We start from the raw sequence: 57,516 nt of genomic DNA, 5'->3' as shown, positions 1-57,516 counted from the left end.
GTATGCGATGCGTTTATCGCGTGTGCTGTCCGCCTTCAAAGTCATCGTGAACGGTCATACAATTGTCGAACGAGGACATCCTGCCGAGTCCGTCGAACGATTCCAAGCGTATAATCCGCCGGCAACCGTATCCTTCATCGCCGAGAACGCAGTGCTGGACATTCTCGTACAAGTGGCGCATTATGATTACGGAAGCGGGGGCGGAATTAACAATTCGATTAAATTTGGCACCGATGCCGCTATGGACAAACAGAGCTCGCTCTCAGTCAGCATGCAGATTGTCGTATGCGTCATGCTGCTGGTGCATGCGTTGTACGCTGCCATTTTGTACCTGTTCAAGACAAGACATAAAGGCATTCTTTATTTCGTATTCTTTCTGCTCAGTACGATCTTGTCCATACTGGTCGATGACGATAAGCTGCTGGTCTCCTGGACTTCGATAAGCTATATATGGAATGCCAAGCTCATACTCATGGCCTATACAGGGATTAGCGCCTTCATGATGTTATTCGCAATGAACCTGTTTCCGAACTATAACCTATCGCGAGCTTTACGGATTATCGCCGCATTGTGCGGCATTTATGTTCTATTCGTACTCACCATGCCTGTGCAATATGTAATGTATACGGCTTACTGGATTTTGCTGCTTCTGTTCATTCCCGCATGTATCGTCACAATCATCATTATGCGGAATATTATTCTAGGTGAAAGCGATGCCGTGTTCTTCCTGTTATCGGCTGCTGCCATCGTTTCCAATATGTTCTGGAGCGCCTTTAAGTCATGGGGACTGTTGCCCAATACGTATTATCCGATCGACATCCTTTTGGCTGTCATTTTATTCGCTGCATTCTGGCTGAAGCGGTTTCTCCGAACGAACGAACAGAATGCGAAGCTGGCTAACAGCTTGCTAATGGCCGACAAGATGAAGGACGACTTTCTTGCGAACACCTCTCATGAGCTTCGCAATCCGCTCCATGCCATGATAAATATTGCCAGGTCTGTTCAGGAAAGCCACAGTGCTGCCTCTAACGCGAACCACCCTCGCGATCTGGAGCTGCTCATAACGATCGGCCGCCGCATGTCGCATCTGTTAACCGATTTGCTTGACCTAACACGTCTGAAAGAGCATCGGATACGGCTCCAACCGGACAATATTCAGCTTCAACCGATTGCAACAAGCGTATTCGATATGCTTCGGTTCATGACAGAAGGCAAGCCGATTGATTTCAAGCTGGACATACCAAAGTCCTTGCCGGCTGTATATGCGGACGAGAATAGGCTCGTACAGATCTTAAGCAATCTGGTCCATAATGCAGTTAAATATACGAACGAAGGAAGCATTACGATCCGTGCCTCCGTTGAAGGCGGAGATGCCCGTATCGTTGTCTCGGATACTGGCATCGGTATCGGCAGCGAAACGATTGATAAAATATTTCTTCCCTACGAGCAAGGCGATTCGAGCATCACGTCAAGGGGCGGAGGCATCGGTCTAGGGCTTAATATTTGCAAGCAGCTCGTTGAGCTTCAAGGAAGCAAACTAAGCGTCGCCTCGGTTCCCGGACAAGGCTCTGCTTTCAGCTTTACAATGCCGCTGGCACGTAAGTCGGAGGAGCCGGCCGAACCTTCTGCGCCGTTGACGGGCGAGAATTCAGGGACTTACGCCGCTGCGAAGGAAACGGCGGCAGGAGCCGAGACAATGGCCTCAGAGGTTGCCGATCCTGCTGCGGAAACACTGCCGCGCATCCTTGCAGTCGATGACGATCCCGTTAACTTAAAAGTGCTCCAGATCCTGCTGCCTAGCGACCGCTTCCATCTCGTTACGGCAACTAGCGGCAAGGAAGCGCTCGAATTGCTGGACCGCGGCTTCTATCAGCTCGTCATAACGGATGTCATGATGCCGGAGATGTCCGGCTATGAGCTTACTGCCATTATCCGAGAGCGCTTCTCGCTCTCGGAGCTGCCGATTCTGCTGCTCACCGCCCGTACGCAGCCAGATGACATAGCCGCAGGCTTCAAGGCCGGCGCAAGCGACTACGTGATCAAACCCGTAGACGCGCTCGAATTGCGTTCTCGCGTCAGCGCGCTAACCGATCTGCAGCAATCGATTGCCGACCGGCTCCGCCTTGAGGCAGCTTGGCTGCAAGCGCAGATTCAGCCGCATTTTCTATTCAATACGCTGAACTCGATCTCCGCGCTTATCGATATCGATGTCGATCGCATGCGTAATTTGCTCCATATGTTCGGCGAATATTTGAATAAGAGCTTCAACTTCAACAATGCCGATCATGTTGTCCCGCTTGCGCATGAGCTTGAGCTTGTAAGATCCTACTTATACATCGAGAAAGAAAGGTTCGACGAGAGGCTGAATGTCATCTGGGAAGCGGATGAGCAGCAAACGTTAGATCTGCCGCCGCTCTCTATCCAGCCGCTAGTGGAAAATGCGCTCATTCATGGCATTCTTAAACGTTCGCGCGGAGGTACGGTTTGCATTCGCATCGTTTACAACGATGACTTCACCGAGGTGTCGATCATCGACGATGGCGTCGGTATGGAGAAAGAGAAGCTTCAGTCGTTATTGACGAAGCGGACGAGCAAGAGCGGGGGCATCGGTTTGCTCAATATCGACCGCCGGTTGAAGCAGCTGTACGGCGAAGGCCTTGTTGTAGTAAGCGAACAGCATGAAGGGACGTCAGTCACCTTCCGTATTCCGAAGAGATGCGATCGCGTTTTTAAAAAAAACGGACGCCAGCAATAAGAAAAGGTTGAGCCTCTACATAGAGAGCTCAACCTTTTCTTATTGCGATTGTATTCACGATACTGCTTACGATACGGCTTTGCCCGTTTTCTTGCAGGTTCCGCTGCCGTTTTTGCACTTTTTGTACGTGCCGGTAAAGTCCAAACGATGATCGGATACTTTGAAGCCGAATTCGCGTTCGATCCGCTCTTCGATTTCCGTCAACCAGTCTTCTTTGATTTCCTGAAGCGAGCCGCATACCTCGCAGATCAAATGGTGGTGCATATGTTCGTGATCCGCATCGCGCAAGTCGTAGCGGGCTACGCCGTCGCCGAAATTCATTTTCTCAACGACATGAAGCTCCGCGAGCAGCTCTAGCGTACGGTAGACGGTAGCAAGGCCAATCTCGGGATACGTAGCCTTAACGAGCATGAATACGCCCTCTGCGCTCAGATGATCTTCTTCATTCTCAAGCAGTACCCGCAAAATAATCTCGCGTTGTGTCGTCAATTTGTATCCGTTCGCCATCAGATGACGATTGATTTTATCGATTTCCGCATTGATGTTCAACATTATCAGGTACCTCCTCTAATCACTTATAGCAAAGCCGATACAGAAAGCGCCTATCCCGTGACAAAGCTAGTTTTTTAGAATAATTATAATTTAATCGTAATACAATTTGCCGAAATACGCAAACGAATTACGGTTATCTCCTTAAGGAAATGGTTTGCGTCCCATGAAACCTTCATTCCAACCGTGATAATGGGAAACTTGGTCCTCACCCTGCTTCCAGCAGAGAAGCACTTCCTCCCCTTCCAGTATTGCCGGAAAATCCAATAGGCCCGGAGATATCGATTTTATCAAAACGCCTTTGCGCGTAAAGTTGCTAATCTGGAGCTCTGCTTCCATTCTCATGAAATCAAGCTGGCTTTCCTGTTCAAAATAAGGGTCGGGCGCCGTTTCTCGCGTTTCCGCAGACAACTTATGCTTCGCCTTAATCGTCTGCAGTTCCAAATATCGATCGTCAATCTCGTCGATGAGTGCCTGCAGCTTATACAGCTCCTGCTTAAGCACGGGCAACAGTACATTCGCTTCATCGAGCGTAAAAAGTTTCATATCCACTTGCCGACTCTCCTTCTTAAATAAGCTTAACGATTGTGATAATCAAATAAGCGGCCGGTACTATAAGCAGTTGGGCGAGCAGCGTACCGAAGAAGCGGGATACCATGAGCAGCGTATATATTTTGCCGAGCTGGCTCTTCGCCGTTTCGTCCTTCGTCGCCTTATCCATGATCAGCCCAAGCTGCGGATCGATAAATATCGTAAGCAGCACCGTCGCAATACCATTTATAATGCCCGATGTCTGCGATGCGGTCGTGCTTAATGCCGGCACAAGATGGGCCGCGTATAAGGCGGAAATGACACCTACCGTATAGAATGCCGTAACCGCAACGTTGAGGAAAATAAACCGCTTCGGAATGCCCAAGTAGCGAAAGGAGCTTAGCCGAATGCGCGGCCTCTTGATGTAACGCTTCGCATTTTTTAATTGCCCTAGCGTGACGCTGGAAAGCAACTTCGGTATCGACCCGGTTACTTCCAGGCGGGCAATAATTCTTCCGCATAGAGGAACGAACGTCGGAAACAGCGCGATTGCGATTAACGTTCCAATGGAGGCTGCGAACAATACGATCCGGAAGTAGCCGAGTATGTCGAAGGTTGCATCCGTCCTTGCATGATCGACGAAATGTCCGGTTGTAAGAGCTTGCAGCATGTTGGCGGTTCTCGATATGAGTACGATAATGCCTGTCAAGGAGAGGGCTACCGCGATCTTGTTCATTTTGACGCCAGCATACCGAACCGCATAAGACAACGTTTCGGCGGCGTGTATAATGACGGTTAATAACACGACAAATAGGAGACTGTTAACCATCGATTCAACTCCGTAATCGCGCATTGCCGAACAATGCGGCGAATGGTAAAAAATCAGCAATATATTACTATTCGCCTTATTGGTTTAAATCCCCTTCGCGGTCAACGCAAAAAAAAGGAGAATGCCCTGAAGCCGTTCGGCTCCCGAAACTCTCCTCATTTGATTTCGATCGCAAACGCAGCCGAAGTGCTCCCCTTCGACAATTTGCCTTTTCTCCACCAAGCGGACACTCCGAAATAATAAACGCCCTTCTCCGTCGGCGCCGTTATCTTGCCTTTAGCAAAAGGAACATCGGTCGGTTGCCCGTCTTTGAATTGCTTAACGGTCATCGTAGAAGGCTTCGATCTGTTCTTGAACGCAATAGAGATGTCCGCTCCGCTGGATACTTCTATCGCTGGTTCATCCTTTAGCATTGATTCCGGATCAGCATAATCGGCGCAAGTATTGCCCCAGCAATAGCTGCTCTGATAAGCCTTGATTTGCGTTTTCCCTGCTTTAACGACTGGCAAAGGCGGCTTGCCTACCGAACAGCCGGCAAGCACGGACAAGACCACTGCCATTGCGATCAATGTTAGCGCCGCTCGTAAGGATCTTTTGTGCATGCGATTCACCTCTTTGCTTGTAAGACGGTACTATGCATTCAAAAGTTGCAACGGTACGAAAGGAAAAAACCTCCGTTCGCAGCGCTGTATCCTTAAGACGAGGCGCTCCGAGCCGAGGTTTCTTGTTCATGCGGATTAAATTATAAGTCTGCCAGCACCTGGTACCAGACGCCTTTCTTCGAATATAGCGTCTTTCTTACTTCTGCCCAGCCGCCGAGATATGAAATGTCGAACAGTCCTTCCGGAACGGTAAACCGATCTGCCGTCTCTGCGGCCACCTCCTCGTTCACGGGACGGAAGCCGTAATCGGCGAAGATGCGCTGTGCATCGTCGCTGTGCAAGTAGGCAATGAACGCTTCGGCTAGCTCGCGCGTACCGTGCTTGTCGGCGTTCTTATCGACGACGGCAGCCGGATTCTCGATCAGAATCGTGCTGGATGGAATAACGATATCGTAGTCGACGCCTTGCTTAATCCGCGATAACAGCTCGTTCTCGTAAGTAACGATTACATCGCCGACGCCGTATTCGAAGGCAGCCATCGAAGCGCGCCCGCTCTTATCCAGCGACTCTACATTCTCATGTACCGACTTCAGGAAGCTCTTGGCATATGCCGGATCCTTAGTACCCGTTTCCCGCTCCGACTTCTTCAGACCGGCGCCGTAGATGGCGTTAATGTCCCATTGCGCGCCGCCCGACGTCTTCGGATTCGGATACAGCACCTTCACGCCGCGCTTGGTGATGTCATCCCAATCTTGAATGCCTAGCGGATTTCCTTCGCGCGTACCCATAACGACGATCGAATTCGTAATCATGCCGCCGCTGCTCTGCGTCTTCCAATCTTCCGTAATGAAACCGGCTTCCGCGATTTTGTCGAGGTCACCCTCCATCGCCATAATCGCCACATCCGCCTCAAAGCCGCCTGCAATCGCGCGCGCCTGAGTCCCCGATGCTTCGTACGATTCCTGGAACGACACCTTCTGGCCGGTCTTCTCCAGCCAGTACGCTTGGAACTTCGGAAGAATATCTCCGAATGCGTCCTTAACAACCGAATATGCACCGATTACAAGCGTTACATCGCCGTCTGGTACGGAAGATTCAGCGCCGGGATCGTTATGCCCATTGCCGCTGCAGCCCGCTATCGTTAGCAGCGCCGCAGCCAGCAGCAATGCGATCAGACGCTGGCTTGTTGCTCGATATAATTTCATGTTCGCATACAACTCTTTCTGCTAAGATGGATGGCTAATCATTCGACTCGAAATCAGATATGAATGGGCATTGGATCGACCTTCAGCTTGTTTTCCTCGATCCAGCTCTCGTTGTCGTTGAACAAGTAGGCGCGGTGCACGAGCACGCTGACCTGATCGCCGGGATGCAGGACTTCCTTCTCCAGCGAGCGGTACGTAATAAGCTTCGTATCCCCTACCTCAAGCTCTACCATCCATTCGCTGCCGCGGAAGTGCAAATGCTTTACCTTGCCATCCATCGTAGCGGAAGCGAGTCTGATCTCTCCTGGCTTGCCGATCTCGATATATTCAGGACGGATAAGCGCCTTCGTGCCGGCAACCTTGCTTGCGTCCTCGAAGCCCTTGAGCTTCTCTACATTTTCAACAATGGTGGACTCGCCGATGAAGCTTGCTACGAAAGGCGTTTGCGGATTTTTATAAATTTCCCACGGCGTACCCTTCTGCTCGAGCTTGCCTTTGCTGATTATCATGATTTCGTCGGCGACTTCAATCGCTTCTTCTTGGTCATGCGTAACGAAAATCGATGTAATGCCGACACGCTCGATCATTTCCTTGAGCCATGTACGGAGCTCCGTGCGGATCTTCGCATCGATAGCGGCGAACGGCTCGTCGAGCAGCAGCAATTGCGGCTCCGGCGCAAGCGCTCTGGCGAACGCGACACGCTGGCGTTGGCCGCCGGACAGCTGATGCGCGTAACGATGCTCGAACCCTTTGAGTCCGGTCAGCTCTACCAGCGTCATAACACGCTCGCGAATTTGTTCCTTCGACTGCTTCTTTACTTTTAAGCCGAACGCGATATTATCATAGACCGTCATATGCTTGAACAGCGCATAGTTCTGGAACACAAAGCCGATGCCGCGCTCTTGCGGAGGCAAGTCGTTTACACGCTTGCCGTGAAACAAGATATCGCCCGAGGAAGGCGTCTCCAGCCCTGCCAGCATACGCAGGATCGACGTCTTGCCGCCGCCGCTTGGTCCAAGCAGGCCGATCAGGTGGCCTTTTTCGATCTCGAAGCTTACATTTTGCACGGCATGAAAGTCGCCAAAGCTTTTATCAAGATTCCGCACTTCAATATGCATGGGTCAGTGCACTTCCTTTCGTTTTTTTGCCCACTCCATTAAGAGCAGCAGCCCCACGGAGAAAGCCGCAAGCACAAGCGCGATGCCATTGGCGGCAACGACGTTGAAATTTTCGACATCCTGATAAACTAGCGTAGTCGCGGTTTGCGTTTTGTTCATTATATTGCCTGAGACGACCAGCACAGCACCGAATTCGCCAAGCGACCGCGCCACGGTAAGTACGACCCCATAAATAACGCCCCATCGAATCGCGGGCCAAGTCACTTTCCAGAACGTATACCAAGAGTATGCCCCCAGCGTCGAGGCCGCTTCTTCCTGCTGCGAACCGATTTCCTGCAGCACCGGCATCACCTCGCGCACCATAAGCGGGAAAGTTACGAATAGCGTAGCGAGCACCATGCCCGGCAGCGCATATACGATCTTGATTCCCGCATCCTCGAACAATGCGCCAAGGACGGTGTTAGGCCCAAGAATAAGTACGATCATCAAGCCGCCGATAACCGGCGATACCGCGAACGGCAAGTCAACAATGCTGTTAAGCAGCCGCTTCATCCGTTTGCCGATCCATTCGGCCCGGACGAGGTACAGCGCCAGCATGATGCCGAATACGGTATTAAGCGCCGTAACGATAACGACGATAATCCCTGTCATCATCAAGGCATGCAGCGATTGCTTCCGGGTGATGCCTTCTATGAAGCCGCTCCACCCTTCCGCCCACGAACCGGTAAAGATCTTCACCAGCGGTGCGATAAGCAGCAGAGCAAATACAATATAAGTGAGCGTAATCCAAAGCCTTCTAATCGTCATTGTCCCGACCTCCTTGCTTGAATGAGGTTAACGGTCCAAAGGATGATGAAGGACAGCGTCAGCAGCATGACGGATATAGCGGCTGCGCCTTGCGGATTGTCGCTTTCGATTTCGCCAAAAATATATACCGACGCGATAAGCGTCTTCCCTGGAATATTGCCTGCAACGAGTACGACCGCGCCGAATTCCGCCAGCGCACGGGAGAAGGCAAGCATCGCGCCGCTCAAAATACCCGGCAGCATCGAAGGGAAGATGACGCTGAAGAACGTCTTGGCACGGGATGCGCCCAGCATATATGCCGCTTCTTCTTCCGACTTGTCAAGCTCCTCCAGCAATGGCTGGATCGCCCGAATAACGAACGGGAACGTAACGAACAACATCGCGACAACGATCGCCGGTTCATGAAATACGATCTCGATGCCCATCTTGCCCGCCAAGCCTCCAACGAGGCTCCCCGGCCCAAGCAGCAGCAGGATCATCAGTCCGCCTACCGCGGTAGGCAACGCGAACGGCAAATCGACCAAGCTATTGAGCAGTCTGCGCCCCGGGAACCGGTAGCGGATCAGCACCCAGCCAATCATTGTTCCAAGAAACACGTTAATAACTGTAGCAATAACCGAAAGCTTGACGGTTAGCAGCACGGCCTTCCACGCTAACGGGTCCGAGACGCTTTCCCAGAAAGGAAGCCAGCCCAGCGAGAAGGACTGCGTATAAATTCCGACAATAGGCAATACGATAAGAATGACAAAATAGAGCATAATGGCGCTCCGGAAACCAAAGCTCCATCCTCTTCCGCGAAACATGGCATTCACTGTGACTTAACCTCCAGACCATCGGTTCGTACCGTAGGTGTAGCAAAGAAAAAAACATAATTCCTATTAAGTTACTAGGTATTAATAATGTAGCATCCCGGCAAGGTTGCAGTCAATGGTTAATTAACAGTTTCTGATGAAAATCATTGCGAAAATTTATAGATAACAAAGGAACAAAAGGAGCACGGGCGACCAGCTGTCGCCAATGCTCCTCCTTATGTTATTCGCCTTCAATGCAGTATAGACTCTCGCCTTCGCCGATAACGGCCTGACCTTGCGTCAGATCGGTCATCCAGGCGATGAAGGCTTCCGCCTCCTGCTCCTCCGGCAGGCAGCGGACGATTACGCGATCGGTGAACTCCGTACCGCCGACACGCGTTCCTCTGCCGTGCAGCTCGTTCTCCAGCTTGCCGTACCAGGTGTAGTCGACATCAACGAACACTTCCCGGTGCAGCACATTTACGATCTCCTCGGCAGCCTCGATACCCGCCACCGCGCCGTCCGTATAAGCGCGGACAAGTCCGCCCGCACCGAGCATGATGCCGCCGAAGTAGCGCGTCACGACAACGGCTACATTTTTAAGACCTTTGTTCTTAATCACTTCGAGGATCGGCTTGCCTGCCGTTCCGCTCGGCTCGCCATCGTCGGAAGCCTTCTGATGCTGATCGCGCTCCCCAATCATATAAGCCGAGCAGTTATGCGTTGCTTGGCGGTGCAGCCGCTTGATCTCATCAATGAAGGCTACCGCTTCTTCTTCCGTCTCTACCGGCTTCGCATAGCCGATGAACCGGGACTTCTTGATCACGATCTCTGCGCTTGCTTCCTGTCGGACCGTCCGATAGTTGTTCAGCATAGGTTAGACTTCTCGCGGCAGCCGATTACAGGCGCGCTTCAAGCTCCGCTTTTTCCTTCTCGAAGCCTGGTTTGCCAAGCAGCGCGAACATGTTTTTCTTGTACGCTTCGACGCCCGGCTGGTCGAACGGGTTAACGCCGAGCAGGTAACCGCTGATGCCGCAAGCTTTCTCGAAGAAGTAGACCAGATAACCGAATGAATACGGCGTCATGTCGGCGATGTTCACGATCAGGTTCGGCACTTGGCCGTCCGTGTGCGCAAGCAACGTGCCTTCGAACGCTTTCTTGTTCACGAAGTCCATCGTCTTGCCCGTCAAGAAGTTGAGTCCGTCCAAATCCTCGGAATCATGCTCGATCGTAATTTGCTCCGCGACTTCATTCACTTGGATAACCGTTTCGAAAATGTTGCGGTTGCCCTCTTGGATGAATTGGCCCATCGAGTGCAGATCGGTCGAGAAGTCAACCGCTGCCGGGAAGATGCCTTTATAATCTTTGCCTTCGCTCTCGCCGTACAGCTGCTTCCACCACTCCGACACGAAGTGAAGCGCGGGCTCGTAATTGACGAGAATTTCCGTTGCTTTCCCTTTGCGGTAGAGCGCGTTGCGGGCTGCCGCATATTGGTATGCCTCGTTCTCCGCGAGATTCGGGTTCGCATATTCTTTGGACGCGTCGGCAGCGCCTTGCATCATCGCATCGATATCGATGCCGGCAGCGGCGATCGGCAGCAAGCCAACGGCAGTCAGCACGGAATAACGTCCGCCCACGTCGTCAGGAATGATGAACGATTCGTAGCCCTCTTCGCTCGACAGCTTCTTCAGTGCGCCCTTGGAAGCATCGGTCGTAGCGTAGATGCGCTTGCGCGCTTCCTCCTTGCCGTATTTCTTCTCCAGCGCAGCGCGGAATACGCGGAATGCGATTGCCGGCTCCGTCGTCGTGCCGGATTTCGAAATGACGTTGATCGACCAGTCGCGGCCTTCTACCAGCTGCAGCAGGTGGGTCACGTAGTTTGAGCTGATGTTGTTGCCTGCAAACAGGATCTGAGGCGTCTTGCGCTGTTCCTTCGGCAAAATATTATAGAACGAATGCGACAGCATCTCGATCGCCGCGCGCGCGCCAAGGTACGAGCCGCCGATGCCGATGACGATCAGCACCTCGGAATCGGATTTGATTTTGTCTGCCGCTTGTTTGATGCGAGCGAACTCTTCTTTATCGTAATTGGTCGGAAGATCGATCCAGCCCAAGTAATCCGAGCCTGCTCCCGTGCCATTATGTAATTGTTCGTGTGCGAGGCGTACCGCGCCTGCAAGGTTATCAAGCTCGTTCTGACCGACGAAAGTCAGCGCTTTGCTGTAGTCGAACTTTACTGTTTTGCTCATGGAAATTAAGACCTCCTAGGTTTTGGTCAAGCATGCGGATAACCAGTGTTATGATAACGATTTGCAACTCAGCATTTAGAATATCGGATTTACCATATAAAAACAAGCTCGCAAACCATGAAAACTTTTTAAAGTGGATGTATAATTGATGCAAAAGCCATTTGGAAATCGGAGGAAATCATTATGAAAAAAATTGGATTTATCGGGTTAGGCGTAATGGGTATCGGCATGGCGGCTAATTTGCTGCGCAAAGGCCATCAGGTAAGCGTATATAACCGTACACCGGGCAGAGCAAGCGAGCTAATCGGACTTGGCGCCACTGAGCTGGGCTCTCCCTTCGAAGTAACGGCTGCGTCGGATATCGTCATTACGATGATTAGCAACGATGATGCGATTAGACAAGTCTACTGGGGCGAGAGCGGCGTGTTCGCAGCCGTACGCAGCGGCATGACGTTGATTGACAGCAGCACTATATCGCCAACGCTCGCCTTGGAGCTTGCGAAAGCGGCCGAGGGACTCGGAGCGAGCTTCCTCGATGCTCCTGTTACGGGAAGTAAGCCGGCAGCCGAGGGCGGCACGCTCGTATTCATGGTCGGCGGATCGGAAGCGACGCTTGCCGGCGTGCAGGACATCCTATTTGCGATGGGTCGCAAAGTCATTCCAATGGGCGCAAGCGGCAGCGGGGCAACCGCTAAGCTGGCGCATAATACAATCGTCGGCATCAATGCGGTCGCCCTTGTCGAAGGCATGGCGATCGCTGCCAAAGGCGGCATTGACGGAGCAGCGTTCATCGAGCTTGTCCAGTCGGGCGGAGCGGCGAGCCGTACGGCGGAACTCAAAGGTCCGAAAATTTTGGAGGACAATTACGACGTTCAATTCTCTCTAGAGCTTATGCTCAAGGATCTGCGCTTGTCGTCGGTGTTGTCCGACAGCCTGAAAGTACCTACGCCGATGCTGGAAGCGGCGAAGAGCTTGTTCCAAGTCGGCGACGCCATGGGACTCGGCGCGCTTGATATGGCCAGCGTTGGCAAAGCTTACGAGCAATGGATCGGTCGCAAGCTGAGCGGACGCGACTAACCTCTAGAGAAGGGGCTGCCTTCGGTCGTTAATCGACCAAGGCAGCCCCTTTTTTGATATAGCGTATCAGGAGTAGTAAGGCGAAATCATCAGGTATACGACAACGCCAGTGAAACTAACGTACAGCCAGATCGGCATTGTCCATCTTGCGATTTTGCGGTGCTTCTCTACCTGCATCGACAACCCTCTTACGACCGACATTAAGGCAAGCGGCACAACTACGATCGCAAGAACGATATGGGTCAGCAGAACGAAGAAGTAAATCGAGCGAAGAATGCCTTCGCCGCCGTATTTCGTTGATTCCGTCAAGTAGTGGTACGTCACATACGAGATTAGAAACAGAGTCGTCGAGCCGAAGGCGGCGAAGATAAACGCTTTGTGCATGCGAATGTTTTTCTTTAGAATAGCGGTCAAGGCAACGACAAGCGCGATGAATGTGAAGCAGTTGAAGATCGCATTCAGCAGCGGCAATATCGTCACGTCAAAATGCACCTCGCCGTCGTAAGCCGGCAAGAAGAACAATACGGCGATAATGGCGACCAGCACAACCGATAAGATCGCGATAAGCGGTGTATAGTTTTTTTGTTCCATGGCATGTAATCCTCCCAGCCTGTATCCTGTTTCCATTAACTTTATCCGATTCCACAGGCCAAAACAATTCAATTCCGGCGATCTTTGTCACGGAAAATCGAATTTTGCGCTTTCGCATTCTTTAAGACGAAGAAGAGGGCCGCACGCCTAAGCGTACAGCCCTCATTCTTGTATGACTTAACTTACTCGTAAATATACGAGCAGCAGTAGTCGGATACCGCAGCGACTTGAAGCTTGAACTTCGTGTTCGCAGGTACGGTGAATTCGCCTTCGCCTTGAATGTGCAGCCATTCGCTTTCGCCAGGAAGCAGCACTTTCAGGTCGCCGGCAAGGATTTCCATGATTTCGACGCAATCCGTACCGAACTCATACTCGCCTGGCAGCATAATGCCGAGCGTTTTTTTCGTTCCGTCCGGGAACACGACTACGCGGCTTGTTACTTTGCCGTCAAAGTAGACGTTCGCTTTTTTGACTACTGTTACGTTTTCGAATTGGGACATAAGTACTTGTAAGCTCCTTTATCTATCGAATGCTAAAGCGGAGAAGCCGTTCTTACAGCAATGCTTTCACTTTGCTAACAACGTTCTCAACTGTGAAGCCGTACTCTTTGATTACGCGGTCGCCAGGAGCCGATGCGCCGAAACGATCGATCGCAAGGATGTCGCCTTGGTCGCCCGTGTAACGCTCCCAACCGAAAGGATGAGCCATTTCGATTGCAAGACGAGCTTTAACTTCAGGAAGCAATACGGAGTTTTTGTACTCCTTCGATTGCTTCTCGAACAGATTCCAGCTCGGCATGCTGATGACGCGTACTTGAATGCCTTCTTCGGCAAGCGCCTTCTGAGCGGCTACCGCCAATTGAACCTCGGAGCCCGTCGCAAGAATTTGCGCTTGCGGCTTGCCGTTTGCAGCGTCGGACACTACATAAGCACCACGGCTTACGTTCTCGCGAACGTTGTTAACCGTACCTTCAAGGATCGGCAAGTTTTGGCGAGTTAGAACGAGCGCTACCGGACCATCCGTGTTCTCCGTTGCATAAGCCCATGCCGCGGAAGTTTCGTTCGCGTCGGCAGGACGGATAACCGTAAGGTCGGGGATGATACGGATCGAAGCGAGCTGCTCGATCGGCTCATGCGTTGGACCGTCTTCGCCGACGGCGATGCTGTCATGCGTAAGCACGTATACGACAGGAAGCTTCATCAGAGCGGCAAGTCGGATCGCCGGACGCAGGTAGTCGGTGAATACGAAGAACGTACCGCCGAATACTTTCAGACCGCTGTGAAGCGCAATACCGTTCATTGCTGCAGCCATACCGAACTCGCGAACGCCGAAGTAGATGTTGCGGCCGTCGTAGCTGCCTGGTTTGAATTGCGTCAAACCTTTCAAGTGCGTCATTGTCGAGCTCTCAAGGTCGGCGGAGCCGCCAACAAGGTTAGGCACGTTAGCTGCAAGACCGTTCAGCGCGTTACCGGAAGCGACGCGTGTGGAAACCGGCTTGTCTTCCGTCGTATAGACAGGAAGCGCAGCATCCCAGCCCTTAGGCAATTCGCCAGCGATTGCTGTCTCGAATTGAGCGGCAAGCTCTGGGTATGCTTGTTTGTAAGCAGCGAAAGCGGCTTCCCAAGCAGCGTTAGCTTTCTCGCCGTTTGCTTTCACTTCCGCGAAGTTTGCGCGAACCTCGTCAGGCACGTGGAATTGATGCTCCTCGTTCCAGCCGTAAGCTTGCTTCGTCAGCTTCGTTTCGTCAACGCCAAGCGGGGAACCGTGAGGACCTGCATGACCGCCTTTGCCGCCTTTGTTCGGGCTGCCGTAGCCGATTACCGTTTTAACTTCGATCAAAGTCGGTTTGGACAGATCGGCTTGAGCCTCTGCAACCGCTTTGGACAGCGCGTCAAGATCGTTGCCGTCCTCAACGCGAAGCACTTGCCAGCCGTAACCTTCGAAACGCTTCTGAACGCTCTCCGAGTAGGAAAGGCTCAATTCGCCGTCAAGTGAGATGTCGTTGGAATCATAGAGAACAACCAATTTGCCAAGACCAAGGTGGCCTGCGAACGATGCAGCTTCATGGGAGATGCCTTCCATCAAGTCGCCGTCGCCGCAAATCGAGTATGTGAAGTGGTTAATAACGTTATGGCCTTCTTTGTTATAAGTAGCGGCAAGCTGGGCCTCAGCCATTGCCATGCCGACAGCCATTGCAATACCTTGTCCAAGCGGACCCGTAGTTGCGTCAACGCCGGCGGTGTGGCCGTACTCCGGGTGACCTGGAGTCAGCGAGCCCCATTGACGGAAGTTTTGCAGTTCCTCAATCGGAAGATCGTAGCCTGAGAGGTGCAGAAGGCTGTATAGCAGCATCGAGCCGTGTCCCGCGGATAATACGAAACGGTCGCGGTTAACCCAAGTCGGGTTGGACGGGTTATGGTTCATATTTTTGGCGAACAATTGATACCCCATTGGAGCAGCGCCCATCGGCATGCCCGGGTGACCGGATTTGGCTTTCTCGATCGAGTCGATCGCAAGCGTACGGATCGTATCAATCGACAGTTGGTCAATCGATTTTTGTGTAACAGTCATTCCTATTTCCTCCTAATAGTTGAATCTAATTTGTTATCGTTTCACAATTGCACATGAACGATACGGTCTTATTAAAAGTATAAGAAAGTATAAGTTTCACCCTATACTATGCTTATGCTTCTTCGGAAGAAACGCGCCGTGCCGCCTAGGGACGGCATCAGCCGTTTCACCTTGAACATAGGAATGTATAAGTTTTCCCCATATACTTGCGCCTATATTTTTCACGAAACACTTTGTCCTAAAAAAGGACATCGTAGTCGTTTCTTCTCAGCCTAATAACAACTTTGAACATTGTATCACTCCGGTGGGCTGTTTTCCATCCTAAAATGATCGGACTAGTTGAATACAACCGTTTTGTTCTGGTGTACAATGACCCGGTCTTCGATATGCCACTTCACGGCGCGGGCAAGGACGACGCGCTCGATCGTGCGCCCGATTCGCTTAAGCTCGTTCACGTTATCGCGATGGCTGACCCGCTCGACGTCCTGCTCGATAATCGGCCCGCCGTCCAGCTCTTCCGTTACATAGTGAGCCGTTGCTCCGATCAGCTTAACTCCGCGCGTATAAGCCTGCGCGTACGGCTTGCCGCCGACGAACGCAGGCAGGAACGAGTGATGGATGTTGATAATGCGATTCGGGAATTGCTCGATGAACTTCGGCGAGATGATTTGCATATAACGGGCAAGCACGATAATGTCGGCCTTATCGGCGACGACTTCCATCTGCTTCTTCTCCGCTTCCGCCTTTGTGTCGGCCGTTACCGGAATGTGATGGTACGGAATACCGAACGATTGAACCATCTCCTGCATGTCCAGATGATTGCTGATGACCATCGATATGTCGGCGTCCAGATCTCCTGCCTTCCATTGCCACAACAGCTCAAGCAGACAATGATCCTCCTTCGATACGAAGATAGCGAGGCGTTTCTTGCGGCTGGCGCGGAACGTATGCCATTTCATGTCGAAGCGGTCGGCCACTCTTGCGAAATCCTCGACCAATACCGGCAATTCGCGATCCAGATCATTCAGATCGAACTCGAAACGAATAAAGAACATGCCGCCCTCCGGATCCATCGAATATTGATCGGACTGGACAATGTTAGCCCCATGCTCGTATAGGAAATGCGACACCGCAGCGACAATGCCCGGACGGTCCGGACAAGAGATCAGCATCCGGGCGCGTCCGCTCTTATCGGCTGCCGATGCAGCGTTTTGAGATTGATTGAATTGTGATGACATCTACGTTTACTTCCTTTGCTCTATTAGATTTGGACTCGCTTATACCGTAGCAAGCAGATGCTTGCCGCCGAACCAAGCTGTAATCCGCTGGTTGACTTGCTCCTCCGACAATGAAGAAGCAAGCGGGTTATCCGCCATCACAAGATCGTACAAACGTTCCATCGGTTCGCGCGGATCGGCTTTCTTCGCCTTTGCGTCGTTCTTGAGCAGCTCCCACACCGACAGCACATAAAGTCTGGAATCGATGTCCTGCTTGCCGAAGAAATGATGCAGACGCTCCACGTCCTCGAAGAACGACTCGCCTAGTCGTGCGCGGGCGTCGCCGCGAAGCAGCGCGATCTCCGCCTCGTACATCGGACGCTCCGTTTTGTCCTGCTTGCCGATCCAAGGCGTCTCGAGAATGAACGGACGGCCTTGGAGCGCCTCGTGATGCACGATATTTTTGATCGCGTCGTGACCTAACCAGCCTGCGCCGACCGGTGCGTGACGGTCTTTGCCTGCGCCAACCGGGTTTTTGCTATCATTAATATGGACGACTGCCACGCGGTTCAGACCTACCGTACGATCGAACTTCTCCATTACGCCGTCCAGATCGCCAATGAGGTCGTAGCCTGCGTCGTGCATATGGCATGTATCCATGCATACCGTTAGACGCTCGTTGTATTGAACCTTATCGATAATTGCCGCTATTTCCTCGAAGCTCCGGCCGATTTCGGTGCCTTTGCCGGCCATCGTCTCCAGCGCGATATTAACGTTCGTTTCCTTCGTGCCTTCTAGTACTTGATTGAGGCCATCTGCAATACGGGCAATGCCGAACTCAGCGTCCTTATCGGTATAAGCTCCCGGGTGAAGCACGATATTGCGTACGCCGATCTTATCGGTACGGCGTATTTCCTCCTGAAGGAAGTTGACAGCGAGCTCGAACGTATCTTCCTTGTAAGAGCCCAAATTAATGATATACGGCGCATGTACGACGATTTCATTAATGCCCGCCGCTTCCATTTCCGCTTTGCCTTCTTCAATATATAACGCATCAATCGGCTTGCGCCTCGTATTCTGCGGCGCTCCGGTGTAGATCATGAATGTGCTTGAGCCATATGACACTGCTTCTTGAGCCGCGTTAAGCAGCCCCTTGTCCGAAAACGATACATGGGAACCTATTTTTAGCATCCTTTAACCGCCCCTTTTTCGTTGATTCTCCCTATTTTACAAGGAATGTCGAAATAAATCTAGGAATACGGTATAATTCGTTTGTGAGGTGAATGTTAACGATGAAGGGTACTCCCGATTGGTTTATGTATTTTATTGTCTTTTGGGCAATTGTCATGGTCGGAGCTATGTCGGTTGGCGGATTTTTCATGTTTCGAAAATTTCTGAAGGTGCTTCCGATGCGGGACGGCAAGTCCAAGCTCGACTGGCAAAACTATTGGGTCGAACGCAGCCGCAGCATGTGGAACGACGACTCCAAGTCGCTGCTTGACGAACTCGTCTCCCCTGTCCCCAGCGCCTTTCGCGATATAGCTAAACATTCCATTGCAGCCAAGATCGGCCAAGTGGCCATCGAGCACGGTGCAAAATCCGTGACGCGCGAGCACTGCATCGAAGGATACATACGCGCAACGCCGAAGCGCGATTACCGCAGCCTAGTAACCTTTCTTGACCGCAAGGGCATCGACTATGCCCCATATAAACATTTGCTCAATAAATAATGAGGAGAAGCCGCTAATCCGCGGCTTTCTTCATTTGTTCCATAGTCTTGCGCTCACAAAATAAATGTAACCATTGCTATTCAACATTCGTTTATATGGGTACAAACACTTAACAGTGATTGCAAACTTTTTAGCGTATGCTAGTTAGAAACATTCCGCTACGCTACATTTACTTCAGGAGGTGGTTCACATGATGAACTCATCAAAACGCAAAAAACGTACGAAAGCAGCAGCGGCGGGCGCCGTATTGCTGGCCGTCATGCTCGCCGCAACAGCGTGCGGAGGAGACAATTCAAACAAGACGGGAAGCCAGAGTCCCGACGCTACGAATAATCCGCCGCAGCAGGTTGAAGATTTGCCGGATGGAAGCGGCATGGTCGACCCCGATGTAGAAGGCTCGGATAATACCGATACCGATAACAATGCCACGAACGACGGTGGCGGAAACGCTTCGGAAGGCGATACGAATGCGCCTGAGACGAAGTCGGATAAAGGCACGTTCACAGGTATCGTAGATACCCATTCCATAGAAATCGTAACGGCGTCGGGAGCTGCTGTATTCCAAATAACGGAAGATCAAAAAGCTGCGATTGATGCTCTGCCTGAAGAAGCCAAGGTGAAATTCGAGTATACGGAGAAGGATATCGATGGCGGCTTGAAACAACTATGGTTGTCCAGCATTGCACTAGATAACTAAAAAGGAGCGGGAACGATGCGGGTTGCGATCGCCGGGGGAACAGGATTTATCGGCAAGGCGCTGACGAAGGCGCTGCTGGCTCGATCTGATGAGGTTATTATCATTTCACGTGCCGGCAACAGGAACGAGAGTCCGATTGGATCTCCCAAAACGCTTCGTTATACGTCTTGGGACGATGTGGCGCGGACACCTTCCTTATTGGAAGGTATTGATGCGATCATTAACCTGTCCGGCGAATCGATCAACCAGCGCTGGACGGCCGATGCCAAGCATCGCGTCCTGCAATCTCGGCTTACTGCCGCGGCCCGCATCGCCGCTCTTCACGATGCGCTTGTACATAAACCGAAGGTCGTCATTAACGCGTCCGGCATCAGTGCCTACGGCATGTCGCTTGACGGCGAATTCGACGAAAGCAGTCCTATTTCTGTTACCGACTTCTTGTCGGGGGTAGTGAAGGAGTGGGAACGCGCTGCGGATTCCATACCTGCTGAGCGGCTGGTAAAGCTGCGCGTCGGACTTGTCATGGATCGTGCGGAAGGAGCCTTCCCGCTTATGGCACTTCCGTACAAGCTGTTCGGCGGAGGCCGGATCGGCAGCGGAAAGCAATGGCTCTCCTGGATTCATATCGACGACATCGTCCGTCTTATGCTGTTCTGCTTAGACAATGACAGTATCAGCGGCGCTGTTAATGCATCCGCGCCAAATCCGCTCCGCAACGATGCGTTCGGCCGCGCAATCGGCAATGCCATGGGGCGGCCGCATTGGTTTCCCGTGCCTGCCTTTGTATTGAAAGCAGCGCTTGGCGAAATGTCTGTGCTTATTCTCGAAGGCCAGCGGGCTCTCCCTCGCAAATCGATGAAGCTTGGATTTACATTTCTGTATCCGACCGCGGAAAGCTGCTTAAATGCGATTTTCGCTCGCAAATAAATTTCCGGAATGAATCATATCTATTCCAGACGCAACTCATAAATAGGCCCTTTAGCACCCGCCAGCTGTATGACATCGCCGGCGGTTATTTTGTATGCTTTATAAGGAATCATAGGCTCTCCGTTCAATGTGCTTCCGTTGCTCGAGCCAAGATCCTTAACCACCCTCTCGCCTTGCGAAGATTCGAATTCCAAGTGCATGCGAGAGACGCCGCTTGCCAGCTCCTCATATCCTATTTGTTCGCCAGCCCTCCCAATCCTCAGATTGGGTTCCAGCCATTCAATCACCGTTGTCTCCCCTTGCCATCGGCGATACAGCTTTGCTGTCAATTCAACTTTCTTCTCCTTCATGGGCTTGGCCAGGAGCACCGTCGGCTCGATGCCCGGCGTCGCGCGATTTTCTATAAGGGAAGTCTCGTTATCTACTGACTTCATTACTTGTTGAAAGTCAACACCACCGGATGCTTCATTATGATAGGTCTGCCTATCGTCCTCGTTTGCAGAAAATTTAAGGCTATAACGGTTTTGTTGTATCTGTTGATCCGGATTTATAGACTCTATTATATCTTCTGATGCGGCACTTAACCGGCTATATGCAAGCTCATGATCCTGATTCAAGATCGTACTCTGAATCGGCTTAGATATTTGGCTATTCCTTCTCCAGACGAATATAAAACCAACAACCAGCATAAGTGTCATCGCAGCGCTTATAAGCATCGTTTGCTTTGAAGGTGAAACGAGATACACAAACCGCCATATACAAGCTGTCGCGAGCAGCAGAACTGCTGCGCCGATCCATTTGGATCTGCCCGCATTCGCAGACTGTTGCTGAGCGGTTAGCTCTTCCTCTTCATCATTCAATTTCGAAATGGCTCGTTCCGACGCTAACGCCGGTATTGGCAGCACGGATTCAAGGGGCCCATCTTGCAACGAACGGATCGCCACTGGCATAGATTTAGGTGCGGCAGACATACTGGCCGACCATGCAGACGCATGATTAGACTCGACCGTCTCCACCATTACCGGCGTCATGCCTCCAATTAGCTCAAGCAGCGTAGACCGAAGCTCAACAAGCGGCCATTTGTTGCTGCTCAATTGGCGCAGCAATCGCTTCAAGCCTTCGCCGTCCAGCATATCCACGTTGGAAGTCCAACGAACGATAAGCGACATAAGCTCATTGGAGCTAGTTCCAGCTTCAGTCTCGGACGCCTTAATCGGAACGTAAGCAAGACGCACATCGTGCAGCTGTTCGCCAATGAAAATAAATGATTCGTTTAATAGGCAGCCTTCCGGCCTTAACATGTAATGGCGGCATTCGCTCAGCGCGTCGGTCAATCCGAGCACTAGCGTATAATACTGATGCATCGTTAAAGGCTCTAATTGAAGCCGATGCAGAAGCATTTTGTGCCCATCCAACGCGTAACGGAAAGTAACCTTCCCGTCCAGCTCGAACCAATCGACAGGCAATAGATACGGAATTTTTTCCCCGCGCAACATATGAAGTTCAATATCATCGAGGCTGCTCCGATTGATCCCTTCTTCCGTGTCAATCAACATTTCATGGCCGCGATTCATAGAGAAATCAATTCTAAAATTATGCAATCCGCTCTCTCCTTCCTCTTACCTATCTCTTTTCAACCCAGCATTATCCGCACGGTAACCGCCGCAGGCAAGACTGCGAGCATGAACGGAAACTTTTTGCCCGAATCTGCGAACCTCAGCCATTGCCTTTTCTTTGGCTCATCCCCCGGCAATAGCAACGCCGTCATTTCAACCGTCATTTTGCCGCTGAAAGAACGATAGATGACGGCGATGACAACGCCGATTAATCCTGCATACAGAATCGAGTACAACAGCAATTGCAGCACTGCGCCAACGCCAATCCATGCGCCTAGCGCCCCGAACAGCTTAACATCGCCAGCGCCGATGCCCTTGGCGAGGTGCAGAAGGAGCAGCGGAACGAAGCCTGCTGCAGCTCCGGCAACTGCCGCCGCGCCGTCATGGATGCCGCCTGCGATCAAATGGAACAGAACGCCGGCGCCAAAGAAAAAAATCGTTAACCTATTCGGTATGATCTGCTTGCTAACATCGGTAATGAATGCCACGATCAGAAGAACTGCCGCTGCTGTCAGAATCACTATGTTCACATCCCTCACCTCTCCTTCTTACTCCCCGTCTACCTTCTCCACTACAAAATAACGCGATACGGCATGCTCCTGCTGAGAAGCAGCCTCTGCCGTCAACATCCAGCTCCCTGGCGTCGTGTTGCCCGATACATGCCAAGTCCATGTCGCATAACCGTTGGCATCGGCTGTCGTAGCTCCCAAGTGCTTCGCTTTGCTATGTCCGCTTTTGTAAATGACGTCCAGTGAAACGGAAGTTCCTGGCGTTGTCTTGACGATAACCGTTGCTTTCCTGCCAGGCCGTACCGGAGTTGGCTCAATCGAGACGATTTGCAGCGGAACAATGTTCTCGCCCTCCGCTTCATGACCATAAGCGGCTGCGGCGGCATCGCTTACCCATACCCGTTCGGATGCTTGATCCCGCAAAATAATCGGCTTTCCGATGAATGGGAGCTTTAAAGGAAATTCATATTCGACCGACATCGTTAAGAGAGGTTCGGTCTCCTTCTTTAAATCAGGCAAAGCAAGATGGCTCAAACGTATTCGCTCCGGTTCAAGTATCGCCTGATCGGCAGCTTCTTGGAGCACCGGCTCAACGACCGAGCGTCCCAGCTCGGTGCCCGCCATATCCTGCAGCGGCTTCCAATTTCCTTGAAGCGCGGATGAGATCAGTTGTCCAGCCGGATCGGGGAGCCACTGGGCAGCTTCTCCGGCAATATCGCCCCAACTGCTCTTCGGCACCGGGGATGCTGCTTCGAGCGGATTAACTGCGGCAGCCTGCTGAAGTACCAGATCAATCGGATGGATATGTGCTGCAATCTGACGTACAGCTTGCGATGCTGCCGAGTGAAGAGCCATCTGAACTGCACATAGCCGAATGAGAACAATGAATACAAGGAGCAATATGAGAATAAGCGGCATAACTAACGAGGCCTCTACTACAATCGAGCCCTGCTCGCTATTAAGTCTCGTATTTGCCTTATCAATACGACGAGCCGATTGTTTGTATAGTCTCATAACGGTTGCCGACAACCCTTCCTCGCAGTAATCCAAACTTGCCCATCGCCTGCATCGCACCGGGCAAAAACCATAGATTCATCGATAATTTTGCTTCGCCGGTAATTGCAGATGGCGATGCCGACAGCACTGTACCCGTATTTTGCTCGATAACGGCGATCATGCGCGCCAGCAATCCTGCTTGGTCACTGCTATGAATAAGCATGAACAGCCGCAAGTAATCCAAATACGACACCTCTGTAGTCACATACTTAGACAGCGGAGCTGAACCGCGTTCCGTGAACGCAATCATGTCCTCCATCGTCTTCTCGAGACCGTAGATGAGCGCAGCGGATAAAATAAGAAGCGGATGGCCTAACGTACGGCTCTGGATCAGCCCTTCCATCGTTCGAATCGCCATCCGCACAGCGAACAATTCACCGTAAGCGGCAGCTAAATTGCTGATCGGATTATGAAAGCCGTATATCACATATTCAGCCTCCTGGTTGTGGAAGGAAATGGCTTGCGAGAGCACGCCCGTATCGCCGTTCAAGAGCATGGCACGCAAGTTCTGCGGGGCAAAAACCGTATACCTGTCCACGATATACTCACCGTAGTAAATCGAATCCCGCGAACGCTCCAGCATACCTGCCATGCCTGTAAACAATCCCCCCATGAATTGCTGCGATTGCTCCGCGGCATCATGCGCATTCCCCGCTGGGCCGTCTTCGGCCGTTTCCGCCGCATCAGCTTGCTTCTGATTAAACTGTAAATTATCGTTCCTCTTCTTCTGGATCTCCTCGTATACCTTTATATGCTCTTCCAATTGCGGAACGGACGAGAAGCCGTCAAGCATATTTCGAGCTTGCTGCCATAACGACTTTGCCTTCGCCTCCTGTTCCTTCAATCGGCTATTCAAATCTGCGTCTTGGAGCAAAGCTCGTCGTTTCTCGATAATCGTTGCTGGACGAATGTAGTCCTCATCATATTCGCCATAAGACAGCCTCATCGCCCCGATAGCGGACACGAGCGTATTGCCCGAGCTCATGGTGACAGGCCTTGATATCGCTGAAGATACATTCGTCTGGAATCGGCCTATATCCATATCAAATGCGGCTGCTGCCGCAATCTGACCCTCCAGCTCCCGTTTATATTGCTGGAACCAGCTGTCGGGTAGCAACATTTGCTTTGCTGATTGCTTGACCTCCTCTATATCGGAGACGGCGCTGCCTGGAAGCCGTTCTCCTCCCGTTCGATCCGCATGACTCCCAACTGCATCATAATCCGAACGATTCGCGGCAGCATTCACTTGCTGTTCCAGCAACTGCATCTCATCGTTCAGCTTCCTCGCCTTCTCAAGCTCTTGGAACGCGCTTGCCTTCAATTTAGCATGCTGCTGCTGCACGCTTGCACTCTGCCGGCGAAGACTGCCGGCGAACGAGATCGCGTGCTGCTCGTAAGCGGCTATGTCCTCGGCATACAACGGTTCCTCATCCTCTTGAAGCAATTCATCTTGCTGCACGTTCGCTGCATAGGCAGCGAAGCCAGCAGCTATCGCGACCGCCGTATCTCCATTACCGGCCGCTCCTCTTGCTTGGACGGGAATCATTGCATCTATTCCGCTGCCGCTAAGCGCTGCTGCCGCTTGCTCTTGCATGGCGAGCACGCGGGCAAGCGACGCTTCCCGATTCTCATACAGCCGCTTCATACTCTCCAGCAAGTTGACGGTAGCCGCAGCCTCTTTCATCTCGCCTGCCATTGGCGCAAACTTCGCCACAAGCTCCAGCGTAAAGTCAATCGGTGCTTTATATTTCATTTCCTCCAGCACCTGCCTGACGAATATATCATGGCTGCCGAGCACGTCAGCCATCAGAAGTTCTGACGTCTCAAGCTTTCCGTCAACGATGCTGAATCCGCTGCTGCCTGCTCCACTTTTTTCCTCTGTGTTCGCCGACACGACCTGCTCGAATATCGTTTGGCCGCTTGTGCCGCCCCTAGCGAACAGACCGTAACGCTCGTATAAGCCTGCATCGTAGGCAGATAAGACCGATCTTACCCCTGACCGTACGGTATCCTCTGCATGCTTATGCAGCGCTCCGATACGGGCATAATCAATGAGGACCGCAAAAAATAACAACAAAGAGGAAAGAACGATGACGGCAAACACAGTAACAGCCCCATCCTCCCGAAAGAGCAACGCTTTTACTCCACGTCCCTTCATACCGCTTCCCCTCTCGTTGATTGATCGTTCGCCATTATTGCGCCGCACCCCCGGTTGCTCCTTGATAAGGTACGAGTGCTTGCGCGGCTTGCGTCTTCGATAAAGGTGCTCCGCCACTGCGGTTCTGGAACCTGGTCGTATAATAGCGAACGAGATCGACATTGCGGATGAACTCAACAGGATCGACCACCTTAGCTGCAGCAACCGTCTTCGGCTCACGGCTTAACCAGCCGCCTTCCTGCCTATCTTGCGGGAAGGAAAGCGGCTGCTTCAGCTTCACTTGCACTTTGTTCTGCAATAGACCGTGTGCGAACGAAAGCTCGCCCTTGTAGTTCATCTCTTCCCCTCGCAGCCAGGAAGATGCCTGCATAAGCTTGCGCTCCGGCAAGCCGCCCGATTGTCCCGAATCATTAGCATCGCTCTGATTGCCTGACAGCTCCACTTGGGCATCACCCCCTCCGCCAGCCAAACCGAATAAGCTTTGAAGCATTTGGTTATCTCCGATTCTCCAATACAAGCCGTCATACTCAGGCTTCGCGAGCATGCCGCTTCTCGCATCGCGATTGCTGTTGTCCCAACCGAAGGCGGCTCTCTCCGCGGTAGAGGAAGCAGCGTAATAAACGATAACCTTTTGATAGATATACATCCCGAACACGATGAACAGCATTATGGTTGCAAGCAGCAACGGCATCACGATTGCCGATTCAAGCGTGAAGCTCCCGTTCTCGCATCGGGCCCAATCTGCAACACGTTTGGATGCCAATCGAGCTTTGCTGCCGTTAGGAGAAGATTTGATCCGCTTGGTCATCCGCTTTACCCATCAACCGCTCGATTAATTCAATTATCCAATCCTTGAATAACAAGGCAATAATGATCACGACAGCAATAATCAAAATAATTTCAAGCGTGCCGAGGCCTTCCTCGGACTTCCAAAATTTGCGTACCGCATTTTTCATCTTCTTCATCGTTCCTCTTCCTCTCGATCGTTGATTTTTTAGGACATTAATAGAACGGCCGGAGCGGCGACTAAAATCATTAAGACGAGCAAAATCCCTACGAGCGGAAATACGAGCTTGGAGGACGCCTCCTCGCCTCGCGATCTCGCGACCGCCTTCCTCTTTTCCCAGAGCGTGTAGGACAACTCGCGCAAGGCAAGCACGAAATGTTCTCCCCCGCGCCGATAATTGAGAAGCAGCACCGTTGTAAATACCGATACCTCTTGCACGGCGCATCTTCTGTTGAAGCGTTCAACCGCCGAGCTGAAGGAATGGCCGTTGCGAAGCGCGGTTACCGCATTGCCCCACTCGATATATAGCGGATGCTTCATTGCTTCCTTCCCATCCAAGCATCTCGCCAGGGCGTGCTGCACCGTCTCTCCTGCTCCTACGAGCAGCATCAGCTTGCTCAGCATATCGGGCAATTCAGCGATAATCTCCTGTTTGCGTCGCTCTACTTTGCGTGCAGCATCGACAAACTGTCGAAGCGGAAGTACGAAACCGAATACGACTCCCATCAACAGCAGAACCGGCTCACCGGATACCGAGCTAAGCCATGCGCAGACCGTTATAGCCGCATACCCGCTTGATGCCGCTAATCCTGCCGACGCCTTCGTTCGCTCAATCGTCCAATCGGCGCCGTTCAAAACGAGCAGCTTCATATGGTAGCTGCCAATCTGCAGCTGCATCGTATCGAACAGATGAAGACGCTCCATGAGGCGTGCGAACGGTTCTGTCAGCATAAGACTTTGGAAGCTCGACTTAAGCATCCGAGGCGCCGCTCGGCTTGATCTATAGGACATCCAGACGGAACGGAGCGCGCCCGCACCTACAATATAGAGCCATAAACCCGTTAAAATAATGGCAATAATGACAGCCAGCCCAATCATCCTCCTACATGCGAATATCCATCATCTTGCTCATGATCCAGAAGCAGAAAAGCAGCATTCCGAGTGCCGCAGTCAAGAGCAGGTATCCGGGCCCGCTGTACAAGGGAGCCATATAGTCCGGTCCCGCGAAGCTAAGGAATCCAAGGAAAACGAACGGTACAGCCATCATAATCTTCCCTTCGAACCGCTTCTGGGCAATCATCACCGCTATTTCCTGTTCGGTCTCCAGCTTCTCCCCGATGATGGCTGACGTACGCTTCATCACTTCGATCAAGTCTCCCCCCGACCTCTTGCATGCGGCAAGCGCGTCGGCGAATTGCGTAATCTCGTCAATCCCCGCCCGCTCCGCGAAGTTTCGAAGCGCTTGTTCAAGGGGCACCGCATTATCCAGCCGATTGCTAATAATCTGAAACTCGATCAGCAGCTCGGTTCGTGGATCGGGATATAACAGGCGCAGGTCATCCAACGTCGAGACAAACGCATTTTCGATCGAACGACCGGCGGCAAGCGAAGATACCAGCGAAAACAATGCCTCCTTGAATTGCAGCTTCAGCTTGTCCTTCCGTTGCTGCAGAAGCGCCGCCCTTCTGTACCTGGGAGTCATAACGCCTAGCATTGCAAGAAGCGCGGCAACGATCAAGGAATGGTAGAACAAATAGGCAGCAGCGAACAGAGCAAGCGCTCCAACTCCCGCGGCACTTGCAAATTGCGTGCGGCTCAGCTTGTATTCCCGATAATCGGGAAGTGTTGGCTGTGCAGCTAAGCCTGGTCTTGCAGGAGCAGATTCGCTCTCCCACCCGCACCAATAAAGGATGCTCCGAATTCGTTGCACGCTCGTGCTCATACAGCCTCCCCGCCCCTCCGCTGTCGACCAGCCATAACAAGCTTGTCCGTATGGAGCAGAGCGTTGCCCGTAGGGCGCAGCTCGCCGATTACTTTGCCATCCGCCTCTCCATCCTCATGAAAGCGAAACAACGGATTCATTTGCACCTCGCCGCCCTCCATCCCTCGGATCTCGCATATTTCCGTCACCTTCCTCGTCCGGTCCCGGAAGCGGGAGAGATGGACGACAATGTCGATCGCGGACGCAATCTGCTGCCGAACGACCTGCACGGGCATATCCGCCGCGCTTAATACCATCGTCTCCAGCCTAGCGATCATATCTTTCGCTCCATTCGAATGCCCGGTAGACATGGAGCCGCTATGCCCAGTGTTCAGCGCTTGAAGCATATCCAAAGCCTCTCCGCCTCGAACCTCGCCGACGATAATTCGGTTCGGTCTCATCCGCAGCGAAGCGCGAATGAGATCGCGGATGGTCACTTCCCCTCTACCCTCCGTATTCGCATTGCGCGTTTCTAACGACACAAGATTAGGCAATGTTCTAATCTGCAGCTCGGCTGAATCTTCGATCGTCACGATACGCTCGTCGCTCGGTATGAATTGCGACAACGCATTAAGGAAGGTCGTCTTGCCTGTGCCCGTCCCGCCGCTAATGAAAATGTTGTACTGCGACGCGATCAGTTCCTCCAAGAAACGGGCCGCTTCCACCGACAATGAGCCGTAAGCGATGAGCTGCCGCATCGTCGGCGGCTGCTCCGGAAATTTTCGAATCGTCATGCAAGGACCTTTGAGCGCTACGGGAGGAAGCACGACATGTACCCTCGAGCCGTCCTTCAGCCGAGCATCGACGATCGGCGACGATTCGTTCACGACGCGATTCACGCTCGCTACGACCGCTTGTATCAGATCCTCCAGCCGTTCCCTGCTCTCGAAGGCTACAGGGTGCAGCGTCATTCTCCCATGACGCTCGATGAAGATTTCCGCGTGATGATTAATCATGATCTCCGTCACTGAAGCATCTTCCATGAGCGGCTGCAAAATATCAAGTCCGCGGAAAGAATGGAATAATCTACGCACGAGCGAAACTTTTTCGTTAGCCGTCAACGGATTGCGGCTGCACCATTCGAATACCGTTTCTTCCGCGATTCGCATCAGACTGTCATCAGACAGCGTCCCGTTAAAATCGATCTTGACGCGGACGTTATTGCGAAGCGCCAGAACCTCGTCATCCGTTAACGGCATGCTGTTCTCCGCCTCTCATCATATAATTCATGAGCCTGCCGGCCGCCGCTCTATAGGCGGGCGACGACAGCAGCTTCGCCGATGTCGCGTTATGCCATTCCGGCGCTTCCGGCAAAGCAATCGGCATATACGGAATGCCGTCTCGATTCATGGTTGGCGGCAACGCGTTCTTCTTCGCGCGATTATGAATGAGATTGACCCTCTGTGAAATGCGCTGGAAGCGCGCGCCCCACTTCTGCTCGCCATAGCGATAAGCCAGCCTTTGCTTGGCAAGAATGCCCTCGTCATCGCTAACGAGCCATAATATCTGATCCGAGCTTTCCAGCAGCGTCATATGCAGCTCGTCCATGCCATCGTCGAGATCGACGATAATGAGATCGTATTGTCCAGACTTCTTAATCAGGGCAAGGAGCCGAGCCGCATCGTCGGCGCCCAGCGTAATCCGGTCCTCCGTATTCGTGCAGGCAGAGAGAAAATCCCCTTTCAACAACGAATGCCGCTTGCGATGCTCGGACAACCATTGACCCGCATGCTCCGGTTGTGACTTCAGCTCGTACAATAGTTCGGATAAGCCTTCTTCCGCTCCCGCATAATGGGTATTCCCTAGCCATACGCCCGCAGAATGCCACCGCTCCAAGTTCAGGTAGAACGTTCGGCAATGCTGGGATCCCGCAGCATTCGTCAGATGGAGCGCAAGCGCCGTCTTCCCCGTACCGCCGGAAGAGGAATAGACCGTAACGACCTTCGCGCCTTCCTCCGGGGCAAGCACGGCTGCAGCGGAAGAGGAATGGCCTGCAGAGGCGGCATAAATATCTAGCAAACCTTGCAGCAAAGACGGAAGAGGCTGATATTGCAGCAATTCCTGCTGCTGCCCGTTACTTTCGCCCCGCTTCAATACAAGAGCAACGGTCAAAATACGATCGAGCTGTTCTGCTGCCACCATCCTCTCCGCTCTCAGCTCGGCATATAGCCCTGGCTGTGACGCGAGCAGGTCAATCGTATACCCTTTCTCGACATGCTCTCCCAGCGCCTTTGCGTTCGTGAATGCGATCAATTGCCACTGCTGACCGAACGGACTTTCGCGTATATATTCCGCCAGCCGTCTCACGTATTCTTGCTCCTTCGCCGCTACAGCAAGCTGATAACGTTTCATTGCATACGCCTCCTTCTCAGAAAAACAAACGCAAAAAAAGCACCATACAGGACGCTATTTCTAGCGTCATATACGGTGCTTCCGCGGTTGCTCGTATTTACTTTGGTTAAAATTTACCATATTGCACTGCCATTCGTCAACTATAATCATTGCAATTTTGGATACGAAAATTCTCTTAATAAATTCAAATACTTAAAGCTTATACACGAAAGCATGAGCAAAAACGTTTTGTGGTATCTCCTATATCCAAATAATTTACTATTGTATTAATTCTATCTCCAAAACTTCTAAAAGATCCGCATCCCACACATCGTTGGAAGTCTTTTTCTCGATGATAGCTCTTATACTTTGACCCTCTTGATAATTAGCTGCTTTGTCTACAAATAACTCACCGTATTTATCAATAGTTATGGAGTTATTGGTAATATTCACATTGTTGATCATTCCCTCTATAGTGAACACTTCATTTTTTTGACTGCAACCAATGCTTACAAGCAGAATAAAGATTATAATTAATGAAGCCATTGTTCTCAACATCATTACCACCCCTTTGAACGTCTCATGCTATCATATATCCTTCAACGCAACAGCTTATTTGAATGTTGCTTTATATAATCCTCTTCTCCTAAAAGGAACAAACGCAAAAAGCACCGTACAGAACGCTGTGCAAAGCGTCACATACGATGCTTCCGTGATTTTTCTCATTCATTTCGTTTAATATTCACCAAATCCCCAGCATATTGTGAATATTATTGAAGCCATCAATGGAAAAACAGCTTGATTTCCCGTTCAGCGCTCTCTTCCGAATCCGAGCCGTGAATAATATTGCTGGCAACGTCGAGCGCATAGTCGCCGCGAATCGTTCCGACAAGCGCTTCGGACGGATTCGTCGCGCCGATCAGCGCTCTTGCGTTCTTAATCGCGTCCTTGCCTTCCCAGATCATCGCGAACACTGGACCGGATACGATGAAGTCTACGAGCTCGCCGAAAAACGGCTTCGCGTTCAAATGCTCATAATGTCGCTCGGCATGCTCCCTGCTTAGATGCATGACCTTTGCATCGGTCAGCTTGAAGCCTTTTTCCTCGAATCTGGCAACAATGCGTCCTACAAGCCCCCTTGCATATCCATCGGGCTTAACCATTACAAACGTTCTGTCCATAAAGATCCCTCCATCTCTAACGGTATAGCCATTTATCGGTAAAGCCATTCAATAATAATGCCGGCCGTTTCCTCAATTGCACGGTTTGTTACGTCTATGATCGGACAATCCAACGAATTCATGACACCTTCTGCGTATTGCAGTTCCTCTTTGATGCGCTCCGGCGACGCATATTGCGCCGACGAAGGAAGTCCCAGCGTCTTAAGCCGCTCCGTCCGTATCCCCAGCAAATGCTCAGGCTGCATCGTCAGACCGACGATCAGACGTCCGGGAGCCGGTTTTAATTCCTCAGGCAAATTAACCTCAGGCATAAGCGGCAGGTTCGCCGTCTTAATTCCTTTATGCGACAAGAAGACGCTAAGCGGCGTTTTCGACGTTCGCGACACTCCGATCAGCACGACCTGCGCTTGCACGAAGCCTCTCGCATCTTTGCCGTCGTCATATTTGACCGCAAATTCGATGGCGTCCATTCGGCGATAATAGGCATCGTCCATAGAATGAAGCAAGCCTGGCTCGCGCTTCGGATAGCTGCCGAACGTATCGACATAAGCCTGCATCATCGGCCCCATCACATCGACGGCGCGAACGCCCCGCTTAAGCGACTCCTCCTTCATTAATTCACGCAACTCCGGCTGAACGAGCGTATAACTGATGAATCCGCCAGTTCCAGCCGCTTCCGCAACGATACGAACGATCTCATCCTCCGACTTCAAATGTCCATATCGCTTTATCTTCACAAGCTCTGACGAAAACTGGCGAAGCGTCGCTTTCGCTACCGCCTCCGCCGTCTCCCCCACCGCATCCGAGCATACGTATATAATTTGCTCTGTCAATTGTGTCATAGATCCTGCTCCCCCAAATCCGGAGCCGCCGCAATGTCGGCCAACAGACGTATAATGTTCGATTTCGATACCCATCCCGCAATCTCGGGGTAAGGCGATTGCTCGTCGCTTGGTATGATAACCGGCAAGCAATCAACCTGATGAAGCGACATTTTGCGTATCGCATCCAACACGGAATCGTCTTGCATTAACGTTACGATATTCGGGTAACGGGTCATGACCATACTTACGGGAATCGATGTTGCTCCTGCATTGCCAAGCGTGATTTTGAGCAAATCCTTCGGCGTTACAATGCCTGCAAAGCCCTTGTTCTCATTAACGACAAGCAAAGTGTCGGCATTCTCGGTGAATAGGGTGATGACCGCATCATGCACCGATAGCGAGTCCGGCACGTTAACCGGAACCCCCTGCACTTCCCGCACCTTCAAGCTGCTTAGACGCTGCATGGCTTCATCGCTCGCCCGGTATGCATTTCCGAGGAAATAACCGACCTTAGGTTTGGCGTCCAAATGCCCAAGCATAACGAGCAGCGACAAATCCGAACGCAGCGTCGGTCGGCTTACGCCGAGATATTCAGCTAATTGTTCACCGGTAATCGGCGCATGCTTCTTAACCAGTTCCACTAGCTCCAATTGACGCGAAGATAGTTGAATCGGACTCCCCCCTTAAAAAGTACAAGCGTAATTTGCCTTTTAAAATTCTTTTGTATGACTCTCAATATTACCAATATAACGCTATTAATCGTCATTTAATATATCATAATAAGATATGATGTACAACATATAAGGGCGCATCCTTTATATTAAACCGCTATTCTGCTATTGTTAATTCAACTCGGCTTCTTGCCGAATCCCATTTCACCGTTCCGCCTATCGCTTCCGCTACAAAACGCAACGGCACCATCGTGCGGCCTTTTATGATTTGGGCAGGCACATCGAGCTTCGTTTGTTTCCCGTCGATTATCGCTTCAGTGCTCCATACGACGAGCTCGACTTTTTGATTGCCGTATTTTATCGTCACTTTATCTTTGTCATAGTTCACAGTGCCTCCTAGCGCTTCAAAGAAGCCGCGTACCGGAATCAGCACTCTGCCGCCCGAAAACAAAGGCGAAGGTTGTATGGCGATCGTCTTACCGTTCAGCATGACGATGATTTGCTTCGTCACTTTAACAGGCTTTACTTTAAGCCCGCTCGGCTTCTCCTGCGGCGGAAATCCGCCCTCGGGCACGCCTATCCATGCGCCAACAGTGCCGTCCTTGTACAGCACCGTTCCACCTTTGTATTTTGCCGCCGCCGCCTTTATTCCCGAAAGCCCCTTGACTTGCTGAAAAGCATAGGATATGCCGAATCCCCATGACCATATCGAGCCGTCCTGCTTCACAATAAGCGAATAGTCGCTGCCGCGGTCGTCCGCCGAGCCGGCTATCGAGTTTATATTACGGGAAATTGGAGATAAATCGATATCAGGAGAGTAGGCGCCGCCTCCGTGCCTTACTAAATAGTCGTTCTTCCATAGATCGTACACGCCCCATTTGTCCGATAGGGCTAGTCCGTCTCCAAGATAGGCTATATTCAAGGCCACGACCGCCGGCTCTTCATATAATATTCCTTTGGTATTGAAATTCCAGGTCCAAAGATTTCCCGAATGATCGAGCGCGTAATTGTCGTTTACCGTCTTGATGTCTATCAAACCGGGCACCTTGGAGGCAATTCGCTTTTCCGGATCGATGTACCAAACAATGCCGGAAAGGTCTACCGCATATCTGCCTACTACCATAAGGCACTTCGGAAGCCCGGCAATCTGTACCGGTTCCGTTTGATAAAATGCATGCTGGCTTAACGGGCCATCCGTATCGATCATCGCGGTATTAGCCTTTGTTCCCCACAGCCAGACGCTCCCGTCTTTCTTGACCGCCCCGCCGACGAAACCGTCGCTCCAAAACGACTCCACCTGCTCCAAGAGCGGCTTCGCCGCGTACTCGCCGTCATCCCAGCCCCATAATACGGCATTTTTATCCAAGGCATGATTATTCGATATTTGCACGATTCCGGCCAACGGCACTTGGGCGGCGGCTGCTTCCGTTTTCAATCCAGGCAAAACCGCTAACGTTAAGGCGGCAACCAACAGCACAGTCAACCATCTGCGCAATTCTATGTACTTTTTTGAACGACTAATCACGTAATCACTTCTCCCTTGTATTAAAGTCTCGCCTATTAAGACGCTAGATCATTACTGATAGTTCCTTGTTTTGGAAAAAAAGAAAAACCACTCCCCGTCATCGCATGACGAAAAGAGTGGTCGGACATAAATCATTACTTCGTGCGATCAAGCGTTTGTCATTTCAATAAACAGCTGCACGTCATCGGCCGTAAGGGCGACCGCCTCCCGCCAGAAGTCGCTTTCTTCAAGGTTAACGCCCAAATGAAACGATGCCAGCTCCTCGACGGTCATTCGGCCCGTATCCCGAAGCAGCGCGACGTATTTGCCCGCAAACGCCGGACCCTCTTGTTGCGCTCTGGCATAGATGCCCGCGCTGAACAAATAACCGAACGTATAAGGGAAATTGTAGAACGGCACATCCGTTAAGTAAAAATGCAGCTTCGATGCCCAAAAATGAGGGTGCGCCTCGCCCAGCATGTCGCTGAACGCCTCACGCTGCGCCTCTTCCATCAGCTTGCTGAGCGTCTCGGCCGAAACAAGACCTTCTCTCCGCAGCTCGTAGAACCGGGTCTCGAACAGAAAGCGAGCATGAATATTCATGAAGAACGCAACCGAGCGCTGGATTTTATCCTCCAGCAGCCCAAGCTTCTCATCGGCATCCGATGCCGTCTTGAGCGCCTTGTCCGATACGATCAGCTCGGCGAAAGTCGAAGCCGTCTCCGCCACATTCATCGCATATTCTTGCGATAAAGGCGGCAAGTCGTTCATGACATGCTGGTGATAAGCATGACCCAGCTCATGGGCTAACGTCGAGATGTTCGACGCCGTGCCGGAATAGGTCATGAAGATGCGCGTCTGCCCGCTCTTCGGAAACGACGTGCAGAAGCCGCCGGGGCGCTTGCCCGGACGATCCTCCGCTTCGATCCAGCCCTTAGCGAACGCCTGCTTCGAGAATTCGGCGAGCTCCGGACTGAACTCGCGGAACTGCTCGACGATGAACTCGGCTGCTTCCTCATAAGGAACGATTCGTGCCGATGCGCCAAGCGGCGCCTCCACGTCATGCCAGTCGAGCTTCTCTACGCCTAGCAGCTTCGCCTTTCGCTCCAAATAACGGACAAGCGACTGCTTCCCATCCTGTATCGCCGTCCACATCGACGTTAGCGTTGCCTCGCTCATCCGGTTCATCTGCAGCGGCTCTTGCAATACGGACGTCCATCCGCGCTTGTCGTACAGCTTCAGGCGGAAGCCTGAGATACGATTCAGCACCTCCGCGCATAAATCTCCTTGCTCCGACCATACGCGCTCCCATTCGGCGAATGCAGCCTGGCGGACCGAACGCTCGCCTTCCGACAGCCGATTATGCATCTGGCCTGCGGAAAGCGAACGTCTCGCTCCGTCTGAACCGACATCCGTAAACTTCGCCCTCGACACAATCGTGTTATAATAATCGCCCCAGCCATGATAGCCATCAACGGAAAGATCGCCTGCGAGCGCCTCCAGCTCGGGAGCCATCTTCCGTTTCGCCAGCTCGCGCCGCTCTTGCAGGCTGAACGCTATCTCCGACAGCTTCTCGTGCTTAAGCAGCGCGGCCCACACGCTGTCCGGATAAGCCCGAAGCGCATTGTCATAACGGGTAAGCACACCGATAAACATAGCGGAAAGCGTCTTTACTTTGTCATTCAACGAATTTGCAGCCGTATCGCGCATATTCGCGGCCATCAAGCAAGTTACAAAGGAATCGGTCTCTCTCAGCCGCAGCAGCACGGATTGTACGACCTCGGTGAGCTGTGCCAGCCTGTCAGCGTCCGGTAAAGATTCACCGGCCAGCCCTGCATCAAGCCTCGCCATATCGGTTTCCATCCCTTTAAGCTCTTGCAACAAGGAAGCCGATGCCGAGCCGCCTTCATAGATCGTGTCAAGCTCCCAAGTAAGCGGGTATTGTCCTGCCATCTTCATCATCCCTTTACCGTTTATTTGCGCAATTGTTTCTGACGGTGTATAACTTATAGTAATATTACCACATAACAATTAAGAAATATCCACCCGCTGCGGGATGTTGAATGGAGGAATCATATATGTCTAAACCATTGCAAATATCAGCCGAGACGGCTGTAAAGCTATCCAAACAGCTTGGCGTGCCTATCGAGCATCTCATGCATATGCCAAAGCACATTTTGCTCCAGAAGCTGGCCGAGCTTGCGAAGCAGGAAGGTCCGGCAACGGACGAGAACGGCAACAGCTAATGGTGCCTTTCGAGAGAACTTGGCCTTATGACATCATTATGGGCGATATCTACGTCTCGAGCTGCCCGTTCTGCGATGGGGAAAACGTACTGCTTCCGCTTCGCCCCGAAGAGCTTAAGCTTATCCAAGAGGGCAAGAAACGTTTGCTTGTTTTCCCATGCTGCCATAATCAAATAACGGTCATTGACATTGATCGCGACTATTTGCTCGCCGACCGTGCGCTCCCCGGACGCAAATAATACAGGCAAAGAGGCCGGCCTCTGCAGTCACCTTAGCGGTGATTGCCGGGGTCGGCCTCTTATTTATGCGAATGACGCTATTCCATCTCCGCTTCCTTGCTCGGTTGGATCGCTCATCTCGCCATTAAGCATGGCTTCCTCGCGAATCAATTGCCATTGCTCGCGGCTGGCGCGGATCATCGCCGAGTCCATAATTTTCTTGTCATTGACTACGCGTGTGAACCATCGCACAGCTTCGTTCCGCTTGCCGATTCTACGGTGCAGCTCGCCGATGATGTACATAAGCCTCGCATTATTAAGCGAAGCGCCCTCTTCCTCATAGACGCGAATATAGGCTTGAAGCGCGAACCGCAAAAACCGCTGTTCTTCGGCTTTGTTGGATTCGTATCGGTTCATCCAAGCAATATGATGTAATATACCGGCAATAACGCGATCCTTCTCGCCAACCGCTTGCGCGCTAATAAGCGCCAGCTTATAGCAAGCCATTGCTTCCTTCTCCGTACGCTCGCCGCCATAATTGGCCGGCACCCAGCGGCTCCCCGCTGCCTCCATATACTTTCGCTTCTGGGTATCGTTAAGTCGGTCAAGTCCGTTCTCCGTTGAGGCGAAGCCGCATGTCGGACATACGCGCACAACATAAAAGTCGGGATTAACGCCAGCCTTGTAGTAACCGCAAAAATCTGTATCCGTAGCGATTGCTTTCTTGAAACTCGGGCGCACTCTTGATGTCATAAACGGCGTTTCGCAGCAAATACACTGTAGCTTAGATTGATAGAGCGGTTCCATTGAACTCACGTCTCCTCTTCGAGTGTGTTAACAAAGTGATGCGCCGGGCCGGACAGCCTGTCAATGACGATCGCTTGCAACTGCTCCTCTACTCCAATCTCCGAAAGCGCTCTTCGCATACAATCCAGCCAAGCCTCCGCACGCTCAGGCGTAATCGGAAAAGGCAGATGCCTAGCTCGCATCATCGGATGTCCATATTCGTCGGAGTAAAGCGAGGGCCCTCCAAAAAATTGCGTCAAAAACATATATTGCCTGTCCATTACCGGGTCTATATCAGCGGGAAACAGCGGTCCCAGCAGAGGGTGCGCTTGCACCTTTGGGTAAAAAGACTCAACCATTCTTCTTATAGTCCCAGCTCCGCCGAGCGCTTCATAAAGGCTTATATTCCTATTCATCGTCATTTTCAGCTCCATTATGTAGGTCTTTTGAATTATTTTTAGAGAAAAATGTTTCCTTATTATTAGTATAACACTTATGTACGATTGTATAGAAAAAAAGCCCGCATCGAATATGCGGACTGCTTGATTGTAAGGACGGTATCTAACCTTAATAGTCTTCTTCACCAGTTGAGGAAAGCGACTCTCGGATAACATAGACGAACGCGCAGACAAGAATGCCAGCAATATAACTCATGCTCATCACTCCAAGCTTTTAAAGGTAGCTCTATTGTACCACATTTCGACGTATTAATGTAAACGTTTTCTTTGTGATCCAAAAATTATTTTCGCGGTCTGCAAGTGATGGATGTCCACCCTTCGGCATATACGTGTAGGAGGATGAATTGACTCGTCCACTTCGCAAAGGAGGCGGCTAGCGTGCTGCGTACTTTCATTCATCCGTTATCGTTAACGGCGTTCGCCGCATTATCCGTTGCTCTTCTTATGACGATCTATCCTGCCGAGACGCTGACCTCGTCGCTACGCGGGCTGTCGATTTGGTGGGAGGTACTGTTCCCGGCGCTCTTCCCTTTCTTCGTCATCTCGGAGCTGCTGCTCGGATTCGGCATCGTCCATTTCTTCGGCAAGCTGCTTGATCCGCTTATGCGGCCTCTATTCAGACTGCCTGGCAGCGGCGCTTTCGTCGTTGCGATGGGTTATATATCGGGCTATCCGGTCGGAGCGAGGCTAACCGCTCAACTCTGGGAGCAGCGGCTTATTAATCGTTCCGAGGGAGAGAGGCTCGTCGCGTTCACCACGACTTCCGATCCCGTCTTCCTCATCGGCGCAGTGGCGGTCGGCTTCTTCCATAACGTCGCTCTGGCGCCGCTGCTCGCGGCAGCGCATTACGGCAGCGGGCTGCTCATCGGCCTTGCGATGCGCTACCATGACCGTCATGCTCCGATGACATCAAGCAGGCGGCCGCCCTTAAGAGCGGATGGCAGTCAGCGCCGTCCTTCACGTATCGCCGTCGCATTGAAAGCGATGCACGAGGCCAGACTGCTCGACGGCAGGGGACTTGGCCGCTTGCTGCAGGATGCCGTCGGCTCCGCTCTTCGCCTTATGATTGTCGTGGGAGGACTCGTCGTCTTCTTTTCCGTCGTCATGGAGATGCTTACGCGCGCAGGACTCGTTCAAGCTTTGGCCGAGGTTCTTCGGTTATTGTTCACGGCTGCAGGTTTGCCTGCTCCGCTTGCGGACGCGGGCGTATTCGGCATATTCGAGGTAACGCTAGGCTCGCGCGCAGCCGGAACGGCGGATACGCTGCTTATCCACCAAGCGGCAATAGCCGCGTGGGTGCTGTCCTGGGGCGGCTTATCGGTTCATGCGCAGGTTGCCAGCCTGCTCAGCAAGACCGATCTGCGCTACCGGCCGTTCATGCTTGCAAGACTGCTGCACAGCTTCTTGGCTATGGCGCTCATCTATCTGCTATGGAATGCGCTTGGCCCTGCATAATAAGAGCAAGCCCTTTTTTTCCATTGCATGCACGCATTGAATTCAATCGGAATTTCCTTTATCATCTTAAGTATGCAATAGATCGGAAGGAGATTTACCTTTGAAATATGCGGTTATTGATCGAGGCGATTCTTTATCGCAATCACTCGCTCAGAAGTTTCATCAGCTTGCTGCGGAGAAGCATTTCGTACGCAACGACGATAGGCCCGAGTTCGTCATCTCGATAGGAGGCGACGGGACGCTTCTGCATGCCTTCCATAAATATATCGATCGTATCGCGGATGTCGCTTTTATCGGCGTTCATACCGGGCATCTCGGCTTCTATGCCGACTGGCAGGCAGACGAGATCGAAGAGCTTGTCGCTATGATGGCGTCGGAACAACCCAGAATCGTTCGTTATCCGCTTGCGGAGATCCAGCTCGAAACGCCATCCGAAACGAACCATTATTTATCCTTAAACGAATTCACGCTTAAAGGCGTCGACGGAACCCTTGTCGCGCAAATTAACATTAACGATGAGATGTTCGAGATGTTCCGGGGAGACGGCATCGTTATTTCAACGCCATCCGGCAGCACCGCCTATAATAAGAGCGTTGGCGGCGCTATCGTCCACCCGTCGATCGAATCGCTGCAGATCGCGGAGATCGCGTCCATCAACAACCGCGTGTACCGTACGCTCGGCTCGTCGGTAATGCTGCCGCAGCATCATCACTGCGATATTATATCCAAGAAGGAGCAAAAGCTCCAACTGACGATCGACCATGTAAGCATCATGCGCAGCGACATTAGCTCAATCCGATGCTCCGTTGCGAGCCGCAAAGTCAGCTTCGCCCGTTATCGTCCATTCACGTTCTGGAATCGGGTTCGCGAAGCGTTCTTGGACTACGACGACCGTAATAGCGGCAAACGCTCTTAAAAACAACAAAGACGCCGAGACACTCCCTTAGGAGCGTCCGGCGTCTTTGTTCGTCCGCTGGTTCGGATTCGGTTCAACGGATGCAGCCGCTTCGCTCGCGGCTGTACCCGGCCGTATATGCTTCTTGTTCCGATGATCGTTGCCGCGGTAAGGCTTGCGCTGCTGTCCTCCGCCGCCGCTGCGATGACCGTTATCCCGCTGGCCGCTCTCGCGGTTGCTATTGTTGCGCTGACTATGGTCTCGGTTGCCGTTGTCATGGCGTTGACCGCCACGGCCAGGCTTCTCTTCTTGAACGAGAACGGCCGTTTCCTTGCCGGCCGCCGTTTCGTCCAGCTGTCCGGTGTCCGAGTGGCCAGCGTTCTCCGGCATCCGATATGTTCTCGCGTCGACCTTCGGCTTCAACTCTTCGGCATCGAAGTCGAGATCTCCCGGCTCCTTCTTGCTCGATTCCTTCTTCTCCAGAATGAAGTAAGCGCAGCCGAAGTTGCAGTATTCGTTAATATAATCCGGCATACCGGAGTAGAGGCTGTCCTTTGTAACCTTGGAATGGGTATCGCGGAAGAAGCCCTTCAGCCTAAGCTGACTATAACCCCAGTCGCCCACGATAAAGTCATACCGCTCCAACACTTCACTGTATCGATCACGAAAGGCTTCTGGATTCCATCCGTTTCTATTCTCATGAACAAGCTCATATGATTTGCCGCCGATATGAATCAAAGCCATCTTCTCCACCTCTTCTGCGCATCCCTTGCATTCCGTTGTAGCAAGTGACGCTTCCTCACGCTATTCCTTCGCCGAGCCTGCTACCGCCATCGTATCCGCGGCAATAGCCGAGTCAGTCTGTTCATGCGCATGATAAGAGCTTCGTACGAGCGGTCCGGATTCTACGTGCCGGAATCCCCGCTTCAGCCCTTCTTCCTTCAACTTCGCGAACTCGTCCGGATGGACGTAACGCTCGATCGCCAAATGATTCGGCGTCGGCTGCAGATATTGACCGAGTGTCAAAATATTGCAATCAACCGCACGCAAATCGTCCATTGCCTGCAAGATCTCTTCGTATTGCTCGCCTACGCCGAGCATGATGCTCGATTTCGTCGGAATCTTCGGCTTCATCGCCTTCGCTTGCTTAAGAAGCTCAAGCGAACGCCTGTACTTCGCCTTCGCGCGGACACGGTCGGACAAACGCTCCACCGTCTCGATATTATGGTTCAGTATATCCGGGTTCGCATCCATTACGATCTGCAAGGCGTCCTTATTGCCCATAAAGTCGGGAATAAGCACCTCGACGCGGCAGAATGGCATCCGCTTGCGAATCGCTTGAATCGTAGCGGCGAATATCGAAGCGCCGCCGTCCGCAAGATCATCGCGGGCAACGGACGTGACGACGCAATGTTGAAGACCCATCTGCTCGGCAGCTTCCGCTACGCGATCAGGCTCTTGCAGGTCAAGCTCTGTCGGCAAGCCGGTCTTCACCGCGCAGAAGCGGCAAGCACGGGTGCAAATATCGCCTAGAATCATGAACGTAGCCGTTCGATTCGCCCAGCATTCGTAAATATTCGGACAGCGCGCTTCCTCGCATACGCTATGCAGCGTCTTGCCGCGCATCATCTCTTTAATTTCGGCAAAATTGCCGTCTGTAGCAAGCTTTATTCGAAGCCAGTCCGGCTTTTGCAATTTCTCGCGTTGTTTCATACGGGCATTACCTGCTTTCACTTTCATTGTATAAGGCCATAACCACTTCGCTTATTATATCACGTTTCGGATAAAAACCAATGATTTGCAAAACATATCGATATTCCGTCATGCTTTTTGGAAAGGGTGAGACGCTTGAAAAGGACTTTTCTGCTGAAGGCGGCACTAACGCTAACATCGCTGCTCCTTGCCGCTCCAGGCATATATGCGCATGCCTCGCCCGGCAACCAGCAGCGAACCGAGCAAACAGCGAAAACAACTCCTTCCTCCGCTGAGGAAGGAGACATGATCGAAACGAGAAAGAGCTTATACGATCAACTGAGCACCGTTACGCAAATACCGTGGTATTGGCTCGCTGCCATTGACCAGTATGAACGGTCCATGTCGAAGGTGAAGCCGAAAGCAAGACCGATGCTTGGAAGCACGGTCGGCGTATTCATCGACCAAGAGTTATGGGCCGGCCCGCTTAATCCCGATATGGACGACAGTTCCCCCGTATCGATCCGTTGGTTCAACGGCATCGGACGCGACGGAGACGGCAACGGCATTGCCGAGCGGACTAGCGATGTCGACCTTCTCTATTCGCTCGTCAGCAAGGTTGCCGCCTATGGCACAACGGAAGAGGACTTCTCGATCGGACTATGGGAATATTACCAGAACGGCCGCGCCGTTAAACGCATTCAGCAGTTTGCCCGCATCTACGAGCATTTCGGCAAGCTCGATCTATTCGAGCACGCGTTCCCGCTGCCGCTTGGCAACAATTACAACTATAAGGACACCTGGGGAACCGGGCGCAGTTGGGGCGGCAGACGAACGCATGAGGGTACGGATATATTCGCGGGCCATGGCGTTCCGGTTAGAAGCACCTGCTACGGCATTATCGAGATTAAAGGCTGGAATCCGTATGGCGGATGGCGGATCGGCATTCGCGACCTTAACAATTTCTATCATTATTACGCCCACCTATCCGGCTATGACAAGACAGCCGAGGTCGGCACGGTCGTGAAGCCCGGCCAAGTTGTCGGATGGGTCGGAAGCTCCGGCTACGGCAAGCCCGGCACGCAAGGCAAGTTCCCGCCGCATCTTCATTATGGCGTCTACAGCGACCGCGGGTTAATCGAATGGTCATTCGACCCCTACCCGATGCTTCGCCGATGGGAAGCCTCCGAGAGGCAGCGCTTGAGATCCAAGCGCTAATACGATAACAAGGCCTCCCTATTCGTCCGGGAGGCCTTGTTGCATTATTCTGCGCCAGTATTGCCAGCATTTCCGGCGCTGTTGTTGCCATGCTCGCCGGATGTATCTCCAGCCGCGCCTTCGCCCCCCGACGCGTTGCCGCTAGCGTCACTTTCCCCGCTATCCTTATTATCGGCGTCCTCGCCCTGAATCGAAACGCCTGAGCCCGGCGACAAAGGAACGGATATGTTCGGCGCTTGCCCTGCCGAATCGCCTACAGGCTTGCCTGTATTGTCATAGTAATACATCGGTACGTCTCCAACGACGAGCAGATACGAAATCGGAATCTCCGTCTCGACCAGCTCCGGTTCGGTATCGAACGGGATGATAATCGTTACTTCGGCCGTAATGCGGATGTATACCTCGACCAGCACCATGTTAATGGCAACGTCCTTCTCGCGCGTGCTGAGCTCCACCTTCGCCGCTCCGACCGGCTCGAACTTCACCGGCACTCTCGGCCCGAACGACGATATGATCGCGCTGTTCAGCGCATGGCCGATCGGGATATGCTCCGGAATGTCCTCCATGTCCTTAAGCGTGTTCTCCACGGTGGATACCGTCTGCGACGTGATCTTCATATGCTCGGCGTAATTCAGAATGAAGCCCGAGATTTTGCCGTTGCTGTTCATCTTCCAGTCGATCAGCTTATCCGACTCCGATTGATTGGCCACCTGATCGGTTATCGCCTTATTAATCGCCTGCGTAGCGACCTGCTTCACCCGAATCTTAGCGATATTCATGAGCGGCGGCCTTAAGTTTCGTTCGATATATACAAACGACTGTATCGATAACAGCGTCATAACGATCAGTGCAATGAGCCAAAAATTGCGCCGCCGCATGCGCGGCCTAGCCGGTCGTCCTCCCCATGCTCCAGGCGGTCCACCGCTGTTGCTGCTACTCCTGTTCCGCATCCCCGCGCCAAACGACAGAGAAGGCGTGCGCTTGCCCCATTTCCCGCGGCTTCCTCCTGCTCTAGCCCCCCACTTCGCCCCTGACGAGCTCGTTGTTGACGCGCTTGTTTTGCTGCCCCAGCTTACCGTTTTCACTCTTTTCAGCGGTCTTCCCGTCCACATGCCGCCTCCGAATGAACGAAACCGCAAGCCTCTCCTTCCCCATTTTGCCAAGTTCAAGGCCTCCTTCCGCTTCACCCTGTCCGTCCTCTGTATCCATTCATATGCGAGGCTCGGCCAAAAAAGAAGGCAGCTTGCCCGTTGCGGCTGGGCCTTGAGACCTTATAATGGAATTAGGAACGAATACTGAAGGCGAATGAATGGGAGTGGTGGAGATGGTTTCGCGGCCTGAAGCTATTTTATTGGACATGGATGATACCATTATTGCCTTCGAGCATGGAGTAGACGTTGACGCCTGCTGGTTTCAAGTATGCGGCAAGCATCTAAAGACCACTGACTTGGGCGCTGTTCGGGAACTAGTACGCGCGATTAAAGCGCAGGCAAAATGGTATTGGAGCGACGCTGAACGGCACCGCGATGGCAGGATGGACCTGACCGCTGCAAGAACGCGCATTATTGATGCCGCTCTGCGCGACTTATCCTTCAGCAGCAGCCGCGACTCGTCCGTCTCGCGCGCGATCGCCCAAGATTACGGACAAGTGCGCAATGAGGCGATCTATTTGTATAACGACGCGATTGAAACGATCCGGCATATAAGATCGCTAGGCATTAAGCTCGCGCTCCTAACGAACGGCACTTCGGCGGAGCAGCGTTACAAAATCGAGCGTTTCAACCTTGCGCCTTTGTTCGATCAGATTTTAATCGAGCAGGAGGTCGGCATCGGCAAACCCGATCCGCGCGTCTACTTGCATGCGTTGGAGCTGCTTGGCGGAGTAGAGCCTGAGTTCGCATGGATGGTCGGGGACAACTACGAGTGGGAGATTACCGCACCTCAGCGAATGGGCATTCGCGGCGTCTGGATCAGCCATAAACGTCCGTTGCTCGATCCCCGTCCCGATGCGGCGCCCTATCAATCCATAACGACCTTAAGCGAGTTACGCAACCTGCTCGATTAACGATGATTTACAGCTCGCCTTCGTAGGCACCTCTATCCGCAGACTTCATCTCTCTTAGGGAGCTCCAATAGAAGCACAGAAGCGACATCTATTCGTTTCAAATCGCGTACGCCCTTTCTACCGGTATGTATGAAACAATTATAATCATCTTTTATATCACGCTCGCCTGCCCGCCAAGCTAGAATAAAATCATATATCGAACCGAACCCTTCTAGGAGGAAGAAAATACGATGATAAAAGTTGCGGCTATCCATACGGTGTTTGATAAAGAAGATTTATTCTCCGCCGTTGCCGAGCTGTACGATATCGGCGTTCCGCTCGTGAGCCGATTCGTCTCGAACGGGTTGAACGATACCTACGACGTCGTTACGGACAAGGGCCGCTACGTACTGCGCGTCTACAAACGCCATTGGCGCGACGAGGCGGCTATCCGTTACGAGCTCGATCTGCTGCTTTACCTGAATGACTGCGGCATCCCGCTATCTTATCCCATTGCACGGAAAGACGGAGAGCTGCTTACGTATCTAGCCGCCTCGGAGGGAACTCGCTATGCAGCTTTATTCACCTACGCCGAAGGCGTCGGCAAAGCGGACATAAATACGAGCGTCCGATACGGCCGAGCGGTAGCCCAGCTTCATCATGCGTCTAATGGCTTCGTTCCGTCCCATGACCGCTTCGATCTGGACAGCGTTCATCTGCTCGATGAACCGCTCGCGCATCTGTTGCCCAAGCTGCAGCACCGTCCCGATGACGCACGTTTCGTTCTAGAGACTGCCGACCGGCTGAAACAGCGGATGAATCAACTGTCTCCGAATAATAACGACTGGGGCGTATGCCATGGCGACCTGCATGGCTGGAATGTGTTCCATGAAGAAGAAAGCGGACTGACGCACTTCGACTTCGACTGCTGCGGAGCAGGCTGGCGCGCGTACGACTTATCCGTCTACCTATGGAATTTCGTACATGGCAGACATGATCCCGAGAAGTTCGGAGACGAGTGCTGGGAAGCCTTCTTAGGCGCTTATTTATCGGAACGTCCGCTTGGGCAATCCGATCTGGACGCCATCCCTTCATTCGTTGCCATCAGGCAATTATGGCTGCTCGGACTGCATACGGGCAATAGCGCCGTCTGGGGAGCATGGCAGGATGACAATTATTTTGACGGAAAGCTGAAATTTCTGAAACTGTGGATGGAGGCATACGATTTATAAGAAGCATTCATTGATCGGTCCGCAAGGAGGCGATGCGTCATGCTCATACAACCGCTGGCGCATGAAGAAGCCAAGCAAATATGCAACTGGCGATACGACGGCGAGTACTCGTTCTATGATATTGCCTATAGCCCCGATACGATAGAGGAGTTGACGGACGGCAGCTACTATTCGGTAACGACCGCATACGGCGCCGAAATGATCGGATTCTTTTGCCTCGGCCCGCATGCGCAAGTGCCCGGAGGACGGCTTGCCGGCCTGTATGGCGGCAAGGACGTCATTGACGTAGGGATCGGCATGCGGCCCGATCTCGTCGGGCAAGGCAGAGGAGCGGATTTTCTGGCGACCGTCACTCAGTATACGATAGATACGTTCCAGCCGCGGAGACTGCGTTTAAGCGTCGCGGCTTTCAATCGCAGAGCGATCGCATTATATACGAAAGCCGGATATCGAAGGTTAGCCGCTTTCGACAGCTGCGGAACTGAGTTTTGGTTAATGCTGTATACACGTCCGCTTTAGAAGCCAAAGCCCGGCATCCTTATCCCTCTGCAAGCAGATGGCCGGCAAAGTTCCCGAACTCCCGTATATCGCTCAAATAATCATACCCCGCTTCGTTGGCGAGCTGATTGTACATCCTCACGACGACAGCGTCATATCGCGGGATGACAAGACAAGCGCAGCCCGTTAAACCAAGAACTTGATACGAATCGCTTGGCAGTCGTTCCCCAAGCTGATTCAGCGGCGTATGATGCTGCAGCCACCATATCATGCCTTGGCGCGGCTCCTCTTGCGCATGCGCGGGCGGCGATTGATGCTCAACGACTCGGGCGAACACCGCCTCTGGAATGGCTTGCACGCCGGTCAACCTGCCTCTCTTCAGATGAAGATAACCCCATTTGGCCAATTCACGCGCACTAACGAACAGGTTGCTTTGATCGCCTGCCGGACTATCGTTTGGCCCAACCCAATTAGGATCATTTTCGTAGTAGTTATAGATCATGTGCTCATGAGGCTTCGTTCGCCAGCCCGTCTCGTCGAAACGATAGGGAATGAACAGTTCTTGCTCCAGCCATTCGCTAAGCGTCATGCCGGTCAGAACGTGAACGAGCCGGAATAACAAATCGATGCCGGTATTGCGATAGGCCCAGCCCTCGCCGGCCTTGAACTCCTTCGCTAACATGCCGTCTTTCCAGACCAATCCATGCGTATGCGTCAACAGATGACGCAGCGTCACGCCCTCTGCCGATTCTCCGCAATCCCGCAAATAGATAATGATCTCATCGTCGATACCGCCGATCAACCCTTTCTCCATCATTAGACTTATAGCTAATGCGAGATACGTTTTGCGCACTGACGCTACATTGAACTGCGATGCCTCATCTACCCGTCTTGCAGTCGGCGAGGCACTATGCCTGCCAGAATACCACTCGTTGACGACCTTATCCTTTTGAATAATGTAGACTGCCGCTGCGGTAGCGCCAATCTCTTGTTGTATACGGTACACATACTCATTCAATCGATCGAACCGACTGCTCCGTTCCCCATCCATTCCGAATTCCTTCTCCCTATTTTCCGTATCTGTCATGGCTATCCAAAAAAAGAGCGATGTCGGCATAAAAGCGATTTCCCGTTGTTTCCTTCAAAGCGTGTCCTGACTCCGGGTACTCCTTAACGGTTAGGTTCTTGCACATTTTACGGTAACGGCCAAGCTCGTTGTCGGGCAGCATAGAATCATCATTCAATCCCCTTGCGACAAAAACGGGACATTCGAGCCTTTTATCGAGGCTGATCTGCGTCGATTCCTTCTGAATCCCTATCACCGCCTTGGTACGGATGCATTCGGTACGGCCGAAAGGAACTAAATACTGATCAATATAGGCGCTCGGCACTCTGGCGGCATCATCCGATGCTCCGGCGGATAATCGCCGATTAGCAGCGACCTCACGTTTTCCTTATGCTTGAAAGCATAACCAAGAGCATACGACACCCCGCGGGAATAACCGAGCAAATGAAATTTCTCCAGCCGCGCATGCTTTACGACGGTCTCTATGTCGCTTATATGGTCCTCTAAGTCATAGCCGGTGTCTGGCGTATCGCTATGCCCTCTCCCGCGGAAAGATAACAACATGCATCTTCTTGGTGAGAGCGATATGACAGTCTCGAGCAACTCGAAATATTCTTCCGCCGTTTCCGACAACCCAGGACATACGACTAACGGTACGCGTCCAGCTTCGAGGTCAGGGCTTGCGTCATAATAATGAATGTTAACGCCTCGATTATCGGCGTAAAACGATGGATACCCCGAATGCTCCATACCAGCTCTCCCCTTCTTCTACTAGCCCTCGATTCGATACTTTTTCTCCAGATCGGAATAAGGCCCGGGCGCAATTGGAATTGGCTTAGCGGCAGCATAATCGTCAGTAAGGGCATCTCTCTCCCCGTCATTACGCTGAGCAAGCCGCAATTCACGTACTTTAGCGACTACCTCTTCATCGATAAGGACATCGTCCATTTGCTCCTCAAGGGCGACTTCCATCCTATAAACGTACTCGATCCGCTGCTCATTCCCCTGCTTATCCGTGTAAATCAGTACCGCTACAATAGGTTTGCTGCCGCAGCTTATCGGTTCATCCGTATAAATCGTTATGATGAATTCATCGGCCCGGTCGGGACGGTATATGACAATCTCGCCCTTATCGTTCTCATAGAAGCGTGACAGATTGCTGCTGCGGCTTATTCCCTGAGGAAGCACGATCCCGATACGAGCTGCCGTAACGTCTCCAATCGGACCGAATTGTACGATCAGATGGTTCATCCCATCCGCATGCTCGAGCTTGGACTTGGCCGAACGTATCGTAATCATGCTTGATCTTCCCCTTCCGCTAAGCGTGTGACAGCGTTGATGATTTTGCTTCGCAGCTCTGGAGCGGTACGGGAGCTAAGCGACAAAATAATATCCTCGCTAATGACGTAAGTGTCATGCTTTAACATTCGATCGGCCTGATAGAGCGGAAGCTTCTCGCCGATTCGGATTACTTCTTCGATCGACAGCCGATCCAACTGCTTCTGGATGCCGGCAAGCGTCTCTCCGCTCCTCGCGAGCGTCAATATCGCACGAAAGTAATGCAGATGATTGTCGGTATAGACACGTTTGTTGCCGACAAGCTCGAGCGGTGGAATGACGCCAATTTGCGTATAATACCGAACCGTTCGCAAATTCATCCCCGCATCCTCGCCCTGTAAAATCTCCGTCAATTGCTTAGCCGTATACTGTTCCATATCATCTCTCCTGACCTTTACACTTTAATGCATTAGTTACAGTATACTGTAACATCCTTCGGATGTAAAACAAATCAAGACTCGGCATGACTACCTTTCTGGTGTCCGCAAGCATGGAGAGGGAATCTAAGGCATTAGTGTCAACTCGTCAAATGCAAAAAAAATACAGACCCGCTTGCACGGTCTGCATTCTGATCGTTCTTCTATAATAACGAGCGGATATAAGCGATATTGTCGCGGAGCAACGTCTCGGAATCGGCAGAGCCGCTGAAGTCCTCGAAGCTGAGCCAGCCGTCGTAGCCGACAGCGCGCAGCGCGGCAATCACTTGCGGCCAATGGACCACGCCAGACGTTACGGCCGACCACGATGCTTGCCAGATTCGTCCATGCTCGCCGCTTCCGATCGTCGGCAGCGTCTCATCCGTACGCTGCCATGCAGCGTTCTTCACATGAACATGCGCCAAGTATTCGCCCAGCACCTCTAGTCCCATTTGATAGTTCTCGAAGCCTTCATGCACCATATTGCCCGGATCATAAATAACGCCGATATGGCTTGCATCGAACCCTTCTACCAGACGGCGGGCAAGCGACGCGCTAGATGCAATGTTGCCATGGTGAACCTCTATGAGTCCTTGGATACCGTAAGAGCGGCTAAGCGCCTCCGCTTCTTGCAAGTACGCGCGTGCCTCGGCATACAGCTCTTGATAGGTACGCTTTCCGTCATAATTCGGTACGCCAATTCGGATGGAAGGCGCGCCAAGCAGCTTCGCCGCGCGCATCGCGTTTTCCGTAGCGGCTAAATCGCCGCTTCCGATGTACGCTGCCACATTCGGCACGACTAGACCAGCCGCCTCCGTCAATTGCTTAAGCTCTAGCAGCTCGGCTTCTGTACTGTCCGTCTCGACGGTGGACAAGTTGTTGCCCCAGAACGAAGGCGCTTCGTCGCGTTTAGCCGGATTCGTCTTCGTGAACCGCCATTCTACGCCGTCATAGCCATTCGCGCGAAGCAGTTCCAACGTACGCTGCTGCGAGCAATCGGGAAGCATTACCGTAAATACTGAAAATTTCATGAGCCACCTCGTTATCGTCGTTATCGAACCTATCGATCGTTTCTGTCCTCATCTTACCATATCGGACGGCCCTTCTCTTCGCTTAGCTTTGCCTTTATGGCTCGCCTATTTGACTGTGGTTGCTATCGCTTGTAGACTAGACAAGTCATTACATTGCATACGATCCATACAAATGGAGATCGATAGTGAAGGAGTTTATACTTATGTCCGTCAATCGACGACTCTTTACAGATAGCGACTTCGAGGAAGTCATCCAAAAACAGCTCAAAATCCGCGTTTTCCAAAATAATCATATTATCGAAGGAAGCACCGTCGTCGTACGCTTCGACGATTCGACCGTCGTTACGCAATCGAGCGTCAGCGATATTACGTATCATAAGCGAAACGCTTGCGAGTTCTTCGAGCTCAGAAGGCGGTAAGAAACCAAAGAACTTTTTACCTGCTTACCTTTAATTCGTACACCCGCGCCGAGTATGGGGCGGAAGGGCTACGCTGATTAAGCCCTTCGGTCGTTTCGATAAGAATGACGAGTCCGTTTTCTCTAAAATAATGAAATCGCGACAGGGCTGCTTATCCTTTCACCGCGCCAGCCGTCATCCCTTCGATAAGGAAACGCTGCATGAATACGAATATGATAACGATCGGAAGCACGCTCAGTACGGAGGCTGCCATCATGCTGCCCCAATCCGTCTGGTACAATCCTTTAAACAGACTGACCCCCGGCGTCAATGTACGATGCGCTTCGTCATTTATGAACACAAATCCGAACATGAATTCATTCCAAGCGTTCAAAAAAGCGAATAACGAAGTAGCCACCAAGCTTGGCAGCGATACCGGAAGCAAAATTCTAAAAATAATGCCTACTCTCGAGCATCCGTCGATTTCCGCCGATTCTTCCATTTCATACGGAATCGTATCGAAAAATCCTTTCATCATGAACGTGCAGAGCGGAACGGTAAACGTCGTATAAGCTAATATCAACGACCAGTAGGTATTAATCAGGTTCATGTTTTTCATGACGAGGTACAACGGAATGAGCAGCAGAACGCCCGGAATCATTTGCGAGAGGAGCATCGCCACGCTGAAGGCTTTCACGCCTTTGAACCGGATAAAGCGGCTAAGCGCGTATCCCGCGAAGATCGAGATCATTAGAGATGCCGCCGTCGTTACGGCCGCAATGAAGACGCTGTTTTTGAAAAAAGTGATGAAGGCCGAACCGTTAAGCACGTTGTCGAAGTGCTTGAGGGTAGGTTTAGAAATGAAGAAGCTCGGGTTCAATGTCCGAATTTCCGTATCCGGCTTCAAGGAAGTTGCAAACATCCAGAGAAAAGGAAACAAGCAATAAAAGGCAAAACCTACGAGTACCGCGTAAGTAATAAAAGTTAACAATCGTTGTTTTCTGCGGCTTATTAACATTCTTTTTCACACTCCGATCCGAACGGTTAGGTCCGACTTTTCCTTTGGCTGAATAGATAATATAAAATAAATCCGCAAATCATAAATCCGAGCATCATCGACGCCAGGGCGGAAGCATTTCCGAAATTATAGGATTCCATCGCATATCGGTAGATCATAATGGGCAGCGTCTCGGAAGCATACAACGGGCCGCCTTCCGTCATGACCCAAATGAAATCGAAGTTGATTGCCGTCCAGATAACGTGAATAAAAATAACGGTTAGCGAAACGATCTTCAGTTGCGGCATCACAATGCGGAAGAACCGGGTTCTTACGCCTGCTCCGTCAATGGCCGCAGCCTCGAGCATATCGCGTGATACGGACTGAAGGCTTGCCAGCAGGCTGATCGTATAGAACGGAAAGCTTCTCCAGATGTTGACGAATACAACCGTCAGCAATGCCGTATCGAGCTCTCCTAACCAATAATACGGTTTATCGATAATGCCGAGCTTCGTAAGCCATAAATTAATAATGCCGTAATCCGGCGTCAGCATCCAAGTCCAAGTCATGCCTGCAATAACGATCGGAACAACCCATGGAATAATGATGATCGCTCTAAATAGGGATCTGCCCCGCACCTGCTGGTTCAACGCTACGGCGGACACAAGACCCATTGCATATTCGCCGGCGACGGAGAGCACGGTCCAGACGACGGTGTTCCATAACGCTTTCGCAAAATATTCATTATGAATGACTTCCTTAAAGTTGCTTAGACCGGAAAACCCGCTTAACGACTTATTGAGCAAATTTTTAAAATGAATGCTGTCCCATAATACGGTTATCAACGGATAGGCATTAAGCAATATAAAAAACAGGGCAGCCGGCAGAACAAACCAATAGGCCGCCGTCCTGAGCCTTCTTTCTCTTAACGTCATTCTGAATGAACGTTCCGCGCGATTCCGACTTCCCGCAGTTTTGATTATTTCAATAGGGTTTCTCATCTCTCTCACCGCATTCTGTTGGAATAGAAAGGGCAGGCCAAGCCTGCCCTTCGGTCGTGCTATCAAGTTAGAGATCGATTTTTATTTGCCGCTCAATTCATTCGTGGTTTCAAGGCTCTTGTTTATCGCCTCCGCCAACCACTTGGCTACAGATTCAGGAGAATCGTTCTTCAGCATGGTGCGCGCAAGCGCATCTTCCATCGCCTTCGTAATGCCCCCCAAGGAAACGGTAGGGAATACGACACCTTGATCGGCTAAAGCCATGAAGTCTTTGCCCCAGCCTGCTTCGCTTACGACGTCATTGCGCGGAGCTTTCGACGGGTTAACCGCGTTTTGGTAATCCGCGCTCATAAGAAACTGGGCAAGCTCCCACGTCGCATCGAGATGGTCGGAGTTGTATACGTAGAGCGGCGCGATTTCCATAAAGGTGGCAGGCGTTTTTTTGTAGGGCGGCGCTGCCACTTTTACGTCTTTCATGCCTTCCGGATTTTCCGTGCTGCGTCCTTCGATCCAAGGTCCGTTGACAACCATTGCGTATTGGCCGAGTACGAAGTTTTGGTCCTCTTCTTCCCAGCCCCAAGTTTTGGCGTCGGCAGTGATCGTTTTATTAGCTTGCAAGTCTTGATAAAATTTAAATACCTCGGTCGCTTTAGCTAACTCGTCGGGATTGTCCAGCCACGTATTTTTGTATTTGCCGTCGTCCATCTTTTTAGCTAGCTGAACATCGTTTTGCGCGAGATACATAATAAGCTCTTGGGGCGAACGGACGCCTGCGCCGGCGATGCCATACGCTTCTTTGCCTGTTTTATCCTTGATGGCCGCACTCATCGCAAGCAGTTCGTCCCATGTTGCCGGAGGTGCGTCAAATCCGGCGTCTTTTAGTATTTGCTCATGATAGAGAAGTGCGCGAATGCCCAAATAGTTCGGTAGAGCCATTACTTTGCCGTCCACTTTAAGGGCATCCCATACGTTCGCGTACACTTTGTTTTTATCCGCCCATTTGTCCACGTAAGGCGTCAGATCGGCAAGCGCGCCGAAGTTGTTAAATTCGCCGAACCATTCCGCAAGGCCCCAGCTAATGTCCGGCGCATCGCCGGCATTAATGGAAGCTACCAGCTTGTCATGCAAAATATCGTACGTAATGACTTGAAGGTCGACGCTAATATTTTTATGCGCTTCGTCGAACTCCTTCACTTTAGCTTGAATCGTCTTTCCCTCATCCGTGCTTGGATCGAGCGCAGCCCAGAACTTTAAGTTTACTTCCTTCTCCGCCTCGTTACCGGTGGCAGCGGAATCGGTATTGCCGCTTGCGTCCGCCTTGTTCGCGTCGTTGTCCCCTCCGTTGCCTCCCCCACATGCGGATAACATTAGCGCAAGTAACGACGTAACGATAACGATAGCGGTGCTTTTTCTTGCTTTCATGCGTGTGATCCCCTCTCCTTTATTGTTCCTTGCATCTCTAATTGTAGCTTCAAGGCTGCGCCGCTCCCATGCGATAATCTTCGCGGTATTGTTTAAAATATTAAGATTGCTCCTTCCGCTTGTACTGAGTAGGCTGCATGCCGACTGCTTTTTTGAACACTTGGCTAAAATACCGCTGGTCCATGTAACCTACCTGCTCCGCGATTTCATACGTCTTTAGCTCGCTCTCTTTAAGAAGACGCTTGGCATGTTTCATGCGAATTTCCGTTACGAATTCCATAAAGCTTAATTCCGTCGCCTGTTTGAACAGCGTGCAAAAATAGTTTTTATTCAAATAAAATCGCTGCGAAATATCATCTAGCGTTACGGTGCGATAATGTTCCTCGATGTAGCGGCAAATGACCTCGATAAGCGTTTTGCCGTTTTTTAATCTTCTTTCGTTACCGGTCAACGACAATAAACGTTCGAATATTTGGGTCAAAAGCTCTTTGAGCTGCGGGACGTTCATTTCCAGAAGCCTGTTTTTGCCTTCGCTTACGAGCAGCAAAACGTCTTCATTCTGGCTTTTCGCTTCGATTTTTTCGAGTAGGACGGAAGCGGATATCTTTAGTTCTCTTCCCCTTATTCCGGCTAAAGCTTTATCTTCGAATGCTTCGTTCAGCTTCGTCATCAGCAGCTTGCCGTCCCTCAAAATACCCGTCTCGAGAAGCATCTCGACCGATAGGCCGATTTGTTTCCAAATGTCCGAATACGGCTCAGTCATACCGGCTTCCTGCTTGATTGATGTACCTGCGCCATAATATGCAATCAGCTCTTTGTCGTCAAGCGGAATGGAATCGAGCGCATGGGATGCCTCGCGGTAAGCCGCCGATAATTTGGACAGCTTTGTTTTGTGCAGGCTCACGCCAAGCTTCGCATGCACGTGAAGATATTTTTGCAGCGATTGAAGCGTTCTGACCAGCAGCACGGGAAGCCGTTTATCCTCTTTGTCACGGGAAGCGCAGAGCAGTATGATTTCATTGGACTTCGTCAGTTGTCTGTAAACGATAAGTTTGGAGGCGTGCTCCAGCGATTCGCGCACTATATTGCGGACGGCAAAATGGAAGACGCCCCGGTCTCCTTTGTATTTCGCGTTTACCTTCTCCTCTTGATTAAGGATCCTTAATACGGCTAGGTAATACCCGTTCTCCGGCAGCTCGATTTGCAATTGCTCCGCTCTCACGAACAATTCATGTTCGTCAATTTCGCCGGAGCTTACCGCATGCGTAAACAACTCATCCGTCAGAACGGAAAGCCCCGAACGGATAACCGCCGTTTGTCTGATTTGCTCCGTTTTCACCGCGGAGTTCTGATGAAGCTTCTCCACGACAAGGTCGAGCACTCGAAGCAGCTCTGCCTCCTGAACGGGCTTCAGCACATAATCGAACGCCCCCAGCAGAAACGCCTTGCGCGAATATTCGAAATCTCCGTGTCCGCTCAGTACGATCACTTCCGCCGTATTTCCGGTTTGCCTCAGCCATTCCATAAATTTAAGACCGTCCATGATCGGCATCCGGACGTCGGTCAATATCAACTGCGGATTGTGAAATCGGACGAGTTCGCATGCCTCTTCGCCGTTTAAAGCATGTCCTGCAATCGACCAACCTAACTCCTCCCAAGGAATCAGCGCTTTCAAATGTTCGTAAACGGCGGTTTCATCATCTACGATTAATATCTTCATTCTATCCCCCCTCTTTTAGCGGTAGTTTGCAAATGACGATTGTTCCTTTAGCCGCGCGGCTAAGAATCGTAACGCCGAATGTTTCCCCGCATATCAATCCGATTCGTTTGTTCACATTGTGAAGGCCGATTGACATTTTTCCCGCGCTGCCGCGGGAATCATTGCTTTTAAGCAGCTCATTGACGGCCGCAAGCTTCTCATCCGTCATGCCGTTTCCATTGTCCGCGACATACAATCGCAGTATTCCCGCCTCTTTGTCCGCTCTCCCGCTAATCCGAATGAGACCTCGGCTATTGGCGCTTGGATGAATGCCATGTTCGATCGCATTCTCGACGAGAGGCTGCAATATGAGCTTAGGAATGGCATAATCGCGAATTTCCGGCGCGATTTCCAATCTCGAATAAATACGTCCCGTATAGCGCTTGCCGATAATGACTAAATAGTTTCGGACATGCATCGTTTCTTCTTTTACGGTGACCCATTCGCTAGCCAGGCTCATGTTGTACCGATACATGTTGCTT

At 51.8% G+C, this 57,516-nt stretch carries 60 protein-coding genes (2 of these 60 running past the window's edge); 14 read left to right on the top strand and 46 right to left on the bottom strand.

Annotation, left to right across the window (positions count from 1 at the left end; all coding sequences use genetic code 11):
* Positions 1-2,755 carry the 3' portion of a hybrid sensor histidine kinase/response regulator gene (locus J2T14_RS15485; RefSeq protein WP_307472155.1) on the top strand. The gene continues 380 nt to the left of window position 1, outside the view, so 2,755 of the gene's 3,135 nt are visible here — the last part of the coding sequence; its start codon lies off the left edge, out of view; its stop codon occupies positions 2,753-2,755.
* Between the two features lie 66 nt (positions 2,756-2,821).
* Here the strand turns inward: J2T14_RS15485 and fur are convergent, their stop codons facing one another.
* The 10 genes from fur to J2T14_RS15435 all read right to left on the bottom strand — a co-directional run bounded on the left by fur (position 2,822) and on the right by J2T14_RS15435 (position 11,436).
* A complete protein-coding gene (gene fur, locus J2T14_RS15480; protein WP_307200809.1) occupies positions 2,822-3,307 on the bottom strand; it encodes a ferric iron uptake transcriptional regulator in 486 nt (161 codons plus the stop codon).
* A gap of 141 nt (positions 3,308-3,448) precedes the next feature.
* Positions 3,449-3,850: a DUF2203 domain-containing protein gene (locus tag J2T14_RS15475; RefSeq protein ID WP_307201034.1), complete on the bottom strand. Its 402-nt coding sequence runs from the start codon at positions 3,848-3,850 to the stop codon at positions 3,449-3,451.
* Between the two features lie 22 nt (positions 3,851-3,872).
* On the bottom strand, positions 3,873-4,664 hold the full coding sequence (locus J2T14_RS15470; protein WP_307200811.1) for a lipid II flippase Amj family protein: 792 nt from the start codon (positions 4,662-4,664) through the stop codon (positions 3,873-3,875).
* Positions 4,665-4,819: 155 nt separating this feature from the next.
* Complete coding sequence (locus tag J2T14_RS15465; protein ID WP_307472153.1) at positions 4,820-5,266, bottom strand: hypothetical protein; 447 nt, start codon at positions 5,264-5,266, stop codon at positions 4,820-4,822.
* A 140-nt stretch (positions 5,267-5,406) separates the two neighbouring features.
* Positions 5,407-6,471, bottom strand: coding sequence for a sulfate ABC transporter substrate-binding protein (locus J2T14_RS15460; protein WP_307472151.1), 1,065 nt, complete (start codon positions 6,469-6,471; stop codon positions 5,407-5,409).
* A 53-nt stretch (positions 6,472-6,524) separates the two neighbouring features.
* The gene (locus tag J2T14_RS15455; protein WP_307472149.1) at positions 6,525-7,589 is read right to left on the bottom strand and encodes a sulfate/molybdate ABC transporter ATP-binding protein; all 1,065 of its coding nucleotides are present in this window, start codon (positions 7,587-7,589) and stop codon (positions 6,525-6,527) included.
* Positions 7,590-7,592: 3 nt separating this feature from the next.
* Positions 7,593-8,390: a sulfate ABC transporter permease gene (locus J2T14_RS15450; RefSeq protein WP_307201036.1), complete on the bottom strand. Its 798-nt coding sequence runs from the start codon at positions 8,388-8,390 to the stop codon at positions 7,593-7,595.
* A gap of 2 nt (positions 8,391-8,392) precedes the next feature.
* The gene (gene cysT / locus J2T14_RS15445; protein ID WP_307472937.1) at positions 8,393-9,199 is read right to left on the bottom strand and encodes a sulfate ABC transporter permease subunit CysT; all 807 of its coding nucleotides are present in this window, start codon (positions 9,197-9,199) and stop codon (positions 8,393-8,395) included.
* A 229-nt stretch (positions 9,200-9,428) separates the two neighbouring features.
* Positions 9,429-10,061: a YigZ family protein gene (locus tag J2T14_RS15440; RefSeq protein WP_307472147.1), complete on the bottom strand. Its 633-nt coding sequence runs from the start codon at positions 10,059-10,061 to the stop codon at positions 9,429-9,431.
* A gap of 25 nt (positions 10,062-10,086) precedes the next feature.
* Positions 10,087-11,436 (bottom strand): glucose-6-phosphate isomerase, encoded by a 1,350-nt coding sequence (locus J2T14_RS15435; protein ID WP_307200822.1) that lies wholly within the window; start codon positions 11,434-11,436, stop codon positions 10,087-10,089.
* 183 nt (positions 11,437-11,619) lie between these two features.
* On the opposite strand from J2T14_RS15435, the gene J2T14_RS15430 reads away from it, so the two are divergent.
* A complete protein-coding gene (locus J2T14_RS15430) occupies positions 11,620-12,513 on the top strand; it encodes an NAD(P)-dependent oxidoreductase (protein ID WP_307472145.1) in 894 nt (297 codons plus the stop codon).
* 66 nt (positions 12,514-12,579) lie between these two features.
* Here the strand turns inward: J2T14_RS15430 and J2T14_RS15425 are convergent, their stop codons facing one another.
* The 5 genes from J2T14_RS15425 to J2T14_RS15405 all read right to left on the bottom strand — a co-directional run bounded on the left by J2T14_RS15425 (position 12,580) and on the right by J2T14_RS15405 (position 18,083).
* On the bottom strand, positions 12,580-13,104 hold the full coding sequence (locus tag J2T14_RS15425; protein ID WP_307200826.1) for a DUF420 domain-containing protein: 525 nt from the start codon (positions 13,102-13,104) through the stop codon (positions 12,580-12,582).
* A gap of 182 nt (positions 13,105-13,286) precedes the next feature.
* Positions 13,287-13,604, bottom strand: coding sequence for a pyrimidine/purine nucleoside phosphorylase (gene ppnP / locus J2T14_RS15420; RefSeq protein ID WP_307200828.1), 318 nt, complete (start codon positions 13,602-13,604; stop codon positions 13,287-13,289).
* A gap of 52 nt (positions 13,605-13,656) precedes the next feature.
* On the bottom strand, positions 13,657-15,675 hold the full coding sequence (tkt, locus tag J2T14_RS15415) for a transketolase (protein ID WP_307200830.1): 2,019 nt from the start codon (positions 15,673-15,675) through the stop codon (positions 13,657-13,659).
* Positions 15,676-16,010: 335 nt separating this feature from the next.
* On the bottom strand, positions 16,011-16,913 hold the full coding sequence (gene purU, locus J2T14_RS15410; protein ID WP_307200832.1) for a formyltetrahydrofolate deformylase: 903 nt from the start codon (positions 16,911-16,913) through the stop codon (positions 16,011-16,013).
* Positions 16,914-16,952: 39 nt separating this feature from the next.
* Positions 16,953-18,083, bottom strand: a complete 1,131-nt coding sequence (locus J2T14_RS15405) for a deoxyribonuclease IV (RefSeq protein WP_307200833.1) — start codon at positions 18,081-18,083, stop codon at positions 16,953-16,955.
* A 101-nt stretch (positions 18,084-18,184) separates the two neighbouring features.
* Here J2T14_RS15405 and J2T14_RS15400 point away from each other — a divergent pair, with 101 nt between their 5' ends.
* The 3 genes from J2T14_RS15400 (at position 18,185) to J2T14_RS15390 (ending at position 20,246) form a co-directional block, all read left to right on the top strand.
* Entirely contained in the window at positions 18,185-18,622 is a 438-nt protein-coding gene (locus tag J2T14_RS15400; protein WP_307200835.1) for a DUF2621 domain-containing protein, read from the top strand.
* Between the two features lie 190 nt (positions 18,623-18,812).
* Positions 18,813-19,319 (top strand): hypothetical protein, encoded by a 507-nt coding sequence (locus J2T14_RS15395; RefSeq protein ID WP_307472143.1) that lies wholly within the window; start codon positions 18,813-18,815, stop codon positions 19,317-19,319.
* 15 nt (positions 19,320-19,334) lie between these two features.
* The gene (locus tag J2T14_RS15390) at positions 19,335-20,246 is read left to right on the top strand and encodes a TIGR01777 family oxidoreductase (RefSeq protein WP_307472141.1); all 912 of its coding nucleotides are present in this window, start codon (positions 19,335-19,337) and stop codon (positions 20,244-20,246) included.
* Between the two features lie 20 nt (positions 20,247-20,266).
* Here J2T14_RS15390 and J2T14_RS15385 read toward each other — a convergent pair whose 3' ends face one another.
* The 16 genes from J2T14_RS15385 to J2T14_RS15310 all read right to left on the bottom strand — a co-directional run bounded on the left by J2T14_RS15385 (position 20,267) and on the right by J2T14_RS15310 (position 36,817).
* On the bottom strand, positions 20,267-21,847 hold the full coding sequence (locus J2T14_RS15385) for a DUF6382 domain-containing protein (protein WP_307472138.1): 1,581 nt from the start codon (positions 21,845-21,847) through the stop codon (positions 20,267-20,269).
* A 32-nt stretch (positions 21,848-21,879) separates the two neighbouring features.
* The gene (locus J2T14_RS15380) at positions 21,880-22,392 is read right to left on the bottom strand and encodes an A24 family peptidase (protein WP_307472136.1); all 513 of its coding nucleotides are present in this window, start codon (positions 22,390-22,392) and stop codon (positions 21,880-21,882) included.
* Between the two features lie 18 nt (positions 22,393-22,410).
* Positions 22,411-23,385, bottom strand: a complete 975-nt coding sequence (locus tag J2T14_RS15375; protein ID WP_307472134.1) for a TadE/TadG family type IV pilus assembly protein — start codon at positions 23,383-23,385, stop codon at positions 22,411-22,413.
* On the bottom strand, positions 23,351-25,633 hold the full coding sequence (locus tag J2T14_RS15370; RefSeq protein ID WP_307472132.1) for a TadE/TadG family type IV pilus assembly protein: 2,283 nt from the start codon (positions 25,631-25,633) through the stop codon (positions 23,351-23,353). Before J2T14_RS15370 ends, J2T14_RS15375 begins: the two co-directional genes overlap by 35 nt.
* Positions 25,620-26,348 (bottom strand): TadE family protein, encoded by a 729-nt coding sequence (locus tag J2T14_RS15365; RefSeq protein ID WP_307472130.1) that lies wholly within the window; start codon positions 26,346-26,348, stop codon positions 25,620-25,622. The genes J2T14_RS15370 and J2T14_RS15365 overlap by 14 nt, the downstream gene beginning before the upstream one ends.
* A gap of 16 nt (positions 26,349-26,364) precedes the next feature.
* Complete coding sequence (locus J2T14_RS15360) at positions 26,365-26,550, bottom strand: Flp1 family type IVb pilin (protein WP_307472128.1); 186 nt, start codon at positions 26,548-26,550, stop codon at positions 26,365-26,367.
* Between the two features lie 29 nt (positions 26,551-26,579).
* Complete coding sequence (locus J2T14_RS15355; protein ID WP_307472125.1) at positions 26,580-27,470, bottom strand: type II secretion system F family protein; 891 nt, start codon at positions 27,468-27,470, stop codon at positions 26,580-26,582.
* Positions 27,471-27,474: 4 nt separating this feature from the next.
* The gene (locus J2T14_RS15350; protein WP_307472122.1) at positions 27,475-28,314 is read right to left on the bottom strand and encodes a type II secretion system F family protein; all 840 of its coding nucleotides are present in this window, start codon (positions 28,312-28,314) and stop codon (positions 27,475-27,477) included.
* Positions 28,311-29,552 carry a CpaF family protein gene (locus J2T14_RS15345; protein WP_307472120.1) on the bottom strand — a complete coding sequence of 414 codons (1,242 nt, stop codon included), beginning with the start codon at positions 29,550-29,552 and terminating at the stop codon, positions 28,311-28,313. Before J2T14_RS15345 ends, J2T14_RS15350 begins: the two co-directional genes overlap by 4 nt.
* Positions 29,536-30,705: a hypothetical protein gene (locus J2T14_RS15340; RefSeq protein ID WP_307472118.1), complete on the bottom strand. Its 1,170-nt coding sequence runs from the start codon at positions 30,703-30,705 to the stop codon at positions 29,536-29,538. Before J2T14_RS15340 ends, J2T14_RS15345 begins: the two co-directional genes overlap by 17 nt.
* Positions 30,706-30,963: 258 nt before the next feature.
* Positions 30,964-31,245 carry a hypothetical protein gene (locus J2T14_RS15335; RefSeq protein WP_307472116.1) on the bottom strand — a complete coding sequence of 94 codons (282 nt, stop codon included), beginning with the start codon at positions 31,243-31,245 and terminating at the stop codon, positions 30,964-30,966.
* Positions 31,246-31,466: 221 nt separating this feature from the next.
* Positions 31,467-31,865, bottom strand: a complete 399-nt coding sequence (gene ndk, locus J2T14_RS15330) for a nucleoside-diphosphate kinase (RefSeq protein WP_307472114.1) — start codon at positions 31,863-31,865, stop codon at positions 31,467-31,469.
* A 32-nt stretch (positions 31,866-31,897) separates the two neighbouring features.
* The gene (locus J2T14_RS15325) at positions 31,898-32,707 is read right to left on the bottom strand and encodes a pyruvate, water dikinase regulatory protein (RefSeq protein ID WP_307472111.1); all 810 of its coding nucleotides are present in this window, start codon (positions 32,705-32,707) and stop codon (positions 31,898-31,900) included.
* Positions 32,704-33,339 (bottom strand): helix-turn-helix transcriptional regulator, encoded by a 636-nt coding sequence (locus J2T14_RS15320; protein WP_307200868.1) that lies wholly within the window; start codon positions 33,337-33,339, stop codon positions 32,704-32,706. The genes J2T14_RS15325 and J2T14_RS15320 overlap by 4 nt, the downstream gene beginning before the upstream one ends.
* Before the next feature lie 178 nt (positions 33,340-33,517).
* A complete protein-coding gene (locus J2T14_RS15315; RefSeq protein WP_307472109.1) occupies positions 33,518-34,885 on the bottom strand; it encodes a stalk domain-containing protein in 1,368 nt (455 codons plus the stop codon).
* Positions 34,886-35,032: 147 nt separating this feature from the next.
* Positions 35,033-36,817, bottom strand: a complete 1,785-nt coding sequence (locus J2T14_RS15310) for a M3 family oligoendopeptidase (protein WP_307472108.1) — start codon at positions 36,815-36,817, stop codon at positions 35,033-35,035.
* Between the two features lie 125 nt (positions 36,818-36,942).
* On the opposite strand from J2T14_RS15310, the gene J2T14_RS15305 reads away from it, so the two are divergent.
* The gene (locus tag J2T14_RS15305) at positions 36,943-37,110 is read left to right on the top strand and encodes a YycC family protein (RefSeq protein WP_307200874.1); all 168 of its coding nucleotides are present in this window, start codon (positions 36,943-36,945) and stop codon (positions 37,108-37,110) included.
* Positions 37,110-37,349 carry a hypothetical protein gene (locus tag J2T14_RS15300; protein ID WP_307472106.1) on the top strand — a complete coding sequence of 80 codons (240 nt, stop codon included), beginning with the start codon at positions 37,110-37,112 and terminating at the stop codon, positions 37,347-37,349. Before J2T14_RS15305 ends, J2T14_RS15300 begins: the two co-directional genes overlap by 1 nt.
* 63 nt (positions 37,350-37,412) lie before the next feature.
* Here J2T14_RS15300 and J2T14_RS15295 read toward each other — a convergent pair whose 3' ends face one another.
* Both J2T14_RS15295 and J2T14_RS15290 read right to left on the bottom strand, forming a co-directional pair.
* Positions 37,413-38,135 carry a DUF2225 domain-containing protein gene (locus J2T14_RS15295; RefSeq protein ID WP_307472104.1) on the bottom strand — a complete coding sequence of 241 codons (723 nt, stop codon included), beginning with the start codon at positions 38,133-38,135 and terminating at the stop codon, positions 37,413-37,415.
* Between the two features lie 5 nt (positions 38,136-38,140).
* The gene (locus J2T14_RS15290) at positions 38,141-38,530 is read right to left on the bottom strand and encodes a globin domain-containing protein (RefSeq protein ID WP_307472101.1); all 390 of its coding nucleotides are present in this window, start codon (positions 38,528-38,530) and stop codon (positions 38,141-38,143) included.
* A 420-nt stretch (positions 38,531-38,950) separates the two neighbouring features.
* On the opposite strand from J2T14_RS15290, the gene ylbJ reads away from it, so the two are divergent.
* Together ylbJ and J2T14_RS15280 are read left to right on the top strand one after the other, a co-directional pair.
* Positions 38,951-40,027 (top strand): sporulation integral membrane protein YlbJ, encoded by a 1,077-nt coding sequence (gene ylbJ / locus J2T14_RS15285; RefSeq protein ID WP_307200881.1) that lies wholly within the window; start codon positions 38,951-38,953, stop codon positions 40,025-40,027.
* 100 nt (positions 40,028-40,127) lie between these two features.
* Positions 40,128-40,943, top strand: a complete 816-nt coding sequence (locus tag J2T14_RS15280) for an NAD kinase (RefSeq protein ID WP_307472099.1) — start codon at positions 40,128-40,130, stop codon at positions 40,941-40,943.
* 27 nt (positions 40,944-40,970) lie between these two features.
* Here J2T14_RS15280 and J2T14_RS15275 read toward each other — a convergent pair whose 3' ends face one another.
* Entirely contained in the window at positions 40,971-41,666 is a 696-nt protein-coding gene (locus J2T14_RS15275) for a YutD family protein (RefSeq protein WP_307472097.1), read from the bottom strand.
* A gap of 60 nt (positions 41,667-41,726) precedes the next feature.
* The gene (gene lipA, locus J2T14_RS15270; RefSeq protein ID WP_307200884.1) at positions 41,727-42,662 is read right to left on the bottom strand and encodes a lipoyl synthase; all 936 of its coding nucleotides are present in this window, start codon (positions 42,660-42,662) and stop codon (positions 41,727-41,729) included.
* A gap of 108 nt (positions 42,663-42,770) precedes the next feature.
* Between lipA and J2T14_RS15265 the strand changes: the two genes are divergently transcribed.
* Positions 42,771-43,832, top strand: coding sequence for a M23 family metallopeptidase (locus J2T14_RS15265; protein WP_307472095.1), 1,062 nt, complete (start codon positions 42,771-42,773; stop codon positions 43,830-43,832).
* 44 nt (positions 43,833-43,876) lie between these two features.
* Here the strand turns inward: J2T14_RS15265 and yunB are convergent, their stop codons facing one another.
* Entirely contained in the window at positions 43,877-44,995 is a 1,119-nt protein-coding gene (yunB, locus tag J2T14_RS15260; RefSeq protein ID WP_307200889.1) for a sporulation protein YunB, read from the bottom strand.
* 146 nt (positions 44,996-45,141) lie between these two features.
* On the opposite strand from yunB, the gene J2T14_RS15255 reads away from it, so the two are divergent.
* The 3 genes from J2T14_RS15255 (at position 45,142) to J2T14_RS15245 (ending at position 47,627) form a co-directional block, all read left to right on the top strand.
* Positions 45,142-45,897: an HAD family hydrolase gene (locus J2T14_RS15255; protein WP_307472093.1), complete on the top strand. Its 756-nt coding sequence runs from the start codon at positions 45,142-45,144 to the stop codon at positions 45,895-45,897.
* Positions 45,898-46,127: 230 nt separating this feature from the next.
* Positions 46,128-47,108, top strand: coding sequence for a phosphotransferase (locus J2T14_RS15250; protein WP_307472090.1), 981 nt, complete (start codon positions 46,128-46,130; stop codon positions 47,106-47,108).
* Between the two features lie 39 nt (positions 47,109-47,147).
* On the top strand, positions 47,148-47,627 hold the full coding sequence (locus J2T14_RS15245; RefSeq protein WP_307472089.1) for a GNAT family N-acetyltransferase: 480 nt from the start codon (positions 47,148-47,150) through the stop codon (positions 47,625-47,627).
* 19 nt (positions 47,628-47,646) lie between these two features.
* Here the strand turns inward: J2T14_RS15245 and J2T14_RS15240 are convergent, their stop codons facing one another.
* The 5 genes from J2T14_RS15240 to J2T14_RS15220 form a co-directional block, all read right to left on the bottom strand.
* Entirely contained in the window at positions 47,647-48,657 is a 1,011-nt protein-coding gene (locus J2T14_RS15240; RefSeq protein WP_307472087.1) for a serine hydrolase domain-containing protein, read from the bottom strand.
* Positions 48,658-48,966: 309 nt separating this feature from the next.
* On the bottom strand, positions 48,967-49,422 hold the full coding sequence (locus J2T14_RS15235) for an alpha/beta fold hydrolase (RefSeq protein ID WP_307472085.1): 456 nt from the start codon (positions 49,420-49,422) through the stop codon (positions 48,967-48,969).
* Between the two features lie 21 nt (positions 49,423-49,443).
* Positions 49,444-49,971: a hypothetical protein gene (locus J2T14_RS15230; RefSeq protein ID WP_307472083.1), complete on the bottom strand. Its 528-nt coding sequence runs from the start codon at positions 49,969-49,971 to the stop codon at positions 49,444-49,446.
* Positions 49,968-50,387 (bottom strand): MerR family transcriptional regulator, encoded by a 420-nt coding sequence (locus tag J2T14_RS15225; protein WP_307472081.1) that lies wholly within the window; start codon positions 50,385-50,387, stop codon positions 49,968-49,970. Before J2T14_RS15225 ends, J2T14_RS15230 begins: the two co-directional genes overlap by 4 nt.
* Before the next feature lie 203 nt (positions 50,388-50,590).
* Positions 50,591-51,457, bottom strand: coding sequence for a sugar phosphate isomerase/epimerase family protein (locus tag J2T14_RS15220; RefSeq protein ID WP_307472079.1), 867 nt, complete (start codon positions 51,455-51,457; stop codon positions 50,591-50,593).
* Between the two features lie 203 nt (positions 51,458-51,660).
* On the opposite strand from J2T14_RS15220, the gene J2T14_RS15215 reads away from it, so the two are divergent.
* Positions 51,661-51,876 carry a hypothetical protein gene (locus J2T14_RS15215; RefSeq protein ID WP_307472077.1) on the top strand — a complete coding sequence of 72 codons (216 nt, stop codon included), beginning with the start codon at positions 51,661-51,663 and terminating at the stop codon, positions 51,874-51,876.
* Positions 51,877-52,027: 151 nt separating this feature from the next.
* Here the strand turns inward: J2T14_RS15215 and J2T14_RS15210 are convergent, their stop codons facing one another.
* From J2T14_RS15210 to J2T14_RS15190, 5 genes are all read right to left on the bottom strand, one after another.
* On the bottom strand, positions 52,028-52,873 hold the full coding sequence (locus tag J2T14_RS15210; RefSeq protein WP_307472075.1) for a carbohydrate ABC transporter permease: 846 nt from the start codon (positions 52,871-52,873) through the stop codon (positions 52,028-52,030).
* A gap of 26 nt (positions 52,874-52,899) precedes the next feature.
* Positions 52,900-53,787: a carbohydrate ABC transporter permease gene (locus J2T14_RS15205; RefSeq protein WP_307472072.1), complete on the bottom strand. Its 888-nt coding sequence runs from the start codon at positions 53,785-53,787 to the stop codon at positions 52,900-52,902.
* Positions 53,788-53,934: 147 nt separating this feature from the next.
* Complete coding sequence (locus tag J2T14_RS15200; protein WP_307472070.1) at positions 53,935-55,275, bottom strand: ABC transporter substrate-binding protein; 1,341 nt, start codon at positions 55,273-55,275, stop codon at positions 53,935-53,937.
* 100 nt (positions 55,276-55,375) lie between these two features.
* Positions 55,376-56,995 (bottom strand): response regulator, encoded by a 1,620-nt coding sequence (locus tag J2T14_RS15195; RefSeq protein ID WP_307472069.1) that lies wholly within the window; start codon positions 56,993-56,995, stop codon positions 55,376-55,378.
* 1 nt (position 56,996) lies between these two features.
* Positions 56,997-57,516: the final stretch of a cache domain-containing sensor histidine kinase gene (locus tag J2T14_RS15190; protein ID WP_307472067.1), read on the bottom strand. Its footprint extends 1,196 nt past the window's final position; 520 of the gene's 1,716 nt are visible here — the last part of the coding sequence; its start codon lies off the right edge, out of view; it ends in the stop codon at positions 56,997-56,999.

Source organism: Paenibacillus harenae (genome assembly GCF_030812415.1).
GTDB lineage: Bacteria > Bacillota > Bacilli > Paenibacillales > Paenibacillaceae > Pristimantibacillus > Pristimantibacillus harenae_A.
Note: the sequence above shows the minus strand (reverse complement) of the source record. Positions and strands in the feature narration are given on the sequence as shown.

Coding starts and splice junctions, on each gene's coding strand:
- J2T14_RS15205 (WP_307472072.1), bottom strand. CDS start 53,787: ATGACGTTAAGAGAAAGAAGGCTCAGGACGGCGGCCTATTGGTTTGTT.
- J2T14_RS15245 (WP_307472089.1), top strand. CDS start 47,148: ATGCTCATACAACCGCTGGCGCATGAAGAAGCCAAGCAAATATGCAAC.
- J2T14_RS15340 (WP_307472118.1), bottom strand. CDS start 30,705: ATGAAACGTTATCAGCTTGCTGTAGCGGCGAAGGAGCAAGAATACGTG.
- J2T14_RS15240 (WP_307472087.1), bottom strand. CDS start 48,657: ATGGATGGGGAACGGAGCAGTCGGTTCGATCGATTGAATGAGTATGTG.
- J2T14_RS15475 (WP_307201034.1), bottom strand. CDS start 3,850: ATGAAACTTTTTACGCTCGATGAAGCGAATGTACTGTTGCCCGTGCTT.
- fur (WP_307200809.1), bottom strand. CDS start 3,307: ATGTTGAACATCAATGCGGAAATCGATAAAATCAATCGTCATCTGATG.
- J2T14_RS15350 (WP_307472122.1), bottom strand. CDS start 28,314: ATGAGCACGAGCGTGCAACGAATTCGGAGCATCCTTTATTGGTGCGGG.
- J2T14_RS15290 (WP_307472101.1), bottom strand. CDS start 38,530: ATGAATAGGAATATAAGCCTTTATGAAGCGCTCGGCGGAGCTGGGACT.
- J2T14_RS15225 (WP_307472081.1), bottom strand. CDS start 50,387: ATGGAACAGTATACGGCTAAGCAATTGACGGAGATTTTACAGGGCGAG.
- J2T14_RS15400 (WP_307200835.1), top strand. CDS start 18,185: ATGAAGGGTACTCCCGATTGGTTTATGTATTTTATTGTCTTTTGGGCA.
- J2T14_RS15250 (WP_307472090.1), top strand. CDS start 46,128: ATGATAAAAGTTGCGGCTATCCATACGGTGTTTGATAAAGAAGATTTA.
- J2T14_RS15235 (WP_307472085.1), bottom strand. CDS start 49,422: ATGGAGCATTCGGGGTATCCATCGTTTTACGCCGATAATCGAGGCGTT.
- J2T14_RS15195 (WP_307472069.1), bottom strand. CDS start 56,995: ATGAAGATATTAATCGTAGATGATGAAACCGCCGTTTACGAACATTTG.
- J2T14_RS15305 (WP_307200874.1), top strand. CDS start 36,943: ATGTCTAAACCATTGCAAATATCAGCCGAGACGGCTGTAAAGCTATCC.
- J2T14_RS15440 (WP_307472147.1), bottom strand. CDS start 10,061: ATGCTGAACAACTATCGGACGGTCCGACAGGAAGCAAGCGCAGAGATC.
- J2T14_RS15215 (WP_307472077.1), top strand. CDS start 51,661: ATGTCCGTCAATCGACGACTCTTTACAGATAGCGACTTCGAGGAAGTC.
- J2T14_RS15310 (WP_307472108.1), bottom strand. CDS start 36,817: ATGGCAGGACAATACCCGCTTACTTGGGAGCTTGACACGATCTATGAA.
- J2T14_RS15220 (WP_307472079.1), bottom strand. CDS start 51,457: ATGAAATTTTCAGTATTTACGGTAATGCTTCCCGATTGCTCGCAGCAG.
- purU (WP_307200832.1), bottom strand. CDS start 16,913: ATGTCATCACAATTCAATCAATCTCAAAACGCTGCATCGGCAGCCGAT.
- J2T14_RS15230 (WP_307472083.1), bottom strand. CDS start 49,971: ATGATTACGATACGTTCGGCCAAGTCCAAGCTCGAGCATGCGGATGGG.
- J2T14_RS15200 (WP_307472070.1), bottom strand. CDS start 55,275: ATGAAAGCAAGAAAAAGCACCGCTATCGTTATCGTTACGTCGTTACTT.
- ppnP (WP_307200828.1), bottom strand. CDS start 13,604: ATGTCCCAATTCGAAAACGTAACAGTAGTCAAAAAAGCGAACGTCTAC.
- J2T14_RS15405 (WP_307200833.1), bottom strand. CDS start 18,083: ATGCTAAAAATAGGTTCCCATGTATCGTTTTCGGACAAGGGGCTGCTT.
- J2T14_RS15360 (WP_307472128.1), bottom strand. CDS start 26,550: ATGAAGAAGATGAAAAATGCGGTACGCAAATTTTGGAAGTCCGAGGAA.
- J2T14_RS15300 (WP_307472106.1), top strand. CDS start 37,110: ATGGTGCCTTTCGAGAGAACTTGGCCTTATGACATCATTATGGGCGAT.
- J2T14_RS15355 (WP_307472125.1), bottom strand. CDS start 27,470: ATGATTGGGCTGGCTGTCATTATTGCCATTATTTTAACGGGTTTATGG.
- J2T14_RS15460 (WP_307472151.1), bottom strand. CDS start 6,471: ATGAAATTATATCGAGCAACAAGCCAGCGTCTGATCGCATTGCTGCTG.
- J2T14_RS15435 (WP_307200822.1), bottom strand. CDS start 11,436: ATGAGCAAAACAGTAAAGTTCGACTACAGCAAAGCGCTGACTTTCGTC.
- J2T14_RS15465 (WP_307472153.1), bottom strand. CDS start 5,266: ATGCACAAAAGATCCTTACGAGCGGCGCTAACATTGATCGCAATGGCA.
- J2T14_RS15395 (WP_307472143.1), top strand. CDS start 18,813: ATGATGAACTCATCAAAACGCAAAAAACGTACGAAAGCAGCAGCGGCG.
- J2T14_RS15470 (WP_307200811.1), bottom strand. CDS start 4,664: ATGGTTAACAGTCTCCTATTTGTCGTGTTATTAACCGTCATTATACAC.
- J2T14_RS15255 (WP_307472093.1), top strand. CDS start 45,142: ATGGGAGTGGTGGAGATGGTTTCGCGGCCTGAAGCTATTTTATTGGAC.
- J2T14_RS15325 (WP_307472111.1), bottom strand. CDS start 32,707: ATGACACAATTGACAGAGCAAATTATATACGTATGCTCGGATGCGGTG.
- J2T14_RS15425 (WP_307200826.1), bottom strand. CDS start 13,104: ATGGAACAAAAAAACTATACACCGCTTATCGCGATCTTATCGGTTGTG.
- J2T14_RS15430 (WP_307472145.1), top strand. CDS start 11,620: ATGAAAAAAATTGGATTTATCGGGTTAGGCGTAATGGGTATCGGCATG.
- J2T14_RS15335 (WP_307472116.1), bottom strand. CDS start 31,245: ATGATGTTGAGAACAATGGCTTCATTAATTATAATCTTTATTCTGCTT.
- ndk (WP_307472114.1), bottom strand. CDS start 31,865: ATGGACAGAACGTTTGTAATGGTTAAGCCCGATGGATATGCAAGGGGG.
- J2T14_RS15295 (WP_307472104.1), bottom strand. CDS start 38,135: ATGGAACCGCTCTATCAATCTAAGCTACAGTGTATTTGCTGCGAAACG.
- J2T14_RS15275 (WP_307472097.1), bottom strand. CDS start 41,666: ATGGCTTTGATTCATATCGGCGGCAAATCATATGAGCTTGTTCATGAG.
- tkt (WP_307200830.1), bottom strand. CDS start 15,675: ATGACTGTTACACAAAAATCGATTGACCAACTGTCGATTGATACGATC.
- J2T14_RS15390 (WP_307472141.1), top strand. CDS start 19,335: ATGCGGGTTGCGATCGCCGGGGGAACAGGATTTATCGGCAAGGCGCTG.
- J2T14_RS15345 (WP_307472120.1), bottom strand. CDS start 29,552: ATGCCGTTAACGGATGACGAGGTTCTGGCGCTTCGCAATAACGTCCGC.
- J2T14_RS15210 (WP_307472075.1), bottom strand. CDS start 52,873: ATGTTAATAAGCCGCAGAAAACAACGATTGTTAACTTTTATTACTTAC.
- J2T14_RS15455 (WP_307472149.1), bottom strand. CDS start 7,589: ATGCATATTGAAGTGCGGAATCTTGATAAAAGCTTTGGCGACTTTCAT.
- cysT (WP_307472937.1), bottom strand. CDS start 9,199: ATGTTTCGCGGAAGAGGATGGAGCTTTGGTTTCCGGAGCGCCATTATG.
- J2T14_RS15375 (WP_307472134.1), bottom strand. CDS start 23,385: ATGAGACTATACAAACAATCGGCTCGTCGTATTGATAAGGCAAATACG.
- lipA (WP_307200884.1), bottom strand. CDS start 42,662: ATGAAAGTGAAAGCAGGTAATGCCCGTATGAAACAACGCGAGAAATTG.